Genomic DNA, 49,938 nt, shown 5'->3' on the forward strand with positions numbered 1-49,938 from the left:
CGACGGTGAGCTGGCCGGTGAGCTGGCGGGCTACGGGGTGGTGGCTTCGGTGCAGCCCCGCTTCGATTCCTCCTGGGGTGGGACCTCACGGATGTACGCCAGCAGGCTCGGCCCCCGGCGGGGTGCGAGGTTGAATCCGTTCTCCGAACTGGCCTCCAGTGGCCTGGTGCTCGCGTTCGGCTCCGACGCTCCGGTCACTCCGCTCGGCCCCTGGGAGGCGATCCGAGCCGCCGTGCACCACCGGACCGAGGGCTTCGGCATCTCCCCGCGGGCCGCGTTCAACGCGCACACCAGGGGTGGTTGGCGAGCCGCTGGGGTTGACGACGGGGTGACCGGAACCCTCGTTCCGGGGGCAACGGCCACCTACGCGGTGTGGAACGTCGACGAGTTCGTCTCGCCGGTGCAGGACTCGCGCGTACGCCGCTGGTCGACCGATTCCCGTTCCGGTGTTCCCGATCTGCCGGACGTCTCCCCCGAGGTGAGACTGCCACGTTGTCTGCGCACCGTGCTGCGCGGTGAAACCATTCATCAGCGTGATCCCGGGGACGAGGACCAGTGATCGGGCAGGAGCGCCCACCGAGCGGGGCCGGACCCGCTGAGCCCGCGGTCCCGTTGCCGTGAGCGCCGCCACCACCATGCGTGTTCGGGGGCGTGCATCGGCGGAGTAGATTCGCCTCGTGTGCCGCCGGTGGTGGTGGCCGAATTGCTCGTTGGCGGCGAAGGTTGATCGGTTGGTTGTCCCCAGGGTGAGTTCGGGAGGCGAACAGCGCTCCGGCCGCCGTGCCGGAACTCGTTCGAAACGTGCTCGCTTCTCGATCCCGGCGCGGCTGGTGACGGTAGTGCTCGCCGGGCTCCTGCTGTACTGGTCGTGCCCACCGCGTGAACTGTGGTGGCTCTCCCCGGTCGCGGTGGCCGGTTTCGTGCTCGCCGTGCGCGGGCGACGCGCCCGAGCCGGCTTCTGGTACGGGCTGCTGTTCGGGCTGGCCTACACCCTCCCGCTGCTCGGCTGGCTGCTGGATTTCCTCGGAGCGCAGTTCGGTCCGTGGCCGTGGCTCGGCGTGTGCCTAGTCCAAGCGCTGTTCTTCGGCCTCGCCGGAGCGGGTGCGGCTCGGGTCACCCGGTTGCCCGCGGCCCCCGTCTGGCAGGCGGCCGTCTTCCTCACGGCCGAGGTGCTGCGGTCCGCGCTGCCCTTCGGCGGCTTCCCGTGGGGGCGGTTGGCGTTCACCCAGACCGATGGTGTGCTGCTGCCGCTCGCCTCGATCGGGGGCACCGCGCTGGTGGGCTTCGCCGTGGCACTGATCGGCGCGGGGCTGGCCGAGGCGGTGAGCCGTTCGCCGTGGCCAGGGGATGGTGTCGAGCGTGGTAGCAGGGGGAGCCGTGGCGTGGTTCGACTGTTCGCCCTGCCGGTCTGCGCGGTACTGGCGCCCCTCATGGCGGGGCTCGCGGTGCTTCCCACCGTCGGCGCGGGAGCTCGGTCCGGAACCGCGACGGTAGCCGTGGTGCAGGGAAACGCGCCCAACGTCGGTTTGGATCTGTTGTATCGGGACGAGCAGTTGCAGGCGAACCACATCCGGGCCGCTCGCCGGTTGGCCGCGGACGTGGCCGCCGGCCGGGTTCGACGCCCCGACTTCGTGCTGCTGCCCGAGCAGGTCGGCTCCTGGGGGCCACAACGGCGGGATCCGGCGTTGCGACGTATCGCCGAGCGGATCGACGCTCCGATCATCGCCGGTGGTCTCGCTTACGGTCCGGACGGGGAACTGAGCAATCGCATCGTGCGTTGGGGGCCGGAGAGCGGGGCCACCGGGGAGTACGTCAAGCAGCACCTGGTGCCGTTCGCCGAGAAGATCCCGCTGCGCTCGGTGGCCGGTGCGGTCAGTCCCTTCGTGCAGCGGTTCCAGCAGGACATGACCGCGGGTGACGAACCGGGTGTGCTGGCTGCCGGACCGGCCCGGCTGGGAGTGGGGATCTGTTACGACGTCGCCTACGACGACGTGTTCCGGGAAGCGGCGCGTGCCGGGGCCGATCTGTTCGCGTTGCCCACCAACAACGCGTGGTACGGCCGTTCGGAGATGAGCTATCAGCAGCTGGCCATGGCCCGACTGCGCGCCGTCGAACACGATCGAGCGACGCTCGTGGCGGCCACCTCCGGGGTCAGCGCCGTGGTGCGGCCGGACGGAAGTGTGCGGCGTAGCACGGAGCAGTTCACCGCCGAGACGCTCGTGGCCGACGTGCCGCTGCGCTCGTCGAACACCTTGGCCACCTTCCTGGGCCGCTACGTCACGTGGTTGGTGACCGCTCTCGGTGCGGGCGCGGTGCTGTGGACCTCGTTGCGGCGTTACCGCGACCGTGTGCCGAGGCGGGGCCGGTGATGCGACCTACCGTTGGGGGCCGTTCGACCGTTCCGGCCGGAGAACGTGCCGCCGGGCTGCCTGGGTCGGATGTCGACGGCAGTGAGTATGCGAGGGGAAAGCGATGACGAATCCGAGGCAGTCGGCGAACTCCACCGCGTCCTCGGTGCTCGTGGTGATTCCGACTTTCAACGAACGGGAGAATCTGCGAACCATCGTGCGACGGTTGACCACGGCCGTTCCCACCACGCACGTCCTGATCGTCGACGACAACAGCCCGGACGGGACCGGTGCGCTCGCCGACGAGATCGCCGCGGCCGACGAGCGGATCCACGTGCTGCACCGCGCCGCCAAGGCCGGGCTCGGTGCCGCTTACGTCGCGGGCTTCGACTGGGCGCTCCGGCGCGGTTACGAGGCGATCGTGGAGATGGACGCAGACGGCTCGCACGCCCCGGAGCAGCTGAGCACCATGCTCGAAGTGCTGCCCCGTGCGGGGATGGTGCTGGGGTCGCGATACGTCCCGGGCGGAACCGTGCTGAACTGGCCCTGGTACCGATCCCTGCTCTCGCGGGGCGGCAACGTCTACTCGAAGTGGGCACTCGGGGTGGCGATCAACGATCTCACCGGTGGTTTCCGGGTTTACCGGGGCGAGGTGCTGCGCGAGCTGGATCTGCACACCGTGGCTTCGCAGGGTTACTGCTTCCAGGTGGATCTGGCGATGCGCGTCGTGGAGACGGGCAGCACCGTGGTGGAGGTACCCATTACCTTCGCGGAGCGGGAGAGCGGCGAGTCGAAGATGAACGGCTCGATCGTGCGAGAGGCGCTGCTCCGGGTGACCAAGTGGGGACTGCGCCGCAGAGGGCGTCGGCTGCTTGCCTCGGTGAGCCGCGGAAAACCATCGCCGCGGCGCGATCGGTGAGACCGCACGCGGGGACTCGGGGCGAGCGGTCGGGGAGAGGCCCTGGGGCGAAACCGAACGGGCGCCCGTTCACCCGGTGGAACGGACGCCCGTGTGCGGTCGCACGGTCAGCTCGTGCTCTCGGTGGGCCGGTTACGGCGTGCGCGCAACTCCTCCAGCCGCTCGTTGAGCAGTTCCTCGAGCTCGGGAACGCTGCGGCGCTCCAGCAGCATGTCCCAGTGGGTGCGCGGCGGCTTGGCCTTCTTCTGCTCCGGCTGGCTGCCGTCGATGATCTTCGACTCGGTGCCGTGCAGGCGACATTCCCAGGTCGACGGGATCTCGGCGTCGTCGGAGAAAGGCACCTCGAACTCGTGGTCCTTGGAGCAGGCGTAGCGCACCGTCCGGCGCGGTGCGAGGTCGTGGTTACGGTCCGTCTCGTAGCTAACCGCTCCGAGCCGGCTGCCACGCAGAACGCGGTCGGCCATGACGGTTCCTTTCGCTTCGGGGCCCGGGGTTCCGGGCGGCTGTGCTCACCGAGTGCAACGACTTGGGCCTCGTCGTCTGTTCCCGGTATGAGGTTCCTGGTTGCCGTCGGTGACGACATTCACTCGTCAACTAGGTCGACTACCCGTGAGATGCACGGTTGCGGCGTTCGTGACGCGTTTTCCCTCTCGTAACCCACAGGTGCGTCTGAACGGGTGATAGTGCCAGAACACCCGTTACTCGGACCAAATACCAACCCGGATGTGTTGCGGAATGCGACCGATCTCACTTCCTCTTTCGTGTTGTTGAGCAAGCATATGGTTACTCTTAGTGATTAATGCTGCCCTCGATCCGATAGTGACGCAAGGTACTGGAATATGCCAACACGCGGATGAGCGGGGGGACAGTGTCACCGATTCGGAGCAGTGTTTCCCGCAGCGACGTGCCGTCCGCCCGCACGAATACCTTTCCGGGGAAGCCGACGGCCCGTGCCGGGCGGCCGAGCCACTCGAGCCTCGCGAGGGCCACCGGGACTTCCGAACTCCCTCGCCTGGTGGACTCTTTCAGAGCACCCGAGGCGCGGGGTTGCCGGCCTGTTGGATCGCTTTTCGGACCGGCACCATCGACACCAGCAGCAGGCCGAGAACGAAGAAACCGAGCAACGACAGGATCGCCAGTCGGAAGGAGCCGGTCGCTTGCCCCACCGCGGCGAACAGCAGCGGTCCCACCCACGAAGTGGAGCGCTCACCGATCTGGTAGAGCGAGAAGTACTCGGCCTCGCTACCCGTCGGGATCATCTGGCTGAACAACGAACGCGACAACGCGTTCGTCCCGCCGAGCACCAGGCCGATCCCGGCGGCCACCCCGTAGAACTGCAAGGGTTCCCCCTGCTGGGTGAAAAACGCTCCGAGCAACACCGCGATCCAAACCACCAGGCTGAGCATGATCGTGCGTTTGGCTCCCAGCCCGCGAGCCACCCAGCCGTGCAACATCCCACCGAGAAACGCTATGAACTGCACGATCAGGATCGTCGTGATCAGAACCTGTCGGTCGAGACCGAGTTCCAGCTCGCCGTACTGTGCCGACACCTTGAACACCGTGCTGATGCCGTCGGTGAAGACCATGTACGCCCCGAGAAAGGCCAGGGTCAACGGCAGCCGCCTTGCCTGCCGCAGCGTGGTGGCCAGTTGCCGGAAACCGGCACGCAGCACCGGCCCCTCGGAACTCGCGCCCGGACGTCGCCCCGGCAGCCTCCGCAGCGGCAGCACGGTGAACACGGCCCACCACACCCCGGCTGAGACGAAAACCAGTCTTACCGCCGTGTCCTCACCGATCCCGAGCGCGTCGTGTCCGACGTAGAGCACCAGGTGCAGCGCGAGAGCCACCCCGCCACCCAGGTAGCCGAACGCCCAGCCGCGCGCCGACAGGCCGTCGCGTTCGTCAGCGCGCGCGATTTCCGGCAGTAGTGAGTAGTAGACCACCACGGCCGCGCCGAAACACAGGTTCGCCAGCAGGAAGAGCGCGGCGCCCAACAGCCAGTTCTGCCCACCCACCAGAGCCAGCAGTGCGGTGGTTCCGGCCCCGCAGTAGGCGAAGATCCCCAGCATTTTCCGCTTGTCGTGGGCCCGGTCGGCGACAGCTCCCGCGATCGGCAGCACCAGCACCTGGATCACCGCGGCCAACGCGAGCAGATAACCCCACAGCGAACCGGCCGGAAACGACCAGCCCAGCAGGGCGACGTCACAGCGCTGCAGCGCGTCCCCGTTCGGGCAGGCCGCCGGGCCGTTGCGTGCCGTGTCGGACTCCGCTGCCCGGGTCGCCACCGTGGTCAGATACAGGGACAGGAACACCGTCGTGATCGAGGTGGGAAACACCGAGTTGGCCCAGTCGTACCAGCACCAACCGCTGTGCTCGCGCCGCCGAGCGGCCTCCGGCGTGAACTCCACGTGTGGGGCGCTCATCTGTTGCCGTCCTCGAAATAGGTGACCGTGTTCGACTACTTCGAGGACTTTTCTTGCCCGAGCCGGTCGGGGCAATGCGTAGTTCCACTCAGAAGCGGTAACGGTCGGGATGCCCTCGGGCGCACGGCCCTACCTATCCGTGTACCACTGCCCCCTGTGCCGCAGCATCTCACGCAACAGGTCCGGGCGATCGGTCAGCAGGCCGTCGACGCCGGTGTCCAACAGCTTCGCCATCTCCGATGGTTCGTCCACCGTCCACACGTGCACCTCGGTGCTTCTGGCATGGGCGCGTTCGACGAAGCGTCGGTCCACCACCCGCAGCCCGCGATGCTCACGCGGTACCTGTGCGGCCGCCCCACGCGGAAGCGTGCCACCACGCGCCACCCTGGTCAGGAGAGCGGCCCCCGGACGTGATCCCGACCAGAGCCCACCGATCTCCAGCGGTCCCATGGAGGTCAGCAGCCGTGCGTCACCGTTGGTCCGCAGTATTCGCAGGCGCCGGTCGGAGAAACCCGCCAGACACACCCGGTGCCAGGCGTTGTGACGCCGGAGCGTTCGCAGCGTCGCCACCACCGCCGAATCCGCCTTGACGTCGATGTTGAGCAGCGCCCCTGGCAACTCCTCCAACAACTGGTCCAACGAACACACCGGTTCACGTCCTCCGATGCGCGCGCCGGAGACGACCGACCAACGCTGCCGGTGGATCTCACCGGCACTGCCGGTGGTCCGACGCAGATCGGCGTCGTGGTGCACCACCGCGACACCGTCCGAAGTGGCGTGCACGTCCGTCTCCAGGTAGTGAAACCCCTCTCGAACCGCACGCCGGAAGGCACTGAGCGAGTTCTCCATGCCCGCCAGCTCGCCGATGTGCCACCCCCGGTGCGCGAACGCGCGGGGACGAAGCTCAGGACTCAGGAACGGGTGCTGCCGGGAAGCAGCCGGGAACGAGCCGTGCATCGCACCACTGTGCAACGAGCCCCGTCGCGAGCCCCCGAGGGGTGCCTGGTGGCGGCCGGCGCGGGTCCCTCCATCGGCCGGTGCGGAAGGATTTTTCGGCGTGCCTGCCCGCAAATGAGCCTGATTCGGACTAGCGTGGTCAACCGTGGAGACAACACCCGATATCGAATCGCTCGAACCACGCACCAGAACACCGCGGCACTGCTCGTGGTGCGGTCGTCGGATACCGGGCGCAGGCAGTGTCGGCCGCCCACGCATGTACTGCGCACAGTCCTGCAGACAGCGGGCCTACGAGCGCCGCGCGGCGGTACAGCGCGGTGGACTGCCGGAGGACGCTGTGGTGCTTTCCGGAGCGGAGCTCGACGATCTGCAGGACAGACTGTTCCAGCTGCGGTGCGCCGCCGAGGACGTGGCCACCGCGGCGGGGGAAGGGGCCGAACAGGCCGAGGTGCGAGGACTGGCCCAGCAACTGCTGGACAGCGCGCGTGACTTGGAACGTATCCGCTGACACGATGAACGGTCCTCTTGGTTGCTCCGAATGGAGCATTGTCAACGCTGGCCTGGTTGGCCAAGATGATACGCCGAATGCTGCCCCAAGCGAGTGATCGCCGCGACGACACCGCGATCGTCGGAGCCCGGTCGCTCCGGTACCGGCTAGGAAGCTACAACGTTGCCCCCAAACTCAGCGGTTTGCGGCCTGCGCCGCGCCGAGCTGCGTACTGCCGATCCCGCCGCCACCGCAGGCTTCTACCGGAAACTGCTGGACTGGACGGTGCTACGATCCGAGGAAGGTTTCGAGTGCTGGGTCGGTGAGCGCAAGTGCGCCACGCTCCGCACGAACCGTTCCCGTCGAACCCCGCAGTGGCAACTCGTGTTCGCGGGTGCCCCCACGGACGGGGATCTCTCGGGCCCGGAGGACACCTGCGCGAGCATGGTCAGAGGTCGCGCACAACACGGCCCGTGGGCGCCGGCGCCCCGCAGGGGCGAGCCGTGCTGGGTCGAACTGCGCACCGCCCAGGCGGAGTCCGCCGACAGCTTCTGGAGCGAGTCGCTGATCTGGACAGTGCGGTCGGAGCCGCCGAGAACCAGCTACACGGTGGAGGAACGCGCGGTGGCGGCTCGGACCGGTCCGCGCGGTGAGGCGGAAAACACCGGTTGGCTGTGCTACTTCGTCGTGGGCGCACTGGACGAGGCGACCGAACGCGTCCCGGAACTGGGGGGATCGGTGCTGGAACGCGTCCCGCACGACGTGCTGGGGGACTCCGTCGTGATCGCCGACTCCGACGGGGTCGTCTCCGCGCTGGTGGGGGAGCGGGGATGCTGGGGCGGTTGAAGCGTTCGCCGCGCGCGGCACGTCACTCGGAATCGGATCCCCTGGACAGTTCGCCCAACACCCGGTGCGTTCGGTTCGCCCGCACGGACAGCCGTTGTTCGCGGGCCGTCACGTCTATGTAGGCCTGGCTCGAATTGATCGAGGCGTGCCCCAGCAGTTTCGCGATCTCGGTGGCGTTGGCGCCGTCCTCGGCGAGCCGGGTCGCGAAAGTGTGACGCAACGCGTGCACCATGGCGCCGCGCTGCACCCGGTCGGAAACCCCCGCGGCACGCAGCGACTGCCGGACCAGGTACTGCAACCCGCCGCGCCGCAGCGGCTCACCCCGGTGATTGACGAACAGCGGATCCCCACCGGGAAGTCGCCGCCCGAACCGCAGCCTGCGGCTTTCCAGGTAGTCCTCCAGCACCCTCTCCAAGGAGTCGTCGATCGGTATCGACCGGTTGGCACCGCCCTTGCCGCGTACGTGCAGCCGACGCTCGCCGGTGCGGCCCGCCAGTGCCGAGACGGTCAGATCCAGCAGTTCCGCCGAGCGCAGTCCCGTACACAGCAGAGTGGACACTATCGCCAGGTCCCGCTCCGGCCAGGGGTTCCGTGCCTTACGGGCCCCCTGGGCGATCAACCGCAGCAACCGTTCCGGGGTATCCTCGCCGTTGAGCGGTTTCGGGGTGGCCGCGGCCAGCCGTGGCTTGGGCACCACGGGCATCGGGTTTCCCGAGGCCGCGCCCTCCACGACCAGGAACCGAAAGAACCCGTTCCAGCTCGACCACGCGCGGGTGACCGACGAAGCCGAACGGCTGGCGGCGTGCCGGGCGAACGCCGAGCGCAGCGTTTGGGCCGTCACGGACTCCACGGGCAGTAGTGCGCTCTCCGTTCCCGTCGTCTCGGCCAGCTCCCCGGCGATCGACTCGAGGTCACGCCGGTAGGCGCGCAGTGAGTTCTCGGCCAGTTTCCGCGCCTGCAGGTGCTCCAGGTAGGCCTCGATCCACTCGGAGAGGGGCTGGTGGCCCGGCGCGTCCTGCGTACCCGTCGGCACCGTGACACCTCCCGACGTGGTTGGCTGCCGGACCGATCCGGCCTCTCCGTCCGAAGTCGATCATACGAGAACGTGCGGCTCCCGGCGCGTTCCATGCGGCTCCCCCGGTGACCGGCACCGTTTCGCGCCGGTCACCGGGTGGCTGGGCAGAGGTCAGGAGGTGCGCAGGAAGTGGTCCAGAACCCGGGTGCCGAACCGCAGCGAATCCACCGGGACACGTTCGTCCACCCCGTGGAACAGCGCGGAGAAGTCCAGATCCGCGGGCAGGCGCAGCGGAGCGAAGCCGAAGCAGTTCATGCCCAGCCTGCTGAACGACTTCGCGTCGGTGCCGCCCGACATCATGTACGGCAGGGTGCGGGCCGCCGGGTCCTCGGTGAGCAGGGAGCGGCTCATGGACTCGACGATCCCGCCCTCGAACCGGGTCTCCACCGGGGGCAGGCCGACCCACTCGCGTTCGACGTCAGGGCCGAGGAGCTCGGCCAGCTCACGGTCGAACTCCTCCTCGCGTCCGGGGAGGATGCGGCAGTCGACCGATGCCTCGGCCACCGAGGGGATCACGTTGGCCTTGTAGCCCGCGTTCAGCATTGTCGGGTTGGCGATGTCACGGACGGTGGCTCCGATGATGCGGGACAGATTGCCCAGCTTGGCGATGGCACCGTCCAGGTCGTCCTCCGGGAAACTCCAGCCGGTGAGCTCGCTGACCCCGTCGAGGAACTCCCGCACGCTGTCGTTGAGCACGATCGGGAAGCGGTGTTGCCCGAGTTTCGCGACGGCCTCGGCGAGCTGGGTGACCGCGTTGTCCTCGTGCACCATCGAACCGTGGCCCGCGCGGGCACGAACCCGCAGCTTGAGCCAGCGGATTCCCTTCTCCGCTGTCTGGATCAGGTAGGCCCGGACCCCGTCGCCGAAGGTCACCGAGTAGCCGCCGACCTCGCTGATCGCCTCGGTGCAGCCCTCGAACAGCTCCGGGCGGTGGTCCACCAGCCACTGTGCGCCCTGCAGGCCGCCCGCCTCCTCGTCGGCGAGGAAGGCGAACACGATGTCGCGTGGGGGCGTGATGCCGTCACGGCCGAGTCGGCGGGCCGTGGCCAGGGTCATGCCGACCATGTCCTTCATGTCGACCGCGCCGCGGCCCCACAGGTAGTCGTCCTGCACCGCCCCGGAGAACGGGTGCACCGACCACTCGGTCGGGTCGGCGGGGACCACGTCCAGGTGGCCGTGCACCAGCAGTCCGCCGCGCTGCCGGTCGGCTCCCGGCAGGCGGGCGATCACGTTGCCACGTCCGGGGGTGTCCCCGGATTCCACGTAGGTGGTCTCGAAGCCGACCTCGCCGAGTTTCTCCGCAACGTACTCGGCCGCCGGACGCTCCGGATTCAGGGTCGCCGGATCACCGGTGTTGGTGGTGTCGAACCGGATCAGCTCGCTCGCCAGCGTGACGACCTCGTCTTCGGCCCGGCGTAGTCCCGGATCCGTGCTCGACCGGTCGTTGTTCTCGGGATCAACATGTGCGCTCACCTGGCCTTTCTACCACTTCCGGATCAAAAGAGGGGGGTGGTTGGCAGGCCGCTGTGTCGATCGGTTATCGTAGTATCACAACGCAATGAGGGGCTCGGAAGAAACCGAGTCAATGTTGCCGCGTCGGAGTGGCGGAAACGGTAGACGCGCTAGCTTGAGGTGCTAGTGACCTATTAATGGTCGTGGGGGTTCAAGTCCCCCCTCCGACACCGTGGTGTGGGATCCCTCCCACAGTGTGTGAGTCTTTTTCTTCTTTTTTGGTCGGCTGGCGTGTGGTGTCGCGTCGGCCGTTGTTTCGTGTCCTGCTCTCGGTGTTGGTGTCCCGGGGGTGAGGCGTGTGTCTGAGTCGGTGGTTCCCGGCTTGGCTCCGTCGGTGTCCGGTGATCGTGCGGATATCGGTGGTGGGGCTGGTTCGGCGCGGGCTGTGCGGGCGATGCCGTTGGCGGTGCTGCCTGTCCTGCGGAGGCTGAGCTCGCGGTGTTACCGGATCGTGGCGCTGGACGATCGTGGCCGGTTGGCCGAGTCCACGCTGATCGCGGCGCTGGGGTGGCGGCCGGGGCAACGGTTGGCGATCCGGGTGGTCGAGGGCGTCGTGTTGATCGAGGCCGATGGTGGTGGGGTGTTTCGGCTGTCCCGCCGTTGTCACGTGCCGTTGCCCGCGTCGGTGCGCCGGTGGTGCGCGTTGGGTGCGGGTGATCGTGTGCTGCTGGTGGCCGAGCCTGCGCTGGGGCGGGTGACGGTGTATTCCCTGACTGCTCTCGATGGGGTGCTCTCGTCGGTGCACGAGCGCGTGTGGGGTGAGGCCGAGTGAACGCTCAGAATGATCAACCTGGCGCGCCGAGTGGTGCCGACGTGGAGGCGGCTCGGTTGGTGTTGGCGCGGATGGGGGTGGCGCCGGAGGATCTGGTGGGGTCTGCGGCGGAGTCCTGCGTGGTGCCGACGTTTGCCGAGTATGTGCCGGTGGTGGAGCAGGCGGTGTCGGCGGGCACCAGGCGGGTGTATGGCTCGTATTGGAAGCGGGTGCTGGAGTTGTGGGGTTCTCGGCGGTTGGATGAGCCCACCGCGTCGGAGATCAAGCACTTGGCTGAGCGGGTGCGGTCGCAGCGGGTGGTGCGGCGCAACGCGCGGGGTGGGCGCAGTGCGGTGGAGCACTGTATCGCGGCGTTGCGGTGTGTGTATCGGCACGCGGTGGCCGATGGGCTGCTGTCGGAGTCGCAGGATCCGGCCCGGCGGGTGGCGATGCCGCGTCGGTTGCCGAGTACGCGGCGGGGGTTGGGGGAGCAGCCGGTGGCGGAGTTGAACCGGGTGGCCGCGGCCACGGGTAACGATCCCGCGTTGGACACGCTGCTGTTGCGGGTGCACACCGAGACGGCCTGCCGCCGCGGGGGTGCCCTGGCGTTGACCGTCGGGGATCTGGATCCGCAGCAGTGTCTGGTGTTGTTGCGGGAGAAGAACGACACGGTGCGGTGGCAGCCGGTCTCACCGACACTCATGCGGCATCTGCGGGAGCACGCCGATCAGCGGGGTGCGCACGTGTCCGGTGACGGGAGGGTGCTGCGCTACCGCGGTGGTAACCCGTTGACGCATCGCCGGTATGACCATTTGTGGCACCGGTTGGGGCGGCACGTGTCGTGGGTGGCCACGCAGCAGGTCAGCACGCACTGGCTGCGGTACACCACCCTGACGTGGGTGGAGCGCCACTTCGGTTACGCGGTGGCACGGGCCTACGCCGGCCACACCGACCACGCGGGCGAAAGCGGAGTCACTGCCACCTACGTCCGCGCCGGGCTACCCGAAATCGCCACAGCGTTGAGCGCCCTGACCGGAGAAGACCACCCACTGGCCCCGGCGGGCTAGATAGTCACGTTCCTGTCTGCGGTCCTTTTCCGGACAACGGTATTCCTCTTTCCCTCCGAGGTCTGCCCGCCGCCAAGCGGGCAGACCTCGTTCTCGGGTGGCAAGCGGAACCGCGTGGAGGGTGCTCGCTTATGGGGCCGTTGTGCTGGTGGGGTGGGTGTTGGCCAGTTGGGTGTATTCGTGGGCGAGAGTCAGGAGGTGGTGGGTGTCGGCGTTGGTGTCGTGGGTGGCTGGTGCCGCGATGATCGAGGGGAGGGCTGCTTGGATGCGTGTGGTGGTGGTGAGGGCGGTGTGGACGAGTTGTGCTTGGTGTGCGGGGCTGTGGTTGGGGTGGATGGGTTCGGGCAGGTAGGGGCTGAGGCAGACGAGTCCGTCGCGGCATTCGATGATGCGGCGGTAGTAGCGCAGTCGCATGTGGCGCAGTTGCCAGGTTTCGCGGCGTGGGGTGGGTGGGGTGAACAGGGCGATGGTGGGGAAGTGTTGGTGCAGCGCTGCCCAGAGTGGGCGGAGTTGTCGGTGGTGGCGGCGCATGGTGATCCACAGGCGGGCTTTGATGATGCCGGTGCGCAGTCCGGGGTAGCCGATGCCGAGGAAGAAGAGGCCGATTCCGATGGCCAGCAGGGGTGGTGTCCAGTGTGCTGTTGCGGGAACGGGGTCGGTGCCCAGCAGTAGTCGGCCGGTGGTCGACAGCACACGGGGCAGGTGTGTTCCCAGTAAACACACGGTGAGCCCGAGGGCGGCCACGGTCAGGCTCTGTCGGGCCCCGGAGTAGGTCTGCCTCGCCGAGGCTCGGCACAGCCAGGCACCGCGAGCGGTGGCGTAGCTCATGTAGAGATTGCCGATGAGGTAGAAGGCCAGGACACCGGGATGCTGGCTCGTGTCGGGATAGCTGGCCCCGCGCCATTCCACGCTGGTGGCGGCAAACGCCAGCATTAGTCCGAAGCTGGCCAGGGACGCTAGCGCGATCTCCGCGTAGCTTCTCCACACAGCGACATTCGGAAGAAGAGCGGAGCGCAGCAGCACGATCAGCAGCGCGAAGAAGAACGTCAGCAGCACGTTCTGCAGCAACTTCGGCGACTGGCTGGGAAACATCCCGGAAAGGCCGGGAATGCTGACGGCCAGCTGTGCCGACAGGGCCACGGCGACCAGGATCGTGCACAGGGTGACCACCCGCAAGCCCTGATCGTGCGGGAGGCGGATCAGCTGGGAGAGCTTCCATGCTGCGGCGATCACGGCTGCGGCCCACATGAGCAGATTGGGAGCAAGCATCACAGCCACCCCTGGTGGTCGTCGAACGCGCGGCTCAATTGGTCCCGTTTCCCCTGTGGAAACCGGAGGTGGTCGAGCAGGGTCGCCCACTCCTTGATCACGGTGGCGACCATCTCGGCTTCCCGTTCGGCGGCGGGTCCGTAGCCGTCCCGACGAAGCGCACGTCGAATCATCTCAGGAGGAATGTCCGGGAACAGGTGGTTCCACACGTCCTCGTCGTTGTTGTCGCTGCTGTGCTCGGAGATGATGTGACCGATTTCGTGCAGGATGATGTGCTCTTGGTGAGCGGGTGTGGTCTCGCGCTGGTAGAGGATGTAGTCGGTATCGCCCGTGCCGACCCACAGCCCGAACACCCCTGGGGTGGGGAGGGGATAGGGCACCAGTTTGAGGGGACGCTGTCTGCGTTGAGCCAGTCGGTCACACAGCAGTTGGATGTCCAGCGGTGTGTCGAGGTGTAGCTCTTGCAGCAGGGTACGGACCCCGCACCGCAGGTGAAGGTCGTTGCGCCAGCTACGAGCATCGCCGGTCATATCTCGTGCTCCGTGAACAGCTTGCGGAGTGCGGCCGCGCTGGCCCAGGGGTGGCTGACCAGGCCGTTGTGCCCACCGGGTAGTTCGACGAGCCGCCGTGGCAGGAGTCGGGCGAGCTGTTCGGCGCAGCGGTATTCCCACCGCTCGCGGCCGTCGTCCCCGCCAGTAGGGATAACCGGTACCGGGGTGGACGACAGCTGCTCGATGTCGAGACTGGCGTGTCGGGCAGCGGGGAAATCGTGGGTGAAAAACCACTGTAGATTCGCCTCGGCATCACCGACCTGCGTCCCTGCCTGGGCTCCCATCTCGCACGCCGGCGATTCGTTACCACCGAACGTGACGAAGTGCTGGATCGCGGCGTGAACATCCTGTTCGGCGAGTGCGGCAACCTCGGCCAGCCCGGTTTCCTGATCCGGATCCCGCACCAGTGAGAGCATCGGCGGTTCGTGAGCGACCAGCATCGCCACACGCTCGGGATGTCGAAGAGCCAGAAACAGCCCGATGACCGCACCAATACTCGGCCCCACCACATAGGCGGGCTGAGCCGTCACCGTAGCCAACAGCGCTGCCGCATCATCGGCATGAGTCCCCATCGTGACCGGTGCCTGCGCCTGCCCGTCAGGAAGGGAACTGCGCGAGAGGCCACGACGATCATAGGAGATCACCTGATAGTGCTCGGCCAACTCCGCAGCGATCTGTTCCGTGGTCCCCGCTTCGCTCAATCCCCCCTGAATGATCAGCAGCGGAGTGCCGTTACCGCGGATCTCGTAATAGAGCTCAGCGTCGCCGACCGTGACCATTCCCCGATGTGCTTGCACCGTTCCCGCTTTCCCCATCGAACCAAATATGAGCAGTAACGTGGCGTGGTCACAGAAAAGGACCACCGATGCGTGTCTGGTTGTCTAGACCAAGGATAGCCTCACGATAAAACACCGAGAAGCGACACGTCAGCGAAAAGAGGTTCACTCGGACGAGTGGTCTTCTCCGGGGCGACCAGCTTGGAAGTCGATGAAGTCCATGACGCTGCGCAGTTGATCCGTTGAGAGCTGGCTGGCACGCGTCGCGATCTGGCGTACGTTCTGCTCGCCAAGCTTCGCCAGCAGATCATGTTGCTGGTTGAGGTCGCGGCCACGTTCGGTGTCGGCGAAGTACTCCAGCTCGACTCCGAAGAACTCGGCGAGCTTGACCACGACGGAGTGGCTTGGCTCGTTCTTACCTTTCAGTAGGTCGTAGAGATAGCCGCGCGACACGCCGATGAACTCGGCTACCTCCGGCTTGCCGTAAGAGGTACCGTCTTCACGTTTTACGCTGCTGAAAAGCCGGTTCAGCTTGGTGGCGAACGTGTCACCCGCCGCGTTTGCTCCGGGCTCGGTCACTGTCCTCACCACCTCTCACGAGAGTGTCGTAAAAGCCTGACCAGCAATATCAACTGTCGACTAAACTTGACAGCGTTGTTGTTGGTACCTACTCTCAAGGTTGCGCTGTCAAGGATACCGGACAAGAGCCATCGACGATATAGGCCATCCGGGGTGGTGCTCCCCTGGGCGCGGACGCACAGCAGTGGACGCCAAGGCTGACTGCTGTGCGGCTAATCCGAGAGCTGGCCAACAGAAGGTGCTTCGATCATCAGGTCGATCGAACACGGCGTAGGAACCAATCGACGCTCTGCTCGACGAGAGGAGAAAAGAGCGAATAACCGCACCACTGGTTCGTTCATGGTGCCTGTCTGATCATGATCCCCGAATTCCGGTATCAGGTCAGGTGCATGTCGTGGCAGGAAACTTTTGTGGTTTGTGTCGCTCATGAAATCGGAACGGATCTGGCCAAGATGATGTTTTCTTGGTCGGTGCTGTTCGATGGCACTTGGTGCCGCGTTTTTTCTGCCATATCTTCCTGTGCGTTCTGAGTCCGGGTAGGGCGCGATCTGTCTTCTGTGGAGTACATCCGAGGAGTATGTCGTTGCGTGATCTCATGAAACTGGTCAGCCAATACGGGGTCTGCGTGTCGGCGGACAATGCTGACGCGTGGTTTCGGGAGCAGCCACGAGGTCCGTCGGCCCGCGAAATCCAGCGCAGGCAGGCGCGTGAGGCCTGCACCGGCTGTCCGGTGCAAACCGAGTGTCTTACTGTCGGAGTCACTCATGAGTTGTGTACCGAGATGTGCTGGGGAATCTGGGGCGGAGTGTGTGCCGCCGATCGGCAAGAGCTGATCGACAAAGCTATTGGCGTTACATGCTGTGAAAGCGACCCTGTCGAAGACATGGTGGTCAAACTGCTCTCGATCTCCCGCTTCAGTGAGTGACAGCATTTTCTGTTCTCTTGTTTTTGATTCGAATTCGTTTTTGTTTTTGGGAAATTGTCGCTTCGGTTGAATCTGATCTCATGTCCTGATGAAGGGATGACTTCATGAGCAACGAATGGGTCGATCACGATTCCGAAAGTTCTACTGGCGGGGTTGAGCAGCGCGACCGGACGTTGACAAGACTGGCTTGCCGAAGCTGGCAGGACCTGCCCACAGCCGATGTGGTCGCTGCGGTGGAATCCGGAGAGCTCACTACGGCTAACCACGGTACTGCGGCAGGGCAGCGGATCACCGCGGCGACGGCGGCGAGTGCGGCTGCGGTGCAACGGCAAGGGCTGGCACCGGTCAGCGACGCGGTAGCCGACTGGTCCGGCTTCGGTGCCGTGATTCCGGTGCTGTCGGGGTCGCCCGGAGCGGGGGCCTCGTTCGTGACGGCAGTGCTCTCCGATGCTCTGAGCAGTCTGCGGCAACGGGTGCTGCTGGTTGACACCGCCGAGCCTGTCCGGTCGGGGTTGGCCACGGCCGCACCTGTGGAGGGGCCGGCGGAGGTCGGTCCGCACGAATCGGTGCGCGTTCGGCATTCCTGGCGTGACGAGTCCACGATGCTGGCGCGGCTGGAGACCGAGTTGCCGGTGCTTACGCCGGGGATGGTGCCGCCGCCCCGGTTCTTCAAACCCACCAACGGGGTGGTCGACGCCACCGTTGTCGATATCGGACACGACGCGTGGCGGATGGCCGCGCACCCCTTGGCCGGGCCCGGTGCGTGGTTACGGAGCGGGGGCCCGCCCGTTCGTCCGGTTCTGGTGTGCCGGGCGAGTCGTCCGAGCCTGTCGCAGGCCGAGCAGGTGCTGGCCCGGCTGGAGGCGTGGAACGAGGCCGGGGTGATCACACTTCCGATCCAGTTGGTGGTGGTCGGTGCCGCGTCGTGGCCCACCGGGGTGACCGGGGCCGCCGGGCTGCGCCTGGCGGCGTTGCTCGAGGAGGCGGTGTTCCTGCCGCACGACTCGACCGTGGCGGTGGAGGGCATCACCGCTGAACCCGTTCCGAAACGGCTCAATGCGGCGATCACGCCGCTGCTGAGCCGTTGGGGACTCATTGCTTCTTCACCGGCGACCTCGCGGCGTGCTGTTCGCCGCCGGAACAGAAAGGAACGCCCAGCATGATCCAGGAATCCCTGATGCCGATTCTCGCGCAACTTCCGAATCCGGAACCGCAGGCCCCACCTGGGTCCGAACAGATCCTGGGGGTGGTGGGCAACATCAAATGGGGCGCCGGGGTGGCCCTGCTGGTGGGCTTTTTCGTCGGAGTGCTGGTCTGGGCCGGCGGTCGGTGGGTTGATCACCACCGCGCGGGCAAGGTCGGCGTGGTCATGATGCTGTGCGCCCTCGGTGGCGGAATCTTGTACGGCATCGGATATCAACTGCTCACGCATTTCGCGGGGGTCTGACGATGCAGAAGACCCCACCACAGCAGCAACGAGTTCGGCAGCGCCGTGCCCAGCTGGGACTGTCGACGGCGTTGGGGGCGCTGGCGGTACTGGTGCTGCTCGCGGCACTGGTGACCGCTCGCGCGCTCACCGAGAATCGGTCGGCGCCGGGACCGTCCACAGCCCCGCCCACCCCCTCTCTGACGCCGGGGAAGGGGAGCGGTGCCTGGGAGGTGGCCGCCCAACATCGACTGGCCCGGCGGGAGATGGCGCAACTACCACCGGCGGCGGCGCAGCCCCATGCGGTGAGCACCGACACGGCGGGCCAGCCGATCTCGCTGCCTGCGCCAGACAGCAGTCGGGGAGGCTGGATCCCCACCGGATTTCCCGCCACACCGCAGGGGGCGCTGGCCCAGTTGGCCGCGCTGGATGAGGCGGTGATGCGTGGGGCTGATCCGGCCACCTATGCCCGCGGTTACCGCGAGCTCGCCATCACCGGTGCTCCGAACCCGGAAACCACGGGGCTGTATGCGGTGCTCACCTCGATGCGTGACAGCGCGGGGCTGCGGCCCACCGGTTCGGTGGCGGGGCTGCGGGCCGACTACGAGATCACTCACGCCCAGATCAAAGGCACCACCGACCAGGGGCGGTACGTCGTGGCGTGTGTGTTGGGGCAGTTCTCGGTGACGTATCACGGCCGGACCGTCTCGGCCGGGGTGGGTGATTGCCAAGCACTCCGCCGTGTCGAGGGGAGCTGGCGACTCTCGCCGGGCCCGTTGCCGGCGGCCGCGCCGAGCGCGTGGCCGGGCAGCGTCGAAGCGGTCCGTGCCGGATACCAACCGATCGAGGAGGCCTGATGCGCTGGCCACTGTGGGTATGGCCGTTCGATGACATCGGCAACGGGCTTGGAAACAAGCTGGGCGAGCTGCTGGTCTCGTCCGTCGAAAAGGCGATGCGCAGCATGTGGGAAGCCAGTTTGGCGCTGCTGCGGGGAGCGTTCATCGTCGCCGACCGGTTTTCGGTGTTCACGGTGGACCCTCGGACCGAGCCGGTGTCGGTGTTGTGGCCGATTATGCTGTGGCTGTCCGGAGCGTTGGCGCTGGGGCTGTTTTGCTGGCAGCTGGTCATGACCAGCCTGCGCGGCGGCAGCGGATTCCTGCGCCTGGTTACAGGGCCGATGCAGTACGGGCTCGCGCTGGCGGTGACCACGGGCATGGTCGGTGGGTTTCTGGCCGCCGCCGACGGAATCACCAGAGGCATTCTCGACTACGGGCTGAATGTGTCGAATTTCCAGGACGCGCTGGAGGCCAGCTCGTTTCTCGACACCGCCCTGGATACGGAAAAAGCGTATCTGCTCGGGATATGCGCAGTGATGGGGGTGATCCCCGCCGGGTTCGGCTTCGTGCTGGAGATGCTGTTTCGCGAGGCGGCGATCTACGTGCTGGTGGTCACGATCCCGATCACCGCGGCCGGATTGCTGGCCAATGTCAGCAAGAACTGGTTTTGGACCACCACTCGCTGGATGCTGGCCTGCATCGCCATGAAACCCGTGCTCGCGTTGACGCTGGTACTCGGCATCGCCATCCACGCCGGCTCGAACGGGGTGTCCGGACTGTTGGCCGGGATCGGGGTTCTGATGATCTCACTGGTCGCCCCGTGGCCGTTGTTCAAGCTGTTCGCGTTCGTCGACCCGAACGCCGATGCCGGCGCGGCGTTTCGCCGTGGGTTGTCCTCGGCCGGTCTGGACTCCTACGGGGCCAACAGCCCCGCGTTCAAGGCCGCCTCGATGGCACGCGACAAGCTCACCGGCGGCACCAGCAGCGGTGGCGACAACGACATGTCCGGTGGTGGCGGTGAGGGGCCGCTGGAGAACGCGACCACGCAGCGGTTCGACCAAGCCCTGGCCACCGCCGGGGCGGATGCTGCCGGAGCCGGCGGTGCGTCCGCGGGTACCGCCGGTGTGGCCGCAAGTACCGCTGGCGCGGCCAGCGGAGTGGGGCTGGCAGCAGCGGCAGCTGGGCAGGCACTTTCCTCCGGCGAAAGCGGTGGATCCTCGGTCTCCCCGCCGACAGACTCGGCCAACCGTGGCGCGATCACCGCTTCGGACGGGCACGGTCCCCAAGGGTCAACACCGGAGGGCCAGCCCGATGTCGGGCCGAGCTCGGGATCTTCGACCGGCGACGAGGCCGCCCCATCCGCAGGGGTGCGCTCCGAACCCACTACCGAGGCAGCGGGGGCGGGAGATGGCCCCACCTCGGAGAACGAGCCGACAGGAGAGGCCGACCAGGCGGGTGAGGGCGATGCGGTCGCCCCTGCCGGTGCGGCAGAACCAGAGGGCGCCACCGCCCCGCCTGATACCGGCGGCGGGGGCGGACCCCCACCGCCGCCGGGCTCGGCTGACGAGCACTCCTTCCCACCGGAGCCACCCGGTCCGGTCGATCCCGGGCCACCGGAGACAGGCCCCAGTGATGACGACGGTGACGAGGACCCGGGTGGTGGGGGAGTACCTCCCAGCGGCGACGGCCCACGGGGTGGTCCCCGTGGCGGAGGCGGAGCCAGCAGCGGTGGCAGCGGTGCCGAACAGTCAACGGATACGGCGGTGATCACCTGATGAGCAGCGTACGGATTTATCGAGGCCTGGCCCGGCGGGAAAAACCCGGCTGGATCATGGGGCTGTCCCCCGCGCAGGCGCTAGCCTGCCTTGTTCTGGCAGTGCCGGTGCTGTGGACCGTCTCAGCCGGACAGTTCCTGCGGGCATTGATTCTGGCCGGAGTGTGCGGGCTCGCAGCGGCACTGGTGGTGGTGCCGGTACGGGGCCGCCCGGCGCTGCGGTGGCTGGCCCATGTGTTGCTGTACCAGCTCGGGGCGGCCTTGGGGTGGTCACGCTGGCAGTCCCGCGCTGCTGCCGGTGAGTTGGATGATCCGAACGAACCGGATTTGCCCGGTGTGCTTCAACGAGTGTCGTTTCCGGACGGTCCGGTGTTTCAGCACCACGGAAGAGTATGCCTGATCCACGACACCGGCGAAGGACGATGGGGCGCTACCGCCCGAGTGACCCACACCGGGGTGGGGCTGCTCTCGGCCGAGGAGTGTGACCGGTTGGCGTCTCGGCTGGGCAGCATGTTGCTCTCGATCGGGCACCGCGACGTCGTCGACCGGCTGTCGCTGCTGGTGCGCACCGTGCCCGACGACGGCACCGAGTACGAGGTGTGGCGTTCCCGCCACGATGTGGCCGAGGCGCCGGATCTGGCCCGCCGCGCGGTCGACGAACTCGACCGCACCATCGGGGCGGTCTCGGTGCGCCACGAGGTCTTCGTGACGGTGTCCGGCCCGGAGGACGCACTACGCAAACCCGCCGCCGCGGCCGGAGGCGGAGTCGAGGGCCGCGCACGGGTGCTCTACCGCGTGCTCGACGGTCTCGAAGACCCGCTCAAAGCCCTCGGGGCCGACAGTGTGGAGTGGCTGTCCGGCAGCGGGTTGGCCGAGGCGATCCGCACCGGGTTCAACCCCGACAGTTCGGCGGCGTTGCGGGCCGGGCAGCTGACCGGATCGGAAACCGACGAGATGGGAATGCCCCTGGCCGCGGCGGGACCGACCCAGGCCCCCACGCCGGGATGGCGGCGCTACGACCACGACGCCTACTCCACGGTCTCCTACAGCGTGCTCATGCCCGAAGCCGGCACCGTATTCGGCTCACTCGCCCCACTGCTGGCGGTCAAATCCGCCGGAGAACGCCGGTGCCTGGCGATGCACTACGAGGTGCTGGGCTCACGTGCTGCCTCCCGCTCGGTGCAGGGCTACCGGTTCCGCTCCGGAGTGATGCGCGACTACAAAGCGTCGAAAGGATTCTCGGCCAGCGCCGCCGACGACCGCGAAGCCGGTGGAGCCCGAGCCCAGGAACAAGCCGTGGCCGCCGGGCACTCGCTCGTGCGCTACGCCGCGGCCGCGGCGGTGACCGTGCCCGCTGACCGGTCGGTGGAGGATCACGCCGCCCGGCTGGAAAACGACGCCGCCGGCCGGTTCCGCCTACTACGACTCGATCTCGCCCAGGACAGCGCATTCGTGGCCGCCTGCCTGCCACTCGGCATCGGACTCCCGAACGTCCGAGGAGGTCTGCTGTGACCCGCACACCCCCACGCGGGGCCGCCCAACTGCTCCGCGACACCGGCCAGACCCTGCCGCACATTCCCTCACTAGCACACCCCACACCGCCGCCTTCGAGGGGTGAGCGGATTAACCGGCCGCGGGCTCCCCGTCGCGGCCGCTCCCGCCCCGGGCACGGGTGGTCCCCGGTCGCCGCGCCGATGACGGTGTATCAGGCCACCACCAGCGAGATCGGCGGACTGTTCCCGCTGCTGGCCGCCAACGGCATCCCGGCGGTGGGGGCCCGCATCGGTTACGACACGTTGTCCGGCAGCGCGTTCTACGCCCATCCCGTCGACTGGGTACTGCGCGGGCTGACCACCAACCCGAACCTGGTCGTCTTCGGCGAACCAGGACGGGGCAAAAGCAGCACCGTGGTCGCTTTTTTGCTGCGCATGATGCTGTTCGGCACCAAAACACTGATCTCCGGCGATGTGAAAGGCGAGTACTCACCTCTGCTGCGCGCACTGGGAATCAGCCCGATCGCGCTGGGACGGGGCCTGTCCACCCGCCTCAACGCGCTGGACCTGGGGCCGATCGCCACCCGGTGGGATTCGTGGTCAGCCCAGCGGCAACGCGACGAACTCGACGCGCTGCTGGCCCGGTGGGTCAAGCTCCTCGTCGCGTTGGCCGAAGCCCAGGGCTACGCGCCCACCGTGACCGACGAGGCCGTGCTGGCCCAGGTGCTGCGTCGACTGCTCGGCACGACCGACGGCGCCAGGCGGCTGCGCCCGGTCACCATTCCCGACGTGCAGCGCGAACTGGCCGATCCGGACGAGCAGCTCTGGCGTGAGACCCGCTTCGCCGACCGGCGCCAGTTCCTCGACACTCTGCGGCCGATCACCGACGCGCTGGCCAACCTCATCACCGGCCCGCTGTCCGGACTGTTCGACGAACCCACCAATTTCCACCTGGACTGGCAGGCCCCGATCCAGTCCATGGACCTCTCCCGACTGCGCGGCCGCGGTGACCAGGCCGTGGCGGTGGCGTTGACCTGCCTGGGCTCGTGGTCGTCGATGATCACCGACCTGCAGGACGACGGCGAGATCCGCATCGTCGTACGCGACGAAGTCTGGCGCCAGATGCGGCTGGGCTCGAAAGCCGTGCAAGCAGTCGACTCGGACCTGCGGCTCTCCCGCGCCGAGCAGAAAATCCAGATCCTCGTCGGCCACAAACCCAGCGATTTCCTCTCCGTCGGCAGCGCAGGCTCCCAAGAGGTCGCCATCGCCAAAGACCTGCTGGCCCTGTGCAGCACGCGGATCCTGTTCGGACAATCCACCCGGGTCGCCGACGAGCTGGCGGGAGACTTCGCTCTGTCAACCAAAGAATCCGAGGTCACCACCGGCTGGTGCATGGAACGCACCGGCCGGGCGTTGTGGAAGCTGGAAAACAGCCCCGGCTACAAAGTCCAAACCGTCCTCTCCCGCGTCGAACAGCACGCCTTCGACACCAACGCCCACCTGCGCGGAAACGGTGGGGAGATGCGATGAGCGGCAAACTCGGCCTGATCGCGGCCCCACTGGTACTCCTGGTCGTGCTGCCGATGGCCCTGATCGGCCTCATCTTCCTGTCGGTCACCGGCGGCGCGGCCGCCGTACTCGGAACGTGCGCCGCCGTCGGTGGACCGGGCGGCCCGCCCCAGCAGATCGGCCAGCGACACTGGACCTCCGCGCAGCTGACCAACGCCCGCACCATCACCACCGTGGTGATGCGCCGTGAACTGCCCCAGCGCGCGGCGGTGCTGGCCCTGTCCACCGCCATCGTCGAAAGTCGTCTACGCAACCTCGACCACGGCGACCGTGACAGTCTCGGGCTCTTTCAACAGCGCCCCAGTAAAAACTGGGGCAGCCCGGAACAGATCCTCAACCCCGTCTATGCCACCAACGAGTTCCTCGACCATCTCCTCGCCCTCGACGGGTGGTATTCCATGCCGCCGGGCCGGGCCCAGCAGGCAGTGCAGCACAGCGCCTACCCCGACCGCTACGCCCCACAGGAACCACCCGCTCGGGCGCTGATGCGGCGGTTCTGGACAGGGCCGAACAACCCACCCCCCAGCGCCGACGAGCCTCCCGACACCGGTAGCGACACCGGCGAGAAGCACCGGGCCGCGCTGGGCTGTGCCAACCGGGGCGGCTCCGACCTGCCGCTGGATCCGCAGAAGATCCCGGACGATTTCACCCTGCCCGACGATCCGCGCCGCCGCGCGGCCGTGAAATACGCACTGAGCAAACTCGGCGCGCCGTACGTGTGGGGCGCCAAAGGACCCAACGCGTTCGACTGCTCTGGGCTTACCCAGGCCGCCTGGGCACATGCCGGGGTGGGCATCTCGGCAGGCACCACCAACCAGGTCCACGACGGACGCGCGGTCGGCTCCATCGCCAAACTGGTCCCAGGCGATCTCGTGTTCATCCCCGGCTCGCTCGGCTCTCCGGCCAACCCCCGACACGTGGGGCTGTACGCCGGGCACGGACTCATCGTCAACGCCTACGACACAGACACCGGCGTCATCCTCGAGAAACTCTCCGCCTGGAACGACGACATCGTCGCCATCCGCCGCGTTGCCGAACCCACTGCGCCACAAGGGAATCGGACATGAGCACACCTCGTCGACTGTCACCGGCCACCGATCGCGACCTCGCGCTGATGGGATTGCTGGTCGCGGTGCTCGGTGCGCTGCTGGCCCTGGCCGCCGCCTTGATGACCGGTGTTGCCGTGGCCACCACGCTGGCGGGCGGCCCCTGGGCTGTTCCTAGCTTCGACACGTGGGTCCACAGAACACTCGGCGTGCTCACCCACCCCACCGAGCCGACCGCCGGACTCGGTGCCCCGTGGGAAACGGCACTGACCGGCCAGGCCGACCTGTACTGGATTGTCACCGTGACAATACTCGCCACAGGGACTGCCGTGATAACCACAGGGATCGTGGTGGCTTGGCGCCGATTCGGACCCTCCACCCCGGGGCATGCCTCCCGGGAGGACATCCGCCGCGAACTCTCACCGGAGGCCGCCCGCCGAACCGCCCGTTGGACCCGCCCCGGACTCAGCCCCCGCGAGCGACGCCGCGCCCCGCTGGAGGAGCTGGCCGTCCCGCTGCACCGCGGGCCGAACCGCCAGCGTTTGTGCGTCCCACTGGAAAACCCCACCGGCGCGTTCGCTCCCACCCAGTCGGGCAAATCCCGCACCGACCTGGTGCACAAAGCCCTGTCCGCCCCGGGCGCACTGTTGTGCTCGACGACCAAACCGGACCTGGTCGAATTCGCCGCGCTGGCCCGCACCCGCCGCGAGCAGGCCGGGCCGGTGCTGGTGTTCGACACCACCGGCGAGGTCTCCTGGCCCGCGAGGGTGCGCTATTCCCCGATCACCGGCTGCACCGAGTTCACCGTCGCCCGCCGACGGGCCGAAACCCTCGTCGACGCCGCCGCCGTCGGGCTGGAAAACATCGGTGGCAACGACAAGGTCTTCCGTGAACGCGCCAAAACCGTGGTGCAGAGCTATCTCATCGCCGCCGCCCACGACGACCGCAGCGTGGGGGACCTGGTCACCTGGGCCATCACCAAACCGCCCGACCAGGAACCGGTCGAACTGCTGCGCCACTACGGATTCCCCGAACTGGCCGACAACCTACGAGCCGAGATCGGCATGGTCGCCGAAACCTCGGATGCGGTGTGGTTGAGCGTGCGCCGCGTCATCGAACCCTGGCTGGACCCACAGCTGCGACAACTGTGCACCCCCGAACCGGGCCAGGAATTCGATGTCGGCAACTTCATCGACAACCACGGCTCCCTGTTCCTCATCGCAGGCGAACACCAAGCCGCCCAAGTCCGTCCGATCCTGACCGCCCTGGTCGAAGACATCCTGACCACCGAACAAGACGTGGCACTGTCCTACCCGCACCGGCGGCTGGACCCACCGGCCACCAACGTGCTCGACGAACTCTTCGACGCCACCCCCATCCCACGACTGCCCGAGATCCTGGCCGACTCCGCCGGACGCGGGGTCCGCATCGACTGGGCCGCCCAATCCCTGGCGCACCTGGAGATCCTCTACGAGGAAACCGGGCGGCGCCAACTACTCGACAACACCACCACACTCACCCTCTGGGGAGGAATCAAAGACCCCCAAACCCTGGAGTGGGCCTCCACCCTGACCGGCCACCACGAACGACGGCGCTACCAGCAGCAGTCCGACGGCTTGCTGGGCACCTCCCGTACCTCCATCGGCACCGAAACCGTGCCCACCTATCGCCCCGGTGCCGTGCGCACCCTCGACCGCGGCCGCGTCTTGGTTTTCCACCGCCACCTCGACCCCATCCTCGCCCACACTGTCGATGTCACCCGGCGCCGTGACTGGACTCAGCTACGCGCCGACGTCGAAACCATCCGTCGCGGTCAGCCGCCCGTCTCACCCGGTGGCTACCCCCTGCCCACCGCGCAACAACCCGGCAACACACCCACCGTGGCCGAGGAGGACGGAAAACCGTGACCGACGACGAGGGCATCACCCCCGCCCGCTTTCGCCAGTCCGACACCGACCGCACACTGCGAGACCTGCAGGCACAGGTCAACACCCTCACCGATGTGGTGAGCAGCCTCTCCACACGCCTCAACGCCCTCGACAACCGGCTCGAAGCCCTCGAAAACACCGAGGACAACGATCCCGTCGAAGACCAGCCCGCCCCCTGGGTGCTGTACACCCCACCCGCAGCCGCCGAAGACCGCCAACACCGCGACGAGGAGCACAGTCCCCTCTGGACTGTTGAGAACTTCGTGGCCTGGCACAACACAACCTACGTCGGTATCCCAGGCGGATCCTCCCGTCCGATACCCCCCTGCTGGCGCCACCATCCAGGCCTGGCGATGGAGATCGCCACGCTGGCCTACACCTGGCGCCGCGCCAACATCGGCGCCACCGCCAACGTCCGCGACGCCCAGTACTGGCACCACCAATGGCGGCCCGGATTCGCCGCGCGACTGACCAACTGGGTCCACGCCCACTGTCTGGACGGCCGCCACCGCGACAGCGGAGCGCCAGCCCGCACCGACCGGTTCTCGACGGAAACGGACACGATCTCGACTGGAGACAACGAGACCCAGCAGTACAACGTCTAACTCGTCGAAAGGCAACCGTCATGCACCTCTGCGAATGGATGTCGACCTCGACCCCTTTGACCCGCCGATCATCACGCTCGGGGGTCACCTTGGGCACGGCAACCGTGGCCGCGGCCGCTGGATGGGCCGCTACTGCTTACCGCCTACGAATGCGCACCCGCCAGCTCGCACGTGCCCACCGCGACCCGGTCACCGGTCTGCTGACGCGGACAGGATTCGAAGTAGCCGCCGCCAGAACACTGACCAAGGCCAATGCTGTCGGACTGCTCGACCTCGACGGCTTCAAACCCATCAACGACACCCACGGCCACCACACCGGCGACCGTGTGCTGCGCACCGTCGCCAGGCGTTTGGACGCCGAACTCGGCACCGCGGCGGTTACCGGACGGCTCGGCGGGGACGAGCTGGCCTTCGTCGCCCATCTGTCCGAGCTCGATCAGCTGGATCGACTGCTGAGCGCGCTTACCGCGCCGATCACGCTGCCCGACCTCGGCAGGCCGCTGCACGTCGGTGTCTCACTGGGCATCACCACGGTGACCACTCCAGTCCCGGACCTGAACGAGGCTCTGGACGGTGCCGATCTCGCCATGTACGAGGCGAAAACCCATCGCGTCGGATGGCGTGTGCATTCCCCACAGACGGTGCCCGAGTTCAAGAAGGCCGTTCTGTGCCCGCCGCCGTGCGAAGGTGAGCCCGTCGGTCTCATGCCCACCGATACGGCAGGGCGATAGTCAGTATGACCAGCGCTACCTCCTCGACATCGGGATGGGAACAGCACGCCGCGTGCGCGGGAACTCCGATCGAACTCTGGTACGGCCCCGATGATCGCCCCGAATCCGGTCACGAGGCCTACTGGCGGCGTCGGCACGCGAAAAACATCTGCGCCCGATGTCCGGTGCGCACCGAATGCCTGGCTGACGAACTCATCCAGTCCCGCGCCGACCAGCACGGCATCCGCGGTGGTACGACACCCCGCGAGCGCGAACAATTGCTCGCCACGTGGCGACACAACGGATTCGTACCCGCTGACAAACCTGCCAGCTCCGAGACCGTGCGAAGTTTGCTCATTCAAGAGATTCCAACTTACTCAGCTCCATGATCACTGCCACTAGAACTGAACATCGTTAGTTGCTGGGGTGTAGATGTGGGCTGGCCTGGTAGAGTTATATCATCGGGGATGAGGTATGTAGAGCTGGTCACCGAACACTCTCGGGCACCCTCTTCAATTTGGGGCCAGTGCGTCGCCCCGCTCGTTGAGTGCATGGATCACATCCCGCACATAGTCCTCGCTGATCGTGTCAATGAGGTGATGGCACGAACCACCTTCCCCTTAGCCACGGAGCCTGACACAGGAGAGCCGACATCAACACCACGACCGCCCGTCGTAACTTGACCGGATCCTTCGCGGTCCGGCTGAATCGCTGCAGCTTGCGACCTTCCTCTATCGATAGTAACCGGATAAAAACCTCCGAACGATGAGCTATCCTCACCTCCCATACGTGATGTACAGGATCATCCTAGCCATCGTCGATAGCGCTAGTAAACCGAACAACCATCCTGGGCGATCCATTAGGTAAGAGCTGGGCGGATTAGCCGGAGCTGACGCCCCCCTTCGTCAGTGATGTAACTGTCCTCAAATAGTCCTGCATGGTGGGCCACCGCAATCGACGCGTGGTTGGTGGGACGGACCAAGGCAACGACGGTATACTCGGGGAAGTGTTGGGAGGCTCGCTTAATAGCATGTTGAGCGAGTTCAGTCGCGAGGCCTTGTCCCCAGGAATCGGGAGCAAAGCGATAGTAGAGATTTAGTTCTGATTCGTTAGCCGGGCGCAATCCTCCTATGCCTATTACCTTCTTGTCGATGTCATCGATTAACCTGACACACCAGTAACCTAATCCTGCGGACCAGTGCTGCATCCATTTTTTCAGCATATCTGCCGATTCGTTTGGCGAAGGTGGGCCAAAGGGGTTGTGTGCGTTGGTCCGAGGATCACCTGTTAGTGCGGTGATTGTGTCGAGGTCTTCCCATATGGGGGAGCGTAGACATAATCTGTTAGTATGATCGTGCTCAAGAGAGAAGGAGTTAGTCATGACATCCTTTGCTTGGTTCGACTTGTTGGAATAAGTAGGATGGCAAGCAGAAAGAAACATATCCCCATGACAGTCCACCCAGAATTACTCCATTCTGCTAGTATACTGGTAATAGCCAAGGGTGCTACAACTGTACCTAGAGACTGTGCTCCGAAGAAAACGCTCTGATACTCGAGCATTTGGTTCTGTTTAGCTAGACTGAATGACAATTCCCAAGATCCTGCAGAGTGTAGTATTTCCCCTACACTGTAGGTGGCCACAGCAGTTGCCACGATTGTGATCATCCATGAGGATTGGAATTGGCCGGAAAAGGCCAGTGCCATGCAGGAAATGAGGAAACACGCACCACCCAGGATAATTGCGCAGACTGCCTGACGGACACTGGTGACCATACGAGATAAAGGGATTTGCCCGAACGCGACTACTAGCGTATTGATGATTAAAGCAAGAGGGACTATCCATAATGCTCGGTCGAGGGAGTTAGTCCATTGAGGTAGGCCGACCTCGATCAACAGAAAGTGAATACTTAGAAGTCCACTGACTACTGCTACGTACGTGTAGCGCGCGTCGTGAATCGCGGAACGCTTTTGGTCTACCTCGGAAGAATCTGAGGAATAGTTTACGGCAAACTGGTATAGACTTTCCGGTCGAATATACCAAAGTGGTATTACTCCGAGAAAGTACGTAACGGCAACGAAAATCAATCCGAATCTATATGCGATGGCGGTATCCGTGGCCGTTACTGCCGCAGCGAGACCGCCCCCTACCCCGATGGCGATATTCGAAACGGTACGGATAGTGGCACGTGCACGGACACGCTGCGAGTTCTCGACCATGCGGCCTATCAAGGCGCCTCGCGCGGCACGTTTGACCTGTGTGGCCACAGCAACACTACCCATGAGCAAGAGCAACGGAATGATTGGAGCCACGACGGCAATGGCCGCGACGGCGACACTCTGAACCAGTAGGATCGCGGCGTTGAGTACGACGGGATGTACTCGCTCGAGACAGCGTCCGATAAGCAAACCAAGCCCAACGGCGATTACACCCGTAACTGTGAGAGCAGTGCCCGTCAGTTGAGGTCCCAGTCCCGCTGCCTGTGTATAGAACAAGAACGAGGTGGCGGTAAACACGCCGTTCCCAACAGCAGTAATGGCTGTCGAAATCGCAAAGAAACGCAATATGGGGCGTTGAATTTCTTTGGTTTTCGAATTTTTGTTTGTTGTATTCATTCTGTGTAAGTAACAATTGAAAGTTTTGATTGTGCTAATTCGGAATTTTCTGCTGCAGAATTAACAGTAGTTCCGCCAGTCACGATATATCCGAGACGACTATCGCTGCTACTGAGTGAATGGGCTCTGTCTCCGACCTGAACGTTGACATTAACATCGAGAACACCGGAGAGATGTGAAATAGCAGTGGTATCCTCGACAGAGGATACGATCCCTGGAGGTGCAGTGAGAAAGCGAATAGATGCTGCCGGGTATTCAATTGTTAGCGGCGTGGGGGAATACCCCGCGAGAACATTGAGCGCATCGGCTTGAGGATAGTAACCCGTGGTCAGTCCGGTCAATTGCCAGATGCGGTCGCCACCATAGCGGACATGGGTTTCGATCAGCACCGGTTTCCCATCGATAATTCGCAATTCTGTATGTCCTGGTGCCCAGCCAGGGTCCAATGCTGCCATGAGATCCTTGACGAAAGAGACGATTCTTTGTCGGATCTCGTCCGAGATTCGGGCGGGCATGTTATGCCCCACCTCCACGAACGTATCTGGGTCCATCACCTTTTCTGTGATGGCACGAACAGTCGTTCCTGTCGGTGTCGTAATGGTCTCCACGCTAAACTCTGGACCGTCCAGAAATCTCTCGATGATCCATGAGCCCGTGTGGACAGCGGCCAGTTCAGTGGGCGATGGTGCTGAACCGGTGATGAGTCGAACGTTGGCACTGCCGGCCCCGTTGAGGGGCTTGATCACTGCAGGGCGACCGACTCGGTCGAGCGCGGCCGGTACGTCTTCCGCGCTCGGCACAGCTTCATATGGTGGCTGTACCCATCCGCTTGCTGCAGCGATGGCTCGTGTGTGGGCCTTGTCGGCCGCAGCGTGGATTGCTTGTCGCCGGGTTCCTGCGATATTGAGATCCTCGGCCACTGCCAGTGCCTTTTCCAACAAGTGTTCATGAAAGGCAATCACACCGTCGAATGGTGAATCCTGATGCATCCATCGTGCCGCTTTGAGTACGGCATCCGTATCGTCGAGGTCAACGATCTCGACACGATCGGCACGATCAGTTTGTAGAGAGGTCAGTCGTGGTTCGGACTGGATCAGGTCAACCACGTATGGGCGATGATCAGGGCCTGAGAAACCGGAATCCCGTGGACCTATGACCAGGATTCTTGCTGTCATCAGAACACCTCCGGAGAAGTGGGTGCAGCTGCTGTGACCAACCGGTCAAGCATCGGCTGGAGGTAATCCCAGTGCTCTCCTTTTTGGAAACGTTCGACCAGTCCACCGGGATTAACCAGGTTGACCTCGAAGACGTAAGGGAAAGCCATATCGATGCCGGCAAATAAGATTCCGTAGCGTTGTAACTGTGCACCGATTTCTAGCGCCAAATCAGTTTCCTGCTGTGTAACCGTGCAGATGTTCATGGATGCGTCTTGAGTCACGTTTCCTCGGTGGTCGCCATCCTGCAGTTTTTTTTCCTGCGCAGAGGCTATCTCGTTGGCGACAACCGCTACTCTCTTCTCTGATGTATGCGGCACGTGTTGTTGTAACAGTGCATACCGTGCTTGGAGCCCTAGCAGACCCGACGGAGCGATCCCGGAACCTGCCTTGGCGTTGCCCGTCATTGATTGCACCAATGGGCGGACGTTGCTGTCGTCAGGTCGTAATATGTAAACATCTGCGCCGCAGCCGCCATTGGCTCCCTTTAGTACCCAGGTGGAATCGCAGCGTTCTTGGATGGTGTTGATAAGAACATCCGGATCACTACCGCTCATACAGTTCGGTAGGTGTGCGTCGGGAACGAGCAATGGTAGGTTGTTTTTATTGTTGAGCATGTGCAGTCCGGTGACGTCGTTGATGAACGGTGTCTCTTGATTCCACCGCCACAGGATTTGCCAAAGATCACGAGCGAGCTGCTCGTGCGGTTGGTTGAGTAGCCAAACTAGATCAGGGTCAATGTTAGTAAGTCGTGGCTCGCACGGGATTGGGGCGTATGGTTTTGCATCATCGTAGATGCGGCCGTTCTCTACCGTGTAGGCACCGTTGTGGGTACCGATCGAATTCACGTTACCAGCATAGACGTCGTGACCAAGTGCACGGAGAGCATTGGCATAAAGAGCGTGACTGATATCAGCTGTTTGAAGGCTTTCGACCAACAGAAGAATGTTCATGACGTGGCTCCTATCTAGATAGCGTAGTTTGCACATGCTGCGCCCAGCGCCTGTGCTGCGGCTCGTGCTCGCATTTGGGCTTCTATGGCGGATGTCCCGTGTGCCAGGACCTCTCCCAAATCACAGAAATCGTGGTGGGCAGGTGGTGCGTGATCGGGGTCGCCGAGACGTACGTGTTCAATGCCGGGAAGTTGGCTGACTGTTCGTACTAGCTCATCCGAGATCCGGGTCCCAGATGGCCCCGCAATGACATGTTCGGATAAGTAGCCTTGCTCGATTGCGGTATGAACTGGCGTCGTGTCACCAAGAGCCTGACGGACGACACTTGCGTATTCATCGATACCGGACAGTCGCGATACCATACGGGTTAGGCCACGTCCTGCGAAGCGGGGGTTGACCTCGATCGGCACGAGCCCATTTTCGGTCTCGACAAATTCGAGATGCGCAGGACCATTTTCGAGTCCCAGAGCATCGAGCACTGATTCGGTGAGCCGGATGAGGGATGTCGGGATCTCGGAAGTGGTCAGTAATGGAAATGTCCAACCTAACTCGGCAAACCACGGTGGGTCGCTGAGTGCTCGATCGGTAGTTCCCAATACTATGGTTTCTCCATTTCGTCGTAATGTCTCTACGCTGATTAGTGGTCCTACCAAGTAGCTCTCGATGAGAACGGTAGGGCTATCTGCAAGTATATTGGTGCCATAGGAGACGATTTCGGCGGAAGTATGCGCGAGACGGACACCCACACTTCCAGTGCCGCGAGCTGGTTTCACGATGACGGGAATCCCGAGTGTCTCGGCAGCTATCTCGAGATCCTTCGTCGAACTCGCGGTCATCGTGCGTGGTCCAGGAAGGTCGTGTATGGCTAGTGTATCTCGAAATACCGACTTATCGGTGCATCGCTGCACAACCTCTGGCGGAAGAAAGGAGTGTCCGGTGACTGCACATGCTTGTGAGACGGTGCTGATCGTACGGTCTACTTGAGCGAGAACTCCTGCATCGGCGGCAGAGGTACGTAGCAGTTCTGTTACTGCCGTGACGTTCGTGGTGTCGACACCTGATCGGATAGTCAAATTCGATGGTGGATTTTCAAGGATCTGTCGATCAAGATCGTGTTGGTAGCGTCCTAGATTGGAGGTCGCGAAGATGGTCGCAGCTCCCGTTTCGACTGCTGAGCGAAGCAAGGCTAGTCCGTTTCCCGATCCGAATGCTTCGACAACGACAAGTTCACTCATGAAGATCTCCTTGGGACACAACTTCAGAAAGGTAGCGCCGGTTCCAGCGAATCGCTTCCCAGCCGGATCCTATTGTGCGCGGTGCACTTACCCATGACGGAGCAGTTGGTAGAGTTGCGATCTCACCGTACTGTTCTCGTATCCAATTAGGGTCGTGCACTGTATCTTCATAACGGTGACCAGTATCCGGCAACAGCACGATAACCGGACGGTGATTGGTCTTCTCTCGAGTGAGCCAACGCGCAATAAGGTAGGCAGCTCCGCTTGTCGGCCCCATATACAGCGCATGCTCGCGGTGGAGGGCGAGTGTTGAGGAATAGGCGAGTTCCGCGCTTACCCAGTGTACATTATCGAAAAATGATTGATCCAGATTCGGTGGTTGTACGCTGTTACCCAGCCCCCGTAGGCTGCGTGGTCCGTCTGATTGGCCAAACAGCACGCTGGCGTGTGTGTCAATAGCATGGGCATGTATCTGTGGATCCAGCGTTCTCAACGAGGAGATAGTTCCGCACATGGATCCGCCGGAGCCCACTGAGCCGACCAAGGCATGAGGAATCCCCACCTGTTCAACGATCAAACGTGCTAGGGAAGTATACGCACGAGGATTGAGCGGATTATCGTACTGTCGAGGAACGAACACATCCGTACCGGATTTAGCAATCTCGGACAGCACTCGAAGGCGTGCCGTTTGATAGCCGCCGACAGGATCAGGGTGTTCGACGACCGTCACCCGAGCACCGAGCATCTCGATCCGCGTACGTAGAAAACCTTCGATCGCCGGATCACTCACCAGGTGCAGGGGTAACCCACGCGTGGCACACACAATTGCTAACCCCAGTCCAAAGGTACCGGAAGTCGTCTCGGCGACTGTAGTGCGGGATGTGATGGCACCATCTTGTATGGCCCGATCAATGATCGTCAGTGCGGGCAGCGTTTTCATAATATCGAAGGCTGCTCCGACTAATCCTCCGCCGAGGTCCACCAAGCGAGGAAGCGCTGATGCCGCTGCCCAGTCGCTTGCCGGTTGCAGTGGACGATCAAGAACGGACATCGAAGCTCCAGATCTGTGAGGAAACGAACTGAGCGAGTTCGCTGCGGATTCGCTCGACTGTCTTCTGACACCGGGGTGCGAGGATTCCAGCTACGGTACCGCTGTGTGCAACTTGCACCCCGAAACCGCCCCAGCTGGACACGGCGGCTAGTATTTCCTGCAGAACATCGTCGGGATGGTGCCAAAGGTATTGACGTGTACTCGCGCTGGCGACGGATCCAAGTAGGCGAGAGTCCCCAGCGCCAATAGCACGCCTCAAACCGCTGCGAAGAATCGCGAAACTGTCGACATCCTTGTTTGTAACGGTTGGTCTCTGCTGGGCAAGTGTATCTATTCCGTTGCTGTTGGGCTTACGATCCCAAGCCACGACCGTGAAGGACGGCATCTTTGCGGGGTAGAAATTTTCAATGACCGTTCCGCGTAACTGCGCGAAAAGAACCGGTTGGTCGAACATCAGAGCGTCGGAGGCTAATTCCGCAGAAACCGCTACCTGTCCGATTGTTTCCGGTGAAAATTTCGTGCCGAGTGCGTCGGCGATAGCACGGATGGCGGCCACAACATCAGCAGTCGAAGATCCACATCCTCGTCCGCTCGGGATATTGGAGTCGAGTGTCAGCTGGCCACCAAGATGCTCGATCCCCATATTGGCAAGAGTTAAGCGGGCGGCCTCAGTTACTTTCTGAACAGAATTACGAGAGACTGGCGAGTGAGAGGAAATTGTACTTGTAATTGACTCCTCGGTGGAAGGTGCGAATTCGACTGTTGAATTTAATTGGGTGCACGGCAATGTGACAAGGCTTTGCACAGGAGAATCATCTTTGTCTCGAAATACACCTTGAACAAGTTCACCGTGATGTCCGAGGCATCTTCCTAATCCGACGCGTGGTTGGTTCAAACATGCTAACCGACGAGAGTAAGTCTCGTCTAAGCGCGTCCGTTCGGATCTGTCTCTGAGGTTTGCACTTGTAGGCACGTTCAGTGTTTACCTAACTTCAAGATCGTATGATATAAAATATTTATTAATCCTACTGGTAGAGATTTTAATTTTTCTGAGGCTTCAGGTTTGACAAGGAATCATTGTTTCGTTGTGCGCAAAAAAGTTGCCATTATAAGGTGGACGGCGACAGCTGTTGGCGAGTATGGCTCTAGGTATTGTTTTGGCAAAATTAGTGATGTGTTGTGGTTTTTTGTTTGTGCGGAGGTTCGGAATGTTTTGATTGATAGTTGCCTTGATAGCATTAATTGGCTTTTGCGGCATATTTAATCTGCTCATTTTCTTGTTGACGTAAATCTATAAGTGCTATTTGAATGAACTTCTAGGGAAATATATAGTTGATCTATATTGCAAACAAGGCCCAAGTGTTGTGACATATATCATTTTAATAAAAAGGGCAAATCGTGTAAGTGTAGGCAGTGGTTGACTAGTGGTTTTCTAGAGCCCCAGGCCGGATTGCAGCTCGTTGTCCTCGTTGAGTTCGTCATCGTCGTCGTAGCGGTAGTGCTCGTCGGAGTTTTCGTCGTCCCGGTCATCGGCACGCCACGTGCGCTGTTCGTCGTGGGAGGCTTCGCTGTTGTTGAGCACAGCGTCCCGGAGGGCTTCGAGGCGGGCGAGTGTGTCGTCGTGGTGGTCGTCGTTCGGGATGCTCATGGTCTGCCTCCATGCGTCGGTGATGGTTTGCCAGGCTTCGGCCTTGGCGTTCTGCCCGCCGGGTTCCGGCCCCAGCGGCGTATCGGGGTTGGTGCTGCGGATGTTGTAGGTCTCGCGGTAGGCGGCGGCCAGGCCCGCGAGTTCGTCCCAGTGCTCGGCGGCGGCTGGCTCCTCGGGACGTGACCCCAGTCCGGAGGTCCAGTCAGGAGGTTCGACCGCGACCTGTTCGCGTAGTTCGGCCTGGCGGGCGTGTGCGGATTCGGTGACTTGTTCGAGCTGCTCGGCGAGGTCGGGATCGGCGGCGCGCACGGTGTGGTGCGGATTGGCCAGCCAGGGCAGCACGGGTACGTCGGGGGTGTTCTGCTTGCGTTGCTCGTCCAGCTGGTCGACCACGAGCTGGGCGGCGTAGCGGTGTGCCTCGGTGGGGTCGTCGTCGGCCCGGTAGGTCAGTTGTTCGGCGGCGGTGGAGACGGCGGTGTCGGCGTCGAGTCCGTCGGCGGCTCCCGCTGCGGCGTGGCGCCACACCAGCTGCCAAGCGGGGTCGGTGACCGTGAGATCAGGGTTGGTGTGGGCGGTCACGGTTTGCCACCGGCGGACCTGCTCCTCGTCGGGTTCGGTCACACGGGCCGGGGGATGACGATCGGCGATGTGGGACTCGATGCGGCGTGCCAGCACAGCGGCCGGATCGGCGACCGCGTCGAGATCTCCTTGGGTGGTGGTCGTGTCGACGAGTCGGTCGGCGTCCCACCCGTCGCGTTGGGCACGGCGCAGCACTGCTCGGAGTGCGGGTTCGGCGGGTTGTTCCAGGGTCGTGGGGGCGTGCTCGACGAGGGCGTGCTGCGCGGCGGTGTCGAACAGTGCGTCGGTGAGGTGGTGGTGGCGTTCGCTCAGCACCGCCAGCGAGTCCTCGGTACGCGGTGTCGTGCTGGCGGTGTCGGTCTCGGCGATGGCGTTGGACAGCTCGTCCGCGTCGAATTCGGCGCGGATCCGCTCGATCGGGTCGAGCTCGGTGGTGTCGTGGGCGGACTCGCTGGGAGTGCGGGATTCGACAGGGTGCCACTGGTCGATGAGCGCGCGCCAAGCGCGGGCGCGTGGTCCCTGACTCTCGGGCTCGGGGCCCAGCGGCTGGGCGGGATCGCGGGTGGTGATGCTGTAGGTCTCGCGGTAGGCGGCGGCCATGCCCACCAGTTCGTCCCAGTGCTCGGCGGCGACCGGATCGTCGGGTCGTGGACCGAGTGCGGTGGTCCAGCGTGGCGGGTCGGCGATGATCTGTTCGCGTAGTTCGTGATGGCGGTGTTCGATGGCGGTGTTGAGTTGACGTGTGTAGTTGGTCAGCTCCTCGGTGAGTGCGGGGAAGTCGGGTCGGGACAGCCAGGGAAGGGCGGGGTGGTGTCCGGCTCCGTCGGCTCGTTGCTCGTCCAACGCGGCGGTGAGCACACTGGCCGCGTACTCGGGGGCGGGCAGCGGGTCGTGGGTGGGTCGGTGGGCGAGTTGAAAGGCGGCGGTGTCCAGGGCGGCGTCCGCGTCGAGTCCGTCAGCGGTGGCCGCGGCCGCCTGGCGCCACACCGGCATCCACGAGGGGGCCTCGACATCGGCGGTGGGTACGTAGGTCGCGATGAGTTCGCGCCAGTGGGGAATCTGCGTGGTGGTGGGGTCGAGACCGGGCGGGGGTGGTTGCTCGTGCAGCAGGCGTTGTTCGAGGCGCCACCGCAGCAACGCGGCCGGGTCGTCTGCGGCGTCCAGCGGGCCTTGGTCCAGGACGGCGGGGATGAGGTGCTCGGGTTGCCAGCCGAGGTCGCAGGCGGTGCGCGCGGTTTGATGCAGCGCGGTTGCGGCCGGCAGCTCCAGTAGCTGGGGAACGTGTTCGTTGAGCACGGCCTCGATGCGCTTGTCGGTGCCGATGTGGGCGACGTGATCGTGCTGGGTGACCAGGGTGCGCAGCGATTCGGTGGTGTGCAGTGCGGCGCGCAGTTCCTCGGTGGCCGAGGTCTCGGCTGAGGAGCGTTGCAGCGCGGCCTCGAGGACCCCGCGGGCGGTGCGGTCGGGTGGGGTTTCCTGGTGGGAGTCGATGGTGTGCTGGGTGGTTTCGACGTAGAGCCGGTTGTCGTGTTCGGCGCGGGTGATCTGGGTGTAGAGCTGCTCGCGGGAGAGCCCTTGGGGCACGAGGCTGTGTGAGGTGCCGTCGGTGACCGACATGCCCTGGCTGCGGTTGATGGTGGCGGCGTAGGCGAGTTCGACGTGTTCGGCGACGTACTCGGCCGGTAGCAGGACGGTGCCGCCGCTGGCCTGGTGGCGAACCTTGAGCGCCCCGCTTTCGCGCACGGTCCGCACCTGCCAGGTGTCGCCGTTTTTGACGAAGTCCTTGCCGCCGAACAGGGTTTTGAGTCGGTCGTTGCGACGAGTGACCACCAGATCGCCGGCGCTGGCTGCGGTTCCGTCGTGCAGCCGCACCGCGCGAGTGTCGTCGACGTCGCCACGCTGCAGGCGTAGTTCGCGGGCTTGGCGGTTCAGGGCGGTGACGTCGTCGGTGGCGGGCACGATCAGCAGTGAGGGGCGCCCGGTGTCGAGGTCGGTGCGCCAGGCGTGGTGGGCGGCCTCGCGCATCGTCTCTCGGCTGCCTTCCCGCACCCAGTTCTGCTCGACGTAGTAGTCCAGCCCGGACGGATCGCCGGAGTGCAGCTTCACCGAGGCCGCCGCCTGCTGCGGGTCGGCGAAGCGCACGACCTCGCGCAGGTGCAGTGCCCCGTTGGTGTGGGCGAACCAGCGCACCGCCCCACCGGCCTCGACGGCCGCGAGTTGTTTGTCGTCACCGACCAGCCGCACATCGGCACCACGGTTGAGGGCGTAGCGCACCACGTCGTGCAGCGTGTGCGTGCCGGACATGGCGGCCTCGTCGACGACGAGTACGTCGCCACGGGTGAACGGAAACACCGTCTCGGCCGTGCCGAGCCGCAGCGCCGTGGTGACCTGATGCAACGTGTGCGGGCGTGCCTGCAGGGATCGGCCCAGTTCCTGGGCCGCCCGGGCCGAGGGGCCGAACGCGTACACCTCGCCGGCCTCGGCCCGCCACGCGTCGGCGAAGACCCGCATGGTGGTGGTTTTGCCCGCACCGGCCGGGGCATACAGCAGCTGCACTCGACGTCCGGAGGTGGCGAACCCGCTCACTGCGCGCTGCTGCCCGGCATTGAGCCGCGCGCGGTCGAGCGCGCGCCGCACCGTCCCGTCGCTGATGCGCACCCCGTCACTCCGTCGTCCCCACGCGGCCAACGCCGACTCCTCGCGCAGCGTGCGGTGGGTGGTCAACCGCTGCGCGTTGTGCTCGGTGAACACGCTCTCGCCGCTGGCCCGGCGCAGCTCGGACGGTTCCTCGACCGCGGGCGGGGGCTGCAGCGAAACCGTGTCGGGATCCGCCAGGATCGCCTCGACCACCCTGTCCACGAGCTGCTCGCGGCTGCCGTCTTCCACCCGCAGATGCGCACTCTGCCGATGCGCCTCGGCCTCCAGATTCCAGCGATTGAAATGGCTGTAGTGGTCGGAGACCACCGCCAGCGTGCCCTGAGCCAGCTCGGCGACATCGATCTCGTCGGGCTCGCGTCCTGGGGTGGTGAACACCCGTGTGCCGAGCTGTTCGAGCTTGGCGGCATCGAGCATCTCGCGGGCCTGCCCCTGCCACCGGTGCAGATGCTGGGCCAGGGTGTGTGGTTCCTGCTTGGGATCGCGCGTGCCGTACTGCGCGCGGCGACTGATCTCGAGCATGTCGGTCGGGCCGGGTTCGCGGCCGTGTTCACGACGGAAGTCGACGATGCGGGCTGCACGATCGGCCTCCACATCAGAGGCCCGCTGGGAAAACCCGGTCAGCAGCTCAGTGGGCACCCCGTCGAGCTCCCACACCGGGCGTTTCAGATCGATCCCGCCCTGGGGACGTTCACTCCAACTCGCCCCGTGTTCGCGGAACAGGTCCCGCAGTCGCGAGTTGTAGTACTCGCTGGTGGTCACCGACGCGGCCAGCACACTGCGCCCGTCCAAGCTGGTCCATTTTCCGTCCGGACCCTGCACTTTGGCACTGATCGGCACGTGGGTGTGCAGATGCGGATCCCCGGCACGCGAATCCCAGTGCTCGAACAGCGCGGCGGTAATGCCGCGCACATCGTGCTGGGCGTAGCCGCCGTCTCCTTTACGGGTGAACGCGGCGTTGTTCTCGAACCAGGTCAGCGTGTCGCGTACCGCTTGGCGGTGCAGCCCGGCGATGTGCTCACGGGTGTCTTCGTCGGAGAGTGCCCAGGCCACGCTGACGCTCTTGGGTGGGGCGAACACGAGCTCGTAGCCGGCTGTGGCGTCTTTCTGCTGCCGGTTCTGCTCGGCCAACCACCGGCGCAGCTGCTCCTCACTCGGCTGTGCTCCGCCGTGGGCCTCGGCGTAGGCCTCGGACTGCACCTGGTGCCGAATCCGCGCGCGAGTGTCCGCATCGATCGCCGCCCCAGCAGGCCGACCGTGCTCCTCGTTGTACGCCCGGTAGGCCTCGGCGACCTTACGGCGCAGCTCGTCGGCACCACTGTGCTGCCGGAACCGGTAGCCCAACTTGGTTTCGGCCAGCGCATCGTCCTTCGACGCACCATCGGCGATTTTCTCCGCCTCGATGCGGTCGGCATCCGGATGTCGCCCCTCGCCGAACAACGCATTCATCTGCGCCGCGGTCACCTCGCCGGAGACTCCCAGCGCGGCCGTGCCGGAACCGAACCACTCACCGGCTGGGTATCCGTGGGCGGCGTAGTAGTCGAACAACGCTTCGCCGGGTTCGAGGTCGCGATCGCCGCACGCGACGCTGCCGGTCAGGTACTCGTGCCCGCTGGGCGAGAGCTTGCGCACCGCGATCACGACACACCCCACCAGTCGAGCTGTCCACGTCAGCTGTCTTCGTCACGTTAAGCCGCCGCAGCCGTTACCCCGGCCGCACCTGTCGCGATTCAGAACCGGGTTCGGAGGGAAATGCAAGAGGTGCTGTCCGGCTGGCCGGAGGTACCGGGAGGTCCGGAGGGGCCGGGTCGGTATGTCGGGCGCGCAGGCTGGGCAGGTCCGGGGCGGGGCCCGGTACAGGCGGGGAAGTGGGCGAGCGGGGGTGCGATGCGGGATCGGTTGTGCGGTGGGGCGGGTGGGCATGACAAACGGTCCCCCGGTCGGTGACCGGGGGACCGTGGCGGCGGGTGCGGGGTGGTTAGACGGTGGCAGCGGTGAGCTGCTCGGCGTCGGTGCGGCAGGCTCGGCACTCGCCATCGTCGGTGTTCACGCGGGCCAGATCACGCGGGTTGCGGCGGGTGCCGCATTGCTCGCACGGGGTGAGCTCGCTCGGCGCGGCGGCCTGCTCGGTGGGCAGGTTGGTCGTGACCCATTGTGCGATCGTGTCGCGGTCGGCCTGGTTGGCCTGCTGCCACAGCGTACGCAGATGCTTTGTCGGGTACGGGTAGTACTCGGCGAGGTAGGCGCACCTCGCCTCGATCATCTGGGTGTGGCTGGCCGTGGCGGACACGTCCAGTCCGGGGCGGCCGACGTCGCGGCACTCTTCGCACAGTCCGTCACCGACGCGAAGGTCAGCGTGGCTCGTGATGAGCTGACATCCCAGCGCGATACAGCATTGACCGTCCCGCGCGGGGGTGGTGCGGGGATCGCGACGTTCGGTGTCGCGGGCGTCGGGGTAGACGGCCATGTCTTCGTAATTGATGGCGTAGCCGTCGGGCTGGGCGCCTCGTGCGGGGGCGTCGTCAACTCCGGCGCGGGCGTCGAGGTAGTCGTGGGTGGTGGCGGCCTCTTCACGCATGACACGGCGAGCACGGGCGCGGTTCTGGGGCGGGGTGCTGCGGTGCTGCGGATCGGTGGTGGTGCGCACCGTGCCACCGGTGCGGCGTCGGGCGCGGGCGCCTTCAATGGCTCGGCGGTCCCATCGGGGGGAACGGTCGGGCTGCGGCTCGGTCTGTTTGCGGTGCTCTTCGGGAGTCGGGGCGCATGCTTCGATGACAGCGCGGGTGCGTTCGTCGGCCTGTCGCCAGTAGGCGCGCAACCGTGTCAGCGCGGTGCGGGGGTAGTGGGCCAGGATGCGGGCGCACTCGGTCAGGGCGGCGCGTTCGTCCTGCTCGGCGCTGCTCATGGTCTCGGACCACTGGCGGCGCGCGTCACGCACGTTGCCCGTGCGCAGCAAAGCGGCGACGGCGGACACAGAGTCGGAAATCGTGCCAGACTGTGGCATGAAAGAAAATCCTTCGGTAGTGGTTTAGCGTGATCGCCGGGCTTGGCGTTCCCGGCTTTCCTTGCGATTCCTAGTATAGCTCCTTGTTGAAAGAATTGCAAGCTGTGGGAGGTTTCTCGCCCTTCATTTTTGGCGCTTATTCGATCATGGATAAGTAGCTATTGCGCTGCTGTTTCTGTAGCGGCAAAGAAAATAAACTCGCCACGATAAAGCGAGAGCAATCGTACCTGCGCGTTCTTTTCTCGTTCCTTCGTGCGGGCCTCGTTCGTCGCGCGGGGTTGTCGGGTCAAGGGCGGGCCCCGCAATTTTTTCTGGGCATGTCGGCACCAATGTCGGTGTCGGGAGTGAAAAAATTGTGGGTACCTTGACGCGACGTTCCCGCGCGCCACGACAATTCGGCCTCGAAGGGTCGAGGAAACAACGCGCAGCCTCTGCCTGCCACGGCGCCCCATCCTCCTCAGGGAGTTTGACGTCGGGCGAAGCCCGACCTTGACGGGTCTGGGGGCAGGAACGGGTGTCCTGCGGGACGAACAACCCGCTCGGCGGCGAAGCCGCCCTCTTCACCCGGGGACAGGTGGGACGGCATAACTCACCGTCCGGCTCGAACACGGTGGACGTCGGAGCGCTACACTGGATCACACACGTCCGGCGGGACAGGCCGTAGTGGGCCTTGCGTGACGTCGGGCGTTCGTCGACGCGGTCTTGGCGGAGCCATCGTCCGCGGTGGTAAGCCTTCCGGGGCTTCCGCGTCGATGCGGGGTGTGTCCGGCTGCGGCCGGGCACACCCTCCGCGTCTCCGAGCCCTCGTGTCGGGCTGCCGCGCCAGAAGGTGGCTTCCCGAAGATCGGGCGACCTTGCTTGCGGTGCTGGCTAGCCTGTCGCTGACGTCGCACCGTTCGGGAGGGGCACGGTCATGACCGAATCCAGCACAGGCAAAGCTCGTCGTCGCTCCAGCAGAGTCAGCCAGCAACTGGAGCGGGCCCGGCAGCGCAACGCGGAACAACTCGTCGAACAGCGCGCGAGGGAACAGCGGGTAGAAACTGCGCTGCGGCAGTACGTCGAGGCAGGCGAGACGATCGCGGCCGAACACGCCCGCTGTGAGGAGAAGGTCGCCGTCTATCAACGTAAGATCGACAAACTGCGCGCCGATTCTCAGGAGAAGGTCGCCGACCAGCACACTAGGCAGGCCCAGGCGGCGCTATCTCTCCACGAGGGTGGCGGGCGCACGGTGGAGCAGGTGGCCGAGCTGCTCGAACTCGACTCGGAGAAACAGGCCCGACGACTGATCGCCACCGGCCGGGAGGCCGTCGCCCCGACTACGGACACCGAGTCGTCACCCGACGACGGCCAGCGGGAAGAGAGCCGGCTCCGGCAGGAAGCCCCGTCCGCCAACGCGACGTCAGTGGACGGCTCGGGGGAACAGGCTGAGCGAGTCGGGGATGTTGGTCAGCAGCATCGTGCACAGACTGGCCTCCTCCCGGCCCCTACCACGCATGACGACGAACAGGGTACGTAACCGTTCGATACGTTCGTGCCGGCCCGGTCCAATTGCCTGTCAGCTCCACCGCCTCGAGCCACCGCGATCTTGAGGTCCATGCGAGTGTCGCCGAACGAAGCGTCCGTACTGGGCCGCTTGATCCTGGGCGACTTCCCGGCGGAAGCCGCGCTGCCACAGCATCACGGTCGTGATCCCGCCGATGGCGATGATCGGGAAGACTACCGCGTTGCTCATCTCTCCTTGGCCCACAGTGGTAGCCAGCGGTAGGGCGAGCAGACCGGCGGCAGTGAAGAGCAGCCAACGGCGAGGTGTCGAAGGGAGGAACCAGCGGCGGGTCAGCCATGCGACGACGGCTCCGAGGGGCATTCCGAACACGGCGAGTATGGGCACACCGGCCAACCATTCGGTGCCGTCGGCGAAGGCGCGGCCGGTGACGATCCCGACCAGCCCCGCGATAGCCAGACCGAGAAACACCCCGAACCCGGCGACTCCGCACAATCGGAGGAACACCACGTGCGGGTGGACCCTCGTGGTCGAGGAGGCTATGCCACCACGGCGACGTGGTCGGTCCCTGTTGCTTCGATCCCGTCCGGCCGGAGGTCGGCCTCGCTGTTTCATGCCGATGCGGTGACCTCCACGCTCTCCCGGCAGGGGCGGTGGTGAGCACGGTAGGCGGCGATCCGGGGAGTCCGAGGCGGGCTCGTCCCGCACCCGCCGCCGGGCGGCGGGTGCCGCGCCCCATCGGTCGTCGGGACGTGCACCTGCGCCCCCTTCCCGGCAGTGGGGGACCCGCCTCGGCACCCGTGCTTCGGAGAGTCCCCAGACACGCTCTCGATCGTCAGGCCTGCGTTCAGGCGATGAAGGGGTTCGTGCCCCACCCGAGCTCCTCGAGGATGCCGTGGGCCGCGTCATTGACGAGTGTGATCAGTTCAGCGGGTGGGATGCCTTGGTCGAGAGCCTGGTGGAGCAGGGCGCCCAACCGGTGGTCGGGCTGGGACTGTTCGAGGTTTTCCAACACGACCCTGGCCAGGGGGCCATCGCCACACAGGTAGGCATGGACAGCCAGCAAGGAGGCGACTTCGCCTCTCTCAGGAGTGGGGGCTTTGCGGATCAGTGTTCGCCAGAGTTCATCGGCGGCCTGGCTCCAGTCACCGAGTGCCGCACTCAAGGCGAGGTCGCGAACGCTGGTGTCGGCGACCGCGATCAGCACACGCAGCAGCTGTTCCTCGGACAGCGACTTGCCGTCGGCGGTGGCTTGAAGCGCTTCCCGGACGGTGTGGATGCGGTGGGGCAGTGTCTCGGACGGAGCGGGGATGGTCTCTGACCGCAGCGCGGCGAGTTTCGCGGACAGCACCTGCTCGGAATCCTCAGCGGCGATGAGGGAGTGCAGATCCTGTCTGCTCGGGCGGGTGGTCGAGCCGCGGACTGCCTGCGCTGCGGCCAGCGGGGATATCGCCGGGTTGGGAAGTGTGCCGGAGTGGGTGGGGTCGAGATAGGACCGCCACGGAGCTCCTTCCCGGATCGCGGGGGCCCACAGCGCGTCGAGCGTGCTGATGCTGGCCTGGTTGAGCGTGTCGCGGAGCGTGGTGACCAGCTCGGTATGCGGCAAACCGGGACTGGCGTTGTCGGTGATCAGGAGCATGATCACCGCGTCGACGGGATGTTGCTCGAAAGGCCCTGTGAGCAGATAGTCGGCGAACTCCTGGGCGTACGTCGAGTTGGGGAGATCGACACGTAGGGTCATTCCCAGCTGCGTTGTGCTTTCTCGGCGGTGCAGTGTGCTGAGGACCAGCGACTCGGCCGGGTAGAACCCCAGCATGTGGGGAGTCGCTGCTAGCAGTTCAGCGGGGGTGGACAGTGAGATGGTGTTGAGCATGTCCATGGCATCTCCTTGCTTCGGATTGTTGAGGCAGGAACCACGCCGGGGAGGTCTCACGGCGTGGGGAGCTGTGTGATCAGCGGAGTGAGCATGAAAAACCGGGCCCGGTTTGGTCCGGGCCCGGCAGGTGGACGTGTGGGGTCAGGTCACGTCCAGGCCGCAGCGGCGACAGGCGAGGATGGTGGCTTCGCCTTCGGTATGGGAGCCGTACCACTCGTTGGCGAGTGGATCGTCATTGGTGCACCGTTCCGGGGAATTCGGCCACGGGCGGCCTGGCAGCATCAGTACCGCCCGTCCGGGGTGGACGTACCCACCGGCGTGGTGGGCGGGGGCGTGTCCCCAGCTGGCTCCTTCCGGTAGTGGGGGCCGTTCGTAGCTGTGCGGGTACGGGATGCCGTCAACGCCCGGTGTCGTCGCCATCAGCATCGTCATCGTTCTCCTGGAGTGGGTGAGTGCGTTCTCGGCTGATGTCGCAGGGTCAGGATCGTGCGGTCACTGCCCTGGGGCGGTCGAGTCGACAGTGGGCACACACAGGCCTCGGCGTTGCCGCCTGGGTGGCGTGCCGGGCGACCAGGGAGGTGAAGTCGCTGCCGCCGGGGTAGGGGGCGATGTCGAGGGCCAGCCACCCCGGCACGGTCGGACCGACGATCCGCAGTGCCCAGCAGGCGGCCTGTTCCCAGTACGCCAACGGCGGGTCGGCATACGGGGCACCGTCGTCCCACCGGAAGAGAATGTCTCCGAGCGCATCACAGAACCACGCCACGAAGCGTTCCCGGTAGTACGCCGGTGCTGTCGGCGAGCACGCGCGGGTATAGGCAACCCGGGCCAGCTGATCACGAGTGAGGAACTGGCCGGTCGAGATCTGGGTGACCGCGAACACGGTCTCGGTGGCGAGTATGCCGCGGCAGGACCGGTCGACGAGTTCGAGCGCCTGCAGCGCTCCCACGTTCCGATGGGTTTCCTGCCACAGCGGGGTGGCGTCGGGATCGCAGAGGACGTCGTCGAAGCGGGTGATGAGCACATGAAGCGACACGGTTTTCCTCCGAGCAGAAGCGGCACGAAAGCACAACGGGCAGGCCCGGACTCACGGAGCCGGGCCTGCCCGTTAGGAAGGGACACGCGCTCTCCGGGCCTGGAGACTTCCCCGAAGCCCGGGCAGAACGTCAGAAGGGGATCTCCTTGTCCGCTTCTGTATCCGCGGGAACCGAGCCTCCCGCTGTCTCCTCGGGAAAGGCGCTGGAGGATCGGGACACCTTGGCCACTCGGGCGTTGGCATAGCGCAGTGAGGGACCGATCTCGTCGACCTCCATCTCGACCACGGTGCGCTTGGCTCCGTCCCTCGTTTCGAAGGAGCGTTGCCGCAACCGTCCCTGCACGATCACCCGCATCCCGCGGGTGAGCGTTTCGGCGGCGTTCTCCGCGGCCTGTCGCCACAGGGTGCAGCGCAGGAAGAGGGGTTCGCCGTCTTTCCATTCCCCGCTGCGGCGGTCGAAGAAGTAGGGATTGTTGGCCACGGTGAAGTTGACCACCGCATCGCCGCTGGGGGTGAACCGCAACTCGGGGTCGGCGGTCAGGTTGCCGATGACGGTGGTCTGGGTCTCTCCGGCCATGATGGGACGCTCCTTCGTGACGGGGACGAGCTGTCGAAACGAACCGAGCCCCTCGGCGGGCCGCTGCCCCGATACGGGATCGGGTTCGTGCCCGGATGGGCTGTCGATCTGCGGCCCTCGGATCAGGAGGTGGCTGCTGGGGCACGGGTGCGCGCAGCGCATCGCGTCAGCGACGCCGAAGGCGCCCGTGCGTCAGTAGCCACCTCCTGATGGACTCCGTGGTGATCGACAACCGGCCGGGCACGAACCCCGCCCCTCCTAGTTCTTCATCGCTCTTGCCTGGGGACGCGGCTGGTGGGAGAGCACGCGATCACACCGGCCGATGCGGCGAGTAGCGGTGCAGTTCCTGCTCGCGCCGGTAGTAGCGGCGCTCCTCCGGTGATGGGCTCTGGACGCGGGTGTGGTGCGCCCAGCCCGGCGTCAGCAGGAGCGGGGTCGGCAGGTCGTCGGCGAAGCAGAGTTGCCACCAGCTGCCCGGATCGTGCATCGAGCCAAGGGGAGCACTGCTCTCCACGCGGCGGGTGGTCCACTCCCCGCACGGGTCGCTGTAGCTCCGCCGGACGCGGAGGTACACGGTCTCGGTCGGCAGCGTGTTGTAGATGTCGAGGGGACGCACGAGTTCGTCTCCGTTTCTGTGCACACACGGGGGTGCAGAGCGTGCTGCTGCGGGCCCGGAACGCTCGACGGGCGAGCGGACTGTGCGGGGGTGGTCTCACTCGGCCCGGCTGGTGATGTGGCGGGGACGGTTCCTGCCCCAGATCAGCCCGTCGCGGATGGTGTTGGTGGCTTCGCGGGTGGTGTGAACCCGTCGTGGCCGATGTGTATGGCGGCGGCGGTGTGCAGGGCCTGCTGGGCGGTGTGCTCGTCGAGGTCACCGCTGCCGACCAGTTGGCCGAACCGCCCGGCGGCGCGCAGCAGGGTGTCGTGGCGCTGTCCCGGCAGGGCCTGGGAGACAGCGCTGGTTTCGCCGTCGACGATGGCGGCCACGTAGGCCCCGGCGCGGCCGTTCGGCAGATTCAGCTCCACCGGTTCCGGCGGGGGTGGTGGTTTCACCGCGTCGACCAGCCAGTCCGGCAGCGGCGCGATCGTGACGGAACTGGCCACGCGGTAGGCCCCGCCAGTCAGCACGGATCCGGCGGCGACGATGTAGCCCCCGGTTCCGCGGGTGTCGATCCGCCACCCGAGCCGAGCGACGGTGGAGCGCAGTTCCGGTTCGGTCGGAGCGCGGAAGTACAGATGCTGCCCACCGCTGGGGGTGGTCACGGTGTAGGTGTGACTCGGGTAGGGCTGCCCGGCGGTCGTGGCGAGACGGGCGAGCACTTCCTGCCCATCGCGAGCACCGGACCATGCCAGTGGCGGCTCGTGCTCGTGAGCCTGGTCGAGGTCGAGCACGTGCAGTCCGCTGGGGCCGCAGGCGATACCGATGTTGTACGGCCGCTGCGACCACCAGGAGCGGATCGCACGGGGATCGGTGGTGGCCGTCGATTCCCAGTCGGGGAGGACGGCCGTTTTGCTGCGCGGCCACAGCGGGATCACATGGTGCCCGGCGTGGGCGGCCCGCAGCGCGTGGCGCATCAGCCGCGGTTCCTGCCCCCGTCCGCGGCCTGAAGTAGGGGCGGATCTCGATGACGCCATGAGACTCCTCCTTCGCGGTCGTAGTGTGCGCTGAGCAGCGCTGGTTTGCGAGTAAGGTCGTGCCGCACACGAGCCCGGCTGTCTCCGGTAGCAAGGGCCAGGACGTCCACTTCGTCGCTGTCGGCGCGGAGCGCGCCGGATGGCAGCTATCGAGAGGCTTCGCTGATCCGTGGGGTGGCGTGGCGGTGGCAGAACCCGCCGACCAGATCGCCGGTGAACCGTTGGGAATGGGGCTCTGTTGCCGCTCGGCAGTCAGACTGAGTCGAGGGCGAGCTTTCGAGACGGCGGCGCGAGCGCGGGCAGACCGCGCGGTCGAATCGTTCGCGCCGCCTCAAGGGGGTGACAGCGACCGAGCCCTCCTCGAGAGCATTTACCACCGAGGGTTTGGTCACTGAGTACCTTGACCAGCTCCGCGCTGTTAACCAGGGACGCAGCTGCTGGCCATTGTGCTCCGCTCCTGGAGACAGAAGTGGGGCCCCCCCCCCACATCGG

At 65.2% G+C, this 49,938-nt stretch carries 45 protein-coding genes and 1 tRNA gene (1 of these 46 cut by a window edge); 21 read left to right on the forward strand and 25 right to left on the reverse strand.

Annotation, left to right across the window (positions count from 1 at the left end; genetic code table 11):
• The 3 genes from ACOQFL_RS02305 to ACOQFL_RS02315 form a co-directional block, all read left to right on the forward strand.
• Nucleotides 1–559: the 3' end of an amidohydrolase gene (locus ACOQFL_RS02305; RefSeq protein WP_435542399.1), read on the forward strand. 1,058 nt of this gene lie to the left of the window's left edge; the window shows 559 of its 1,617 coding nt (coding positions 1,059–1,617); the start codon falls outside the window, past its left edge; its stop codon occupies nucleotides 557–559.
• Nucleotides 560–731: 172 nt separating this feature from the next.
• Entirely contained in the window at nucleotides 732–2,369 is a 1,638-nt protein-coding gene (gene lnt, locus ACOQFL_RS02310; RefSeq protein ID WP_435542400.1) for an apolipoprotein N-acyltransferase, read from the forward strand.
• A gap of 103 nt (nucleotides 2,370–2,472) precedes the next feature.
• Nucleotides 2,473–3,267: a polyprenol monophosphomannose synthase gene (locus ACOQFL_RS02315; RefSeq protein ID WP_435542401.1), complete on the forward strand. Its 795-nt coding sequence runs from the start codon at nucleotides 2,473–2,475 to the stop codon at nucleotides 3,265–3,267.
• 107 nt (nucleotides 3,268–3,374) lie between these two features.
• Here ACOQFL_RS02315 and ACOQFL_RS02320 read toward each other — a convergent pair whose 3' ends face one another.
• From ACOQFL_RS02320 to ACOQFL_RS02330, 3 genes are all read right to left on the reverse strand, one after another.
• Complete coding sequence (locus ACOQFL_RS02320) at nucleotides 3,375–3,731, reverse strand: RNA polymerase-binding protein RbpA (RefSeq protein ID WP_092627753.1); 357 nt, start codon at nucleotides 3,729–3,731, stop codon at nucleotides 3,375–3,377.
• 561 nt (nucleotides 3,732–4,292) lie between these two features.
• A complete protein-coding gene (locus ACOQFL_RS02325) occupies nucleotides 4,293–5,690 on the reverse strand; it encodes an MFS transporter (protein ID WP_435542402.1) in 1,398 nt (465 codons plus the stop codon).
• 129 nt (nucleotides 5,691–5,819) lie between these two features.
• Entirely contained in the window at nucleotides 5,820–6,647 is an 828-nt protein-coding gene (locus ACOQFL_RS02330) for a glycerophosphodiester phosphodiesterase family protein (protein WP_435542403.1), read from the reverse strand.
• Nucleotides 6,648–6,792: 145 nt separating this feature from the next.
• Between ACOQFL_RS02330 and ACOQFL_RS02335 the strand changes: the two genes are divergently transcribed.
• Both ACOQFL_RS02335 and ACOQFL_RS02340 read left to right on the forward strand, forming a co-directional pair.
• Entirely contained in the window at nucleotides 6,793–7,155 is a 363-nt protein-coding gene (locus ACOQFL_RS02335) for a hypothetical protein (RefSeq protein ID WP_435542404.1), read from the forward strand.
• Nucleotides 7,156–7,317: 162 nt separating this feature from the next.
• Entirely contained in the window at nucleotides 7,318–7,980 is a 663-nt protein-coding gene (locus ACOQFL_RS02340; RefSeq protein ID WP_435542405.1) for a VOC family protein, read from the forward strand.
• 22 nt (nucleotides 7,981–8,002) lie between these two features.
• On the opposite strand, the gene ACOQFL_RS02345 is transcribed toward ACOQFL_RS02340, so the two are convergent.
• Nucleotides 8,003–9,013, reverse strand: coding sequence for a tyrosine-type recombinase/integrase (locus tag ACOQFL_RS02345; protein WP_435542406.1), 1,011 nt, complete (start codon nucleotides 9,011–9,013; stop codon nucleotides 8,003–8,005).
• Between the two features lie 153 nt (nucleotides 9,014–9,166).
• Nucleotides 9,167–10,528: a M20/M25/M40 family metallo-hydrolase gene (locus tag ACOQFL_RS02350; RefSeq protein ID WP_435542407.1), complete on the reverse strand. Its 1,362-nt coding sequence runs from the start codon at nucleotides 10,526–10,528 to the stop codon at nucleotides 9,167–9,169.
• A gap of 122 nt (nucleotides 10,529–10,650) precedes the next feature.
• On the opposite strand from ACOQFL_RS02350, the gene ACOQFL_RS02355 reads away from it, so the two are divergent.
• The 3 genes from ACOQFL_RS02355 (at nucleotide 10,651) to ACOQFL_RS02365 (ending at nucleotide 12,385) form a co-directional block, all read left to right on the forward strand.
• A tRNA-Leu gene (locus tag ACOQFL_RS02355) sits at nucleotides 10,651–10,737 on the forward strand.
• A 128-nt stretch (nucleotides 10,738–10,865) separates the two neighbouring features.
• Nucleotides 10,866–11,339 (forward strand): AbrB/MazE/SpoVT family DNA-binding domain-containing protein, encoded by a 474-nt coding sequence (locus ACOQFL_RS02360; protein WP_435542408.1) that lies wholly within the window; start codon nucleotides 10,866–10,868, stop codon nucleotides 11,337–11,339.
• A 71-nt stretch (nucleotides 11,340–11,410) separates the two neighbouring features.
• Nucleotides 11,411–12,385, forward strand: coding sequence for a tyrosine-type recombinase/integrase (locus ACOQFL_RS02365; protein WP_435542472.1), 975 nt, complete (start codon nucleotides 11,411–11,413; stop codon nucleotides 12,383–12,385).
• Nucleotides 12,386–12,514: 129 nt separating this feature from the next.
• On the opposite strand, the gene ACOQFL_RS02370 is transcribed toward ACOQFL_RS02365, so the two are convergent.
• From ACOQFL_RS02370 to ACOQFL_RS02385, 4 genes are all read right to left on the reverse strand, one after another.
• A complete protein-coding gene (locus tag ACOQFL_RS02370) occupies nucleotides 12,515–13,654 on the reverse strand; it encodes an MAB_1171c family putative transporter (protein ID WP_435542409.1) in 1,140 nt (379 codons plus the stop codon).
• A complete protein-coding gene (locus tag ACOQFL_RS02375; RefSeq protein WP_435542410.1) occupies nucleotides 13,654–14,184 on the reverse strand; it encodes a hypothetical protein in 531 nt (176 codons plus the stop codon). Before ACOQFL_RS02375 ends, ACOQFL_RS02370 begins: the two co-directional genes overlap by 1 nt.
• On the reverse strand, nucleotides 14,181–15,020 hold the full coding sequence (locus tag ACOQFL_RS02380) for an alpha/beta fold hydrolase (RefSeq protein WP_435542411.1): 840 nt from the start codon (nucleotides 15,018–15,020) through the stop codon (nucleotides 14,181–14,183). The genes ACOQFL_RS02375 and ACOQFL_RS02380 overlap by 4 nt, the downstream gene beginning before the upstream one ends.
• Before the next feature lie 126 nt (nucleotides 15,021–15,146).
• A complete protein-coding gene (locus ACOQFL_RS02385) occupies nucleotides 15,147–15,560 on the reverse strand; it encodes a helix-turn-helix domain-containing protein (RefSeq protein WP_435542412.1) in 414 nt (137 codons plus the stop codon).
• 583 nt (nucleotides 15,561–16,143) lie between these two features.
• Between ACOQFL_RS02385 and ACOQFL_RS02390 the strand changes: the two genes are divergently transcribed.
• The 12 genes from ACOQFL_RS02390 to ACOQFL_RS02445 all read left to right on the forward strand — a co-directional run bounded on the left by ACOQFL_RS02390 (nucleotide 16,144) and on the right by ACOQFL_RS02445 (nucleotide 28,261).
• Nucleotides 16,144–16,485 carry a WhiB family transcriptional regulator gene (locus ACOQFL_RS02390; RefSeq protein WP_435542413.1) on the forward strand — a complete coding sequence of 114 codons (342 nt, stop codon included), beginning with the start codon at nucleotides 16,144–16,146 and terminating at the stop codon, nucleotides 16,483–16,485.
• A gap of 104 nt (nucleotides 16,486–16,589) precedes the next feature.
• Complete coding sequence (locus ACOQFL_RS02395; RefSeq protein ID WP_435542414.1) at nucleotides 16,590–17,648, forward strand: hypothetical protein; 1,059 nt, start codon at nucleotides 16,590–16,592, stop codon at nucleotides 17,646–17,648.
• Nucleotides 17,645–17,932, forward strand: a complete 288-nt coding sequence (locus ACOQFL_RS02400; protein ID WP_435542415.1) for a hypothetical protein — start codon at nucleotides 17,645–17,647, stop codon at nucleotides 17,930–17,932. The genes ACOQFL_RS02395 and ACOQFL_RS02400 overlap by 4 nt, the downstream gene beginning before the upstream one ends.
• Nucleotides 17,933–17,934: 2 nt before the next feature.
• Nucleotides 17,935–18,768 (forward strand): hypothetical protein, encoded by an 834-nt coding sequence (locus tag ACOQFL_RS02405; protein ID WP_435542416.1) that lies wholly within the window; start codon nucleotides 17,935–17,937, stop codon nucleotides 18,766–18,768.
• A complete protein-coding gene (locus ACOQFL_RS02410) occupies nucleotides 18,768–20,522 on the forward strand; it encodes a hypothetical protein (protein WP_435542417.1) in 1,755 nt (584 codons plus the stop codon). Before ACOQFL_RS02405 ends, ACOQFL_RS02410 begins: the two co-directional genes overlap by 1 nt.
• Entirely contained in the window at nucleotides 20,522–22,033 is a 1,512-nt protein-coding gene (locus ACOQFL_RS02415; protein WP_435542418.1) for an SCO6880 family protein, read from the forward strand. The genes ACOQFL_RS02410 and ACOQFL_RS02415 overlap by 1 nt, the downstream gene beginning before the upstream one ends.
• Before the next feature lie 182 nt (nucleotides 22,034–22,215).
• Nucleotides 22,216–23,544: a putative type IV secretion/conjugal transfer ATPase gene (locus ACOQFL_RS02420; RefSeq protein WP_435542419.1), complete on the forward strand. Its 1,329-nt coding sequence runs from the start codon at nucleotides 22,216–22,218 to the stop codon at nucleotides 23,542–23,544.
• Entirely contained in the window at nucleotides 23,541–24,650 is a 1,110-nt protein-coding gene (locus ACOQFL_RS02425) for a C40 family peptidase (RefSeq protein ID WP_435542420.1), read from the forward strand. The genes ACOQFL_RS02420 and ACOQFL_RS02425 overlap by 4 nt, the downstream gene beginning before the upstream one ends.
• Entirely contained in the window at nucleotides 24,647–26,536 is a 1,890-nt protein-coding gene (locus tag ACOQFL_RS02430) for a type IV secretory system conjugative DNA transfer family protein (protein ID WP_435542421.1), read from the forward strand. The genes ACOQFL_RS02425 and ACOQFL_RS02430 overlap by 4 nt, the downstream gene beginning before the upstream one ends.
• Nucleotides 26,533–27,162 (forward strand): hypothetical protein, encoded by a 630-nt coding sequence (locus ACOQFL_RS02435; RefSeq protein WP_435542422.1) that lies wholly within the window; start codon nucleotides 26,533–26,535, stop codon nucleotides 27,160–27,162. Before ACOQFL_RS02430 ends, ACOQFL_RS02435 begins: the two co-directional genes overlap by 4 nt.
• Before the next feature lie 149 nt (nucleotides 27,163–27,311).
• The gene (locus ACOQFL_RS02440) at nucleotides 27,312–27,893 is read left to right on the forward strand and encodes a GGDEF domain-containing protein (RefSeq protein WP_435542423.1); all 582 of its coding nucleotides are present in this window, start codon (nucleotides 27,312–27,314) and stop codon (nucleotides 27,891–27,893) included.
• Nucleotides 27,894–27,898: 5 nt separating this feature from the next.
• Nucleotides 27,899–28,261 carry a WhiB family transcriptional regulator gene (locus ACOQFL_RS02445; RefSeq protein WP_435542424.1) on the forward strand — a complete coding sequence of 121 codons (363 nt, stop codon included), beginning with the start codon at nucleotides 27,899–27,901 and terminating at the stop codon, nucleotides 28,259–28,261.
• Between the two features lie 470 nt (nucleotides 28,262–28,731).
• Here ACOQFL_RS02445 and ACOQFL_RS02450 read toward each other — a convergent pair whose 3' ends face one another.
• The 9 genes from ACOQFL_RS02450 to ACOQFL_RS02490 form a co-directional block, all read right to left on the reverse strand.
• Nucleotides 28,732–29,313, reverse strand: coding sequence for a GNAT family N-acetyltransferase (locus ACOQFL_RS02450; protein WP_435542425.1), 582 nt, complete (start codon nucleotides 29,311–29,313; stop codon nucleotides 28,732–28,734).
• Complete coding sequence (locus tag ACOQFL_RS02455; RefSeq protein ID WP_435542426.1) at nucleotides 29,250–30,485, reverse strand: MFS transporter; 1,236 nt, start codon at nucleotides 30,483–30,485, stop codon at nucleotides 29,250–29,252. The genes ACOQFL_RS02450 and ACOQFL_RS02455 overlap by 64 nt, the downstream gene beginning before the upstream one ends.
• Nucleotides 30,482–31,660, reverse strand: coding sequence for an ATP-grasp domain-containing protein (locus ACOQFL_RS02460; protein WP_435542427.1), 1,179 nt, complete (start codon nucleotides 31,658–31,660; stop codon nucleotides 30,482–30,484). Before ACOQFL_RS02460 ends, ACOQFL_RS02455 begins: the two co-directional genes overlap by 4 nt.
• The gene (locus ACOQFL_RS02465; RefSeq protein WP_435542428.1) at nucleotides 31,660–32,652 is read right to left on the reverse strand and encodes an ATP-grasp domain-containing protein; all 993 of its coding nucleotides are present in this window, start codon (nucleotides 32,650–32,652) and stop codon (nucleotides 31,660–31,662) included. The genes ACOQFL_RS02460 and ACOQFL_RS02465 overlap by 1 nt, the downstream gene beginning before the upstream one ends.
• A gap of 14 nt (nucleotides 32,653–32,666) precedes the next feature.
• The gene (locus ACOQFL_RS02470; RefSeq protein WP_435542429.1) at nucleotides 32,667–33,887 is read right to left on the reverse strand and encodes an ATP-grasp domain-containing protein; all 1,221 of its coding nucleotides are present in this window, start codon (nucleotides 33,885–33,887) and stop codon (nucleotides 32,667–32,669) included.
• Nucleotides 33,880–34,938 carry a pyridoxal-phosphate dependent enzyme gene (locus ACOQFL_RS02475; RefSeq protein WP_435542430.1) on the reverse strand — a complete coding sequence of 353 codons (1,059 nt, stop codon included), beginning with the start codon at nucleotides 34,936–34,938 and terminating at the stop codon, nucleotides 33,880–33,882. Before ACOQFL_RS02475 ends, ACOQFL_RS02470 begins: the two co-directional genes overlap by 8 nt.
• Nucleotides 34,925–35,743, reverse strand: a complete 819-nt coding sequence (locus tag ACOQFL_RS02480; protein WP_435542431.1) for a GHMP family kinase ATP-binding protein — start codon at nucleotides 35,741–35,743, stop codon at nucleotides 34,925–34,927. The genes ACOQFL_RS02475 and ACOQFL_RS02480 overlap by 14 nt, the downstream gene beginning before the upstream one ends.
• Before the next feature lie 627 nt (nucleotides 35,744–36,370).
• A complete protein-coding gene (gene mobF, locus ACOQFL_RS02485) occupies nucleotides 36,371–41,473 on the reverse strand; it encodes a MobF family relaxase (protein WP_435542432.1) in 5,103 nt (1,700 codons plus the stop codon).
• 325 nt (nucleotides 41,474–41,798) lie between these two features.
• Nucleotides 41,799–42,824: a hypothetical protein gene (locus ACOQFL_RS02490; protein ID WP_435542433.1), complete on the reverse strand. Its 1,026-nt coding sequence runs from the start codon at nucleotides 42,822–42,824 to the stop codon at nucleotides 41,799–41,801.
• 913 nt (nucleotides 42,825–43,737) lie between these two features.
• Between ACOQFL_RS02490 and ACOQFL_RS02495 the strand changes: the two genes are divergently transcribed.
• Nucleotides 43,738–44,340 carry a hypothetical protein gene (locus ACOQFL_RS02495; protein ID WP_435542434.1) on the forward strand — a complete coding sequence of 201 codons (603 nt, stop codon included), beginning with the start codon at nucleotides 43,738–43,740 and terminating at the stop codon, nucleotides 44,338–44,340.
• 39 nt (nucleotides 44,341–44,379) lie between these two features.
• Here the strand turns inward: ACOQFL_RS02495 and ACOQFL_RS02500 are convergent, their stop codons facing one another.
• The 7 genes from ACOQFL_RS02500 to ACOQFL_RS02530 all read right to left on the reverse strand — a co-directional run bounded on the left by ACOQFL_RS02500 (nucleotide 44,380) and on the right by ACOQFL_RS02530 (nucleotide 49,446).
• Nucleotides 44,380–44,835: a hypothetical protein gene (locus ACOQFL_RS02500; RefSeq protein WP_435542435.1), complete on the reverse strand. Its 456-nt coding sequence runs from the start codon at nucleotides 44,833–44,835 to the stop codon at nucleotides 44,380–44,382.
• A gap of 337 nt (nucleotides 44,836–45,172) precedes the next feature.
• Complete coding sequence (locus ACOQFL_RS02505) at nucleotides 45,173–46,204, reverse strand: DUF4192 domain-containing protein (RefSeq protein WP_435542436.1); 1,032 nt, start codon at nucleotides 46,202–46,204, stop codon at nucleotides 45,173–45,175.
• Between the two features lie 138 nt (nucleotides 46,205–46,342).
• On the reverse strand, nucleotides 46,343–46,633 hold the full coding sequence (locus ACOQFL_RS02510; protein WP_435542437.1) for a hypothetical protein: 291 nt from the start codon (nucleotides 46,631–46,633) through the stop codon (nucleotides 46,343–46,345).
• A 46-nt stretch (nucleotides 46,634–46,679) separates the two neighbouring features.
• Nucleotides 46,680–47,234 carry a hypothetical protein gene (locus ACOQFL_RS02515; RefSeq protein ID WP_435542438.1) on the reverse strand — a complete coding sequence of 185 codons (555 nt, stop codon included), beginning with the start codon at nucleotides 47,232–47,234 and terminating at the stop codon, nucleotides 46,680–46,682.
• A gap of 130 nt (nucleotides 47,235–47,364) precedes the next feature.
• Entirely contained in the window at nucleotides 47,365–47,811 is a 447-nt protein-coding gene (locus ACOQFL_RS02520) for a single-stranded DNA-binding protein (RefSeq protein WP_435542439.1), read from the reverse strand.
• Between the two features lie 310 nt (nucleotides 47,812–48,121).
• Nucleotides 48,122–48,427 carry a nucleoside hydrolase gene (locus ACOQFL_RS02525; RefSeq protein WP_435542440.1) on the reverse strand — a complete coding sequence of 102 codons (306 nt, stop codon included), beginning with the start codon at nucleotides 48,425–48,427 and terminating at the stop codon, nucleotides 48,122–48,124.
• Between the two features lie 143 nt (nucleotides 48,428–48,570).
• Nucleotides 48,571–49,446: a bifunctional DNA primase/polymerase gene (locus ACOQFL_RS02530; RefSeq protein WP_435542441.1), complete on the reverse strand. Its 876-nt coding sequence runs from the start codon at nucleotides 49,444–49,446 to the stop codon at nucleotides 48,571–48,573.
• Between the last annotated feature and the right edge of the window lie 492 nt (nucleotides 49,447–49,938).

The organism is Actinopolyspora sabaoui (assembly GCF_051225635.1).
Taxonomy (GTDB): Bacteria; Actinomycetota; Actinomycetes; order Mycobacteriales; family Pseudonocardiaceae; genus Actinopolyspora.

What these genes read in the sequence shown, in the direction of transcription:
- ACOQFL_RS02415 (WP_435542418.1), top strand. Translation starts at nt 20,522, where the DNA reads ATGAGCAGCGTACGGATTTATCGAGGCCTGGCCCGGCGGGAAAAACCC.
- ACOQFL_RS02380 (WP_435542411.1), bottom strand. Translation starts at nt 15,020, where the DNA reads ATGGGGAAAGCGGGAACGGTGCAAGCACATCGGGGAATGGTCACGGTC.
- ACOQFL_RS02455 (WP_435542426.1), bottom strand. Translation starts at nt 30,485, where the DNA reads ATGAATACAACAAACAAAAATTCGAAAACCAAAGAAATTCAACGCCCC.
- ACOQFL_RS02410 (WP_435542417.1), top strand. Translation starts at nt 18,768, where the DNA reads ATGCGCTGGCCACTGTGGGTATGGCCGTTCGATGACATCGGCAACGGG.
- ACOQFL_RS02430 (WP_435542421.1), top strand. Translation starts at nt 24,647, where the DNA reads ATGAGCACACCTCGTCGACTGTCACCGGCCACCGATCGCGACCTCGCG.
- ACOQFL_RS02325 (WP_435542402.1), bottom strand. Translation starts at nt 5,690, where the DNA reads ATGAGCGCCCCACACGTGGAGTTCACGCCGGAGGCCGCTCGGCGGCGC.
- ACOQFL_RS02400 (WP_435542415.1), top strand. Translation starts at nt 17,645, where the DNA reads ATGATCCAGGAATCCCTGATGCCGATTCTCGCGCAACTTCCGAATCCG.
- ACOQFL_RS02425 (WP_435542420.1), top strand. Translation starts at nt 23,541, where the DNA reads ATGAGCGGCAAACTCGGCCTGATCGCGGCCCCACTGGTACTCCTGGTC.
- ACOQFL_RS02520 (WP_435542439.1), bottom strand. Translation starts at nt 47,811, where the DNA reads ATGGCCGGAGAGACCCAGACCACCGTCATCGGCAACCTGACCGCCGAC.
- ACOQFL_RS02530 (WP_435542441.1), bottom strand. Translation starts at nt 49,446, where the DNA reads ATGGCGTCATCGAGATCCGCCCCTACTTCAGGCCGCGGACGGGGGCAG.
- ACOQFL_RS02445 (WP_435542424.1), top strand. Translation starts at nt 27,899, where the DNA reads ATGACCAGCGCTACCTCCTCGACATCGGGATGGGAACAGCACGCCGCG.
- ACOQFL_RS02510 (WP_435542437.1), bottom strand. Translation starts at nt 46,633, where the DNA reads ATGACGATGCTGATGGCGACGACACCGGGCGTTGACGGCATCCCGTAC.
- ACOQFL_RS02495 (WP_435542434.1), top strand. Translation starts at nt 43,738, where the DNA reads ATGACCGAATCCAGCACAGGCAAAGCTCGTCGTCGCTCCAGCAGAGTC.
- ACOQFL_RS02460 (WP_435542427.1), bottom strand. Translation starts at nt 31,660, where the DNA reads ATGACAGCAAGAATCCTGGTCATAGGTCCACGGGATTCCGGTTTCTCA.
- ACOQFL_RS02440 (WP_435542423.1), top strand. Translation starts at nt 27,312, where the DNA reads ATGCGCACCCGCCAGCTCGCACGTGCCCACCGCGACCCGGTCACCGGT.
- ACOQFL_RS02505 (WP_435542436.1), bottom strand. Translation starts at nt 46,204, where the DNA reads ATGGACATGCTCAACACCATCTCACTGTCCACCCCCGCTGAACTGCTA.
- ACOQFL_RS02320 (WP_092627753.1), bottom strand. Translation starts at nt 3,731, where the DNA reads ATGGCCGACCGCGTTCTGCGTGGCAGCCGGCTCGGAGCGGTTAGCTAC.
- ACOQFL_RS02330 (WP_435542403.1), bottom strand. Translation starts at nt 6,647, where the DNA reads ATGCACGGCTCGTTCCCGGCTGCTTCCCGGCAGCACCCGTTCCTGAGT.
- ACOQFL_RS02450 (WP_435542425.1), bottom strand. Translation starts at nt 29,313, where the DNA reads ATGTTTCTTTCTGCTTGCCATCCTACTTATTCCAACAAGTCGAACCAA.
- ACOQFL_RS02365 (WP_435542472.1), top strand. Translation starts at nt 11,411, where the DNA reads ATGGGGGTGGCGCCGGAGGATCTGGTGGGGTCTGCGGCGGAGTCCTGC.
- ACOQFL_RS02465 (WP_435542428.1), bottom strand. Translation starts at nt 32,652, where the DNA reads ATGAACATTCTTCTGTTGGTCGAAAGCCTTCAAACAGCTGATATCAGT.
- ACOQFL_RS02475 (WP_435542430.1), bottom strand. Translation starts at nt 34,938, where the DNA reads ATGTCCGTTCTTGATCGTCCACTGCAACCGGCAAGCGACTGGGCAGCG.
- ACOQFL_RS02420 (WP_435542419.1), top strand. Translation starts at nt 22,216, where the DNA reads ATGACGGTGTATCAGGCCACCACCAGCGAGATCGGCGGACTGTTCCCG.
- ACOQFL_RS02490 (WP_435542433.1), bottom strand. Translation starts at nt 42,824, where the DNA reads ATGCCACAGTCTGGCACGATTTCCGACTCTGTGTCCGCCGTCGCCGCT.
- ACOQFL_RS02395 (WP_435542414.1), top strand. Translation starts at nt 16,590, where the DNA reads ATGAGCAACGAATGGGTCGATCACGATTCCGAAAGTTCTACTGGCGGG.
- ACOQFL_RS02375 (WP_435542410.1), bottom strand. Translation starts at nt 14,184, where the DNA reads ATGACCGGCGATGCTCGTAGCTGGCGCAACGACCTTCACCTGCGGTGC.
- ACOQFL_RS02470 (WP_435542429.1), bottom strand. Translation starts at nt 33,887, where the DNA reads ATGAGTGAACTTGTCGTTGTCGAAGCATTCGGATCGGGAAACGGACTA.
- ACOQFL_RS02405 (WP_435542416.1), top strand. Translation starts at nt 17,935, where the DNA reads ATGCAGAAGACCCCACCACAGCAGCAACGAGTTCGGCAGCGCCGTGCC.
- ACOQFL_RS02315 (WP_435542401.1), top strand. Translation starts at nt 2,473, where the DNA reads ATGACGAATCCGAGGCAGTCGGCGAACTCCACCGCGTCCTCGGTGCTC.
- ACOQFL_RS02370 (WP_435542409.1), bottom strand. Translation starts at nt 13,654, where the DNA reads ATGCTTGCTCCCAATCTGCTCATGTGGGCCGCAGCCGTGATCGCCGCA.